General features: G+C 64.7%; 54 protein-coding genes. 39 read left to right on the plus strand and 15 right to left on the minus strand.

The window, feature by feature from the left end; all coding sequences use genetic code 11:
• The first annotated feature begins 289 nt into the window (after positions 1–289).
• From A9J21_RS14025 to A9J21_RS14045, 5 genes are all read left to right on the plus strand, one after another.
• Positions 290–1981 carry an AMP-binding protein gene (locus A9J21_RS14025; protein WP_066736563.1) on the plus strand — a complete coding sequence of 564 codons (1692 nt, stop codon included), beginning with the start codon at positions 290–292 and terminating at the stop codon, positions 1979–1981.
• Between the two features lie 16 nt (positions 1982–1997).
• A complete protein-coding gene (locus A9J21_RS14030) occupies positions 1998–2393 on the plus strand; it encodes a DUF488 domain-containing protein (RefSeq protein WP_066736564.1) in 396 nt (131 codons plus the stop codon).
• A 73-nt stretch (positions 2394–2466) separates the two neighbouring features.
• Positions 2467–3711 carry a nucleoside recognition domain-containing protein gene (locus A9J21_RS14035; protein WP_066736570.1) on the plus strand — a complete coding sequence of 415 codons (1245 nt, stop codon included), beginning with the start codon at positions 2467–2469 and terminating at the stop codon, positions 3709–3711.
• Positions 3712–4100: 389 nt separating this feature from the next.
• Positions 4101–6209, plus strand: coding sequence for an FUSC family protein (locus A9J21_RS14040; RefSeq protein WP_066736571.1), 2109 nt, complete (start codon positions 4101–4103; stop codon positions 6207–6209).
• Positions 6210–6323: 114 nt separating this feature from the next.
• The gene (locus tag A9J21_RS14045; RefSeq protein WP_066736573.1) at positions 6324–6602 is read left to right on the plus strand and encodes a DUF1488 domain-containing protein; all 279 of its coding nucleotides are present in this window, start codon (positions 6324–6326) and stop codon (positions 6600–6602) included.
• A gap of 26 nt (positions 6603–6628) precedes the next feature.
• On the opposite strand, the gene A9J21_RS14050 is transcribed toward A9J21_RS14045, so the two are convergent.
• Entirely contained in the window at positions 6629–7099 is a 471-nt protein-coding gene (locus A9J21_RS14050; protein ID WP_066736843.1) for a universal stress protein, read from the minus strand.
• 216 nt (positions 7100–7315) lie between these two features.
• Between A9J21_RS14050 and paaA the strand changes: the two genes are divergently transcribed.
• From paaA to A9J21_RS14085, 7 genes are all read left to right on the plus strand, one after another.
• Positions 7316–8326 carry a 1,2-phenylacetyl-CoA epoxidase subunit PaaA gene (gene paaA, locus A9J21_RS14055; RefSeq protein ID WP_066736575.1) on the plus strand — a complete coding sequence of 337 codons (1011 nt, stop codon included), beginning with the start codon at positions 7316–7318 and terminating at the stop codon, positions 8324–8326.
• Between the two features lie 56 nt (positions 8327–8382).
• Entirely contained in the window at positions 8383–8673 is a 291-nt protein-coding gene (gene paaB, locus A9J21_RS14060; protein ID WP_066736577.1) for a 1,2-phenylacetyl-CoA epoxidase subunit PaaB, read from the plus strand.
• 10 nt (positions 8674–8683) lie between these two features.
• Positions 8684–9532, plus strand: coding sequence for a 1,2-phenylacetyl-CoA epoxidase subunit PaaC (paaC, locus tag A9J21_RS14065; RefSeq protein ID WP_066736578.1), 849 nt, complete (start codon positions 8684–8686; stop codon positions 9530–9532).
• A gap of 13 nt (positions 9533–9545) precedes the next feature.
• Positions 9546–10187 (plus strand): 1,2-phenylacetyl-CoA epoxidase subunit PaaD, encoded by a 642-nt coding sequence (paaD, locus tag A9J21_RS14070; protein ID WP_066736579.1) that lies wholly within the window; start codon positions 9546–9548, stop codon positions 10185–10187.
• A gap of 13 nt (positions 10188–10200) precedes the next feature.
• Positions 10201–11286 (plus strand): 1,2-phenylacetyl-CoA epoxidase subunit PaaE, encoded by a 1086-nt coding sequence (gene paaE, locus A9J21_RS14075; protein ID WP_066736580.1) that lies wholly within the window; start codon positions 10201–10203, stop codon positions 11284–11286.
• Positions 11287–11504: 218 nt separating this feature from the next.
• Positions 11505–12302 (plus strand): DUF1835 domain-containing protein, encoded by a 798-nt coding sequence (locus A9J21_RS14080; RefSeq protein WP_066736582.1) that lies wholly within the window; start codon positions 11505–11507, stop codon positions 12300–12302.
• 44 nt (positions 12303–12346) lie between these two features.
• Positions 12347–12997 (plus strand): TetR/AcrR family transcriptional regulator, encoded by a 651-nt coding sequence (locus A9J21_RS14085; RefSeq protein ID WP_066736584.1) that lies wholly within the window; start codon positions 12347–12349, stop codon positions 12995–12997.
• Between the two features lie 43 nt (positions 12998–13040).
• On the opposite strand, the gene kefC is transcribed toward A9J21_RS14085, so the two are convergent.
• Positions 13041–14861 carry a glutathione-regulated potassium-efflux system protein KefC gene (kefC, locus tag A9J21_RS14090; protein WP_066736590.1) on the minus strand — a complete coding sequence of 607 codons (1821 nt, stop codon included), beginning with the start codon at positions 14859–14861 and terminating at the stop codon, positions 13041–13043.
• Complete coding sequence (locus A9J21_RS14095) at positions 14858–15448, minus strand: NAD(P)H-dependent oxidoreductase (RefSeq protein ID WP_066736591.1); 591 nt, start codon at positions 15446–15448, stop codon at positions 14858–14860. Before A9J21_RS14095 ends, kefC begins: the two co-directional genes overlap by 4 nt.
• Positions 15449–15805: 357 nt before the next feature.
• On the opposite strand from A9J21_RS14095, the gene A9J21_RS14100 reads away from it, so the two are divergent.
• On the plus strand, positions 15806–16504 hold the full coding sequence (locus A9J21_RS14100; RefSeq protein WP_066736593.1) for a GNAT family N-acetyltransferase: 699 nt from the start codon (positions 15806–15808) through the stop codon (positions 16502–16504).
• An 89-nt stretch (positions 16505–16593) separates the two neighbouring features.
• Here the strand turns inward: A9J21_RS14100 and A9J21_RS14105 are convergent, their stop codons facing one another.
• The 5 genes from A9J21_RS14105 to A9J21_RS14125 all read right to left on the minus strand — a co-directional run bounded on the left by A9J21_RS14105 (position 16594) and on the right by A9J21_RS14125 (position 20649).
• On the minus strand, positions 16594–17088 hold the full coding sequence (locus A9J21_RS14105) for an Lrp/AsnC family transcriptional regulator (protein WP_029051418.1): 495 nt from the start codon (positions 17086–17088) through the stop codon (positions 16594–16596).
• A gap of 206 nt (positions 17089–17294) precedes the next feature.
• Positions 17295–17900 carry an EF-hand domain-containing protein gene (locus A9J21_RS14110; protein ID WP_066736595.1) on the minus strand — a complete coding sequence of 202 codons (606 nt, stop codon included), beginning with the start codon at positions 17898–17900 and terminating at the stop codon, positions 17295–17297.
• A 174-nt stretch (positions 17901–18074) separates the two neighbouring features.
• Complete coding sequence (locus A9J21_RS14115; RefSeq protein ID WP_066736845.1) at positions 18075–18716, minus strand: general secretion pathway protein; 642 nt, start codon at positions 18714–18716, stop codon at positions 18075–18077.
• Between the two features lie 160 nt (positions 18717–18876).
• On the minus strand, positions 18877–20097 hold the full coding sequence (locus tag A9J21_RS14120; RefSeq protein ID WP_066736597.1) for a globin domain-containing protein: 1221 nt from the start codon (positions 20095–20097) through the stop codon (positions 18877–18879).
• A 96-nt stretch (positions 20098–20193) separates the two neighbouring features.
• Entirely contained in the window at positions 20194–20649 is a 456-nt protein-coding gene (locus tag A9J21_RS14125; RefSeq protein WP_197497510.1) for an Rrf2 family transcriptional regulator, read from the minus strand.
• Positions 20650–20812: 163 nt separating this feature from the next.
• On the opposite strand from A9J21_RS14125, the gene gspG reads away from it, so the two are divergent.
• From gspG to gspF, 11 genes are all read left to right on the plus strand, one after another.
• Entirely contained in the window at positions 20813–21280 is a 468-nt protein-coding gene (gspG, locus tag A9J21_RS14130) for a type II secretion system major pseudopilin GspG (protein ID WP_066736601.1), read from the plus strand.
• Positions 21281–21298: 18 nt separating this feature from the next.
• Positions 21299–21811, plus strand: coding sequence for a prepilin-type N-terminal cleavage/methylation domain-containing protein (locus tag A9J21_RS14135; protein ID WP_066736603.1), 513 nt, complete (start codon positions 21299–21301; stop codon positions 21809–21811).
• Complete coding sequence (gene gspI, locus A9J21_RS14140; protein ID WP_066736607.1) at positions 21808–22215, plus strand: type II secretion system minor pseudopilin GspI; 408 nt, start codon at positions 21808–21810, stop codon at positions 22213–22215. Before A9J21_RS14135 ends, gspI begins: the two co-directional genes overlap by 4 nt.
• Positions 22205–22942, plus strand: coding sequence for a type II secretion system protein J (locus A9J21_RS14145; protein WP_066736609.1), 738 nt, complete (start codon positions 22205–22207; stop codon positions 22940–22942). Before gspI ends, A9J21_RS14145 begins: the two co-directional genes overlap by 11 nt.
• Positions 22942–23961, plus strand: a complete 1020-nt coding sequence (gspK, locus tag A9J21_RS14150; protein WP_066736611.1) for a type II secretion system minor pseudopilin GspK — start codon at positions 22942–22944, stop codon at positions 23959–23961. Before A9J21_RS14145 ends, gspK begins: the two co-directional genes overlap by 1 nt.
• A 275-nt stretch (positions 23962–24236) precedes the next feature.
• The gene (gspL, locus tag A9J21_RS14155) at positions 24237–25793 is read left to right on the plus strand and encodes a type II secretion system protein GspL (RefSeq protein ID WP_066736613.1); all 1557 of its coding nucleotides are present in this window, start codon (positions 24237–24239) and stop codon (positions 25791–25793) included.
• Positions 25790–26392 (plus strand): type II secretion system protein M, encoded by a 603-nt coding sequence (locus A9J21_RS14160; RefSeq protein ID WP_066736617.1) that lies wholly within the window; start codon positions 25790–25792, stop codon positions 26390–26392. Before gspL ends, A9J21_RS14160 begins: the two co-directional genes overlap by 4 nt.
• On the plus strand, positions 26392–27198 hold the full coding sequence (locus A9J21_RS14165; RefSeq protein WP_066736619.1) for a type II secretion system protein N: 807 nt from the start codon (positions 26392–26394) through the stop codon (positions 27196–27198). Before A9J21_RS14160 ends, A9J21_RS14165 begins: the two co-directional genes overlap by 1 nt.
• Positions 27199–27235: 37 nt before the next feature.
• Complete coding sequence (gene gspD, locus A9J21_RS14170; protein ID WP_066736846.1) at positions 27236–29662, plus strand: type II secretion system secretin GspD; 2427 nt, start codon at positions 27236–27238, stop codon at positions 29660–29662.
• Positions 29663–29739: 77 nt separating this feature from the next.
• The gene (gspE, locus tag A9J21_RS14175) at positions 29740–31215 is read left to right on the plus strand and encodes a type II secretion system ATPase GspE (protein WP_404851377.1); all 1476 of its coding nucleotides are present in this window, start codon (positions 29740–29742) and stop codon (positions 31213–31215) included.
• A gap of 15 nt (positions 31216–31230) precedes the next feature.
• Positions 31231–32448: a type II secretion system inner membrane protein GspF gene (gene gspF / locus A9J21_RS14180; RefSeq protein WP_066736623.1), complete on the plus strand. Its 1218-nt coding sequence runs from the start codon at positions 31231–31233 to the stop codon at positions 32446–32448.
• Between the two features lie 179 nt (positions 32449–32627).
• Here the strand turns inward: gspF and A9J21_RS14185 are convergent, their stop codons facing one another.
• Positions 32628–33995, minus strand: coding sequence for an NYN domain-containing protein (locus A9J21_RS14185; protein ID WP_066736625.1), 1368 nt, complete (start codon positions 33993–33995; stop codon positions 32628–32630).
• 323 nt (positions 33996–34318) lie between these two features.
• Between A9J21_RS14185 and A9J21_RS14190 the strand changes: the two genes are divergently transcribed.
• The 6 genes from A9J21_RS14190 to A9J21_RS14215 all read left to right on the plus strand — a co-directional run bounded on the left by A9J21_RS14190 (position 34319) and on the right by A9J21_RS14215 (position 41933).
• The gene (locus tag A9J21_RS14190) at positions 34319–37912 is read left to right on the plus strand and encodes an indolepyruvate ferredoxin oxidoreductase family protein (RefSeq protein ID WP_066736627.1); all 3594 of its coding nucleotides are present in this window, start codon (positions 34319–34321) and stop codon (positions 37910–37912) included.
• Positions 37913–38031: 119 nt separating this feature from the next.
• A complete protein-coding gene (locus tag A9J21_RS14195) occupies positions 38032–38451 on the plus strand; it encodes a GNAT family acetyltransferase (protein WP_066736628.1) in 420 nt (139 codons plus the stop codon).
• A gap of 46 nt (positions 38452–38497) precedes the next feature.
• Positions 38498–38848 (plus strand): GFA family protein, encoded by a 351-nt coding sequence (locus tag A9J21_RS14200; RefSeq protein WP_066736630.1) that lies wholly within the window; start codon positions 38498–38500, stop codon positions 38846–38848.
• A gap of 21 nt (positions 38849–38869) precedes the next feature.
• The gene (locus A9J21_RS14205) at positions 38870–39292 is read left to right on the plus strand and encodes a VOC family protein (RefSeq protein ID WP_066736632.1); all 423 of its coding nucleotides are present in this window, start codon (positions 38870–38872) and stop codon (positions 39290–39292) included.
• A gap of 114 nt (positions 39293–39406) precedes the next feature.
• On the plus strand, positions 39407–40678 hold the full coding sequence (locus tag A9J21_RS14210) for an MFS transporter (protein WP_066736634.1): 1272 nt from the start codon (positions 39407–39409) through the stop codon (positions 40676–40678).
• A 139-nt stretch (positions 40679–40817) separates the two neighbouring features.
• Complete coding sequence (locus A9J21_RS14215) at positions 40818–41933, plus strand: MFS transporter (RefSeq protein WP_231906929.1); 1116 nt, start codon at positions 40818–40820, stop codon at positions 41931–41933.
• Positions 41934–41983: 50 nt separating this feature from the next.
• On the opposite strand, the gene A9J21_RS14220 is transcribed toward A9J21_RS14215, so the two are convergent.
• Positions 41984–42874: a class III extradiol ring-cleavage dioxygenase gene (locus A9J21_RS14220; RefSeq protein WP_197497505.1), complete on the minus strand. Its 891-nt coding sequence runs from the start codon at positions 42872–42874 to the stop codon at positions 41984–41986.
• A 285-nt stretch (positions 42875–43159) separates the two neighbouring features.
• Here A9J21_RS14220 and A9J21_RS14225 point away from each other — a divergent pair, with 285 nt between their 5' ends.
• The 3 genes from A9J21_RS14225 (at position 43160) to A9J21_RS14235 (ending at position 45747) form a co-directional block, all read left to right on the plus strand.
• Positions 43160–43447, plus strand: coding sequence for a hypothetical protein (locus tag A9J21_RS14225; RefSeq protein ID WP_404851378.1), 288 nt, complete (start codon positions 43160–43162; stop codon positions 43445–43447).
• Between the two features lie 168 nt (positions 43448–43615).
• The gene (locus tag A9J21_RS14230) at positions 43616–44926 is read left to right on the plus strand and encodes an MFS transporter (RefSeq protein WP_066736638.1); all 1311 of its coding nucleotides are present in this window, start codon (positions 43616–43618) and stop codon (positions 44924–44926) included.
• Between the two features lie 197 nt (positions 44927–45123).
• Complete coding sequence (locus A9J21_RS14235; protein ID WP_066736641.1) at positions 45124–45747, plus strand: DNA-3-methyladenine glycosylase I; 624 nt, start codon at positions 45124–45126, stop codon at positions 45745–45747.
• A gap of 31 nt (positions 45748–45778) precedes the next feature.
• Here A9J21_RS14235 and A9J21_RS14240 read toward each other — a convergent pair whose 3' ends face one another.
• Positions 45779–46636 (minus strand): CPBP family intramembrane glutamic endopeptidase, encoded by an 858-nt coding sequence (locus A9J21_RS14240; RefSeq protein WP_066736643.1) that lies wholly within the window; start codon positions 46634–46636, stop codon positions 45779–45781.
• A 495-nt stretch (positions 46637–47131) separates the two neighbouring features.
• On the opposite strand from A9J21_RS14240, the gene A9J21_RS14245 reads away from it, so the two are divergent.
• Positions 47132–47761 carry a LysE family translocator gene (locus tag A9J21_RS14245; protein WP_066736645.1) on the plus strand — a complete coding sequence of 210 codons (630 nt, stop codon included), beginning with the start codon at positions 47132–47134 and terminating at the stop codon, positions 47759–47761.
• Here A9J21_RS14245 and A9J21_RS14250 read toward each other — a convergent pair.
• Complete coding sequence (locus tag A9J21_RS14250) at positions 47753–48703, minus strand: cation diffusion facilitator family transporter (protein WP_066736647.1); 951 nt, start codon at positions 48701–48703, stop codon at positions 47753–47755. The genes A9J21_RS14245 and A9J21_RS14250 overlap by 9 nt on opposite strands.
• A gap of 375 nt (positions 48704–49078) precedes the next feature.
• On the opposite strand from A9J21_RS14250, the gene A9J21_RS14255 reads away from it, so the two are divergent.
• From A9J21_RS14255 to A9J21_RS31005, 4 genes are all read left to right on the plus strand, one after another.
• Entirely contained in the window at positions 49079–50188 is a 1110-nt protein-coding gene (locus A9J21_RS14255; RefSeq protein WP_066736649.1) for a site-specific integrase, read from the plus strand.
• Between the two features lie 192 nt (positions 50189–50380).
• A complete protein-coding gene (locus A9J21_RS14260; protein ID WP_066736651.1) occupies positions 50381–51268 on the plus strand; it encodes a sce7726 family protein in 888 nt (295 codons plus the stop codon).
• 6 nt (positions 51269–51274) lie between these two features.
• Complete coding sequence (locus tag A9J21_RS14265) at positions 51275–52213, plus strand: sce7725 family protein (protein WP_066736653.1); 939 nt, start codon at positions 51275–51277, stop codon at positions 52211–52213.
• A gap of 5 nt (positions 52214–52218) precedes the next feature.
• Positions 52219–53235 (plus strand): RES family NAD+ phosphorylase, encoded by a 1017-nt coding sequence (locus tag A9J21_RS31005; RefSeq protein ID WP_082926423.1) that lies wholly within the window; start codon positions 52219–52221, stop codon positions 53233–53235.
• A gap of 132 nt (positions 53236–53367) precedes the next feature.
• On the opposite strand, the gene A9J21_RS14270 is transcribed toward A9J21_RS31005, so the two are convergent.
• From A9J21_RS14270 to A9J21_RS14280, 3 genes are all read right to left on the minus strand, one after another.
• Complete coding sequence (locus tag A9J21_RS14270; RefSeq protein ID WP_066736655.1) at positions 53368–53943, minus strand: hypothetical protein; 576 nt, start codon at positions 53941–53943, stop codon at positions 53368–53370.
• Positions 53944–54771, minus strand: coding sequence for a hypothetical protein (locus tag A9J21_RS14275; protein WP_066736658.1), 828 nt, complete (start codon positions 54769–54771; stop codon positions 53944–53946).
• Between the two features lie 423 nt (positions 54772–55194).
• The gene (locus A9J21_RS14280) at positions 55195–55512 is read right to left on the minus strand and encodes a hypothetical protein (protein WP_156545892.1); all 318 of its coding nucleotides are present in this window, start codon (positions 55510–55512) and stop codon (positions 55195–55197) included.
• 188 nt (positions 55513–55700) lie between these two features.
• Between A9J21_RS14280 and A9J21_RS14285 the strand changes: the two genes are divergently transcribed.
• Positions 55701–56396, plus strand: a complete 696-nt coding sequence (locus A9J21_RS14285; RefSeq protein ID WP_066736660.1) for a hypothetical protein — start codon at positions 55701–55703, stop codon at positions 56394–56396.
• Positions 56397–57062: the final 666 nt, after the last annotated feature.

Genomic DNA, 57062 nt, shown 5'->3' on the forward strand with positions numbered 1-57062 from the left:
TTTCGTCAACAGTTTTTGCAGAACTTTTTTCTGCCGGTCAGCGCTGCAAACCCTCGCAACCCCAACCCCCTGCCAACCCCGCAAACCCTTGTCGCTGCTGCGTTTGCAGCGCGCTTCGTGTTGCGAGGGGGCGAATATTAGATGGCTTTCGACGGGTGCGCAAGCCCTTTCGGAAAAAAGTTCAAGGTACCCGAATCAGCGCAACTGTCACGGCGACGACAGCCTTGGTTTCGGAACTGCCCTAAGCTGGCAGCCAACCTGTCAGAAGACGCTGCTGAAGGAGACACTCATGAAGCAATCCGTGCCCGTCGACCGTTCACACGTGGTTGGTGCGACCGATATCCCGCTGTCCGACGACACGATCCCCGCGCTGCTGGCGCGCGCCGTCGCGGCAAACCCCAGCCGTGACGCAGTGATCTTCAGGGAGCAGTCCATCCGCTGGACCTGGCAGGAGTTTTCCGATCAGGTCGACCAGCTTGCCGCCGGCCTGCTGGCCCGGGGCATTACCCGAGGCGACCGGGTAGGCATCTGGTCGCCCAACCGGGCCGAATGGCTGGTCACGCAGTTCGCGACCGCCCGCATTGGCGCGATCCTGGTCAATATCAATCCGGCGTACCGTCAGGCAGAACTTGAGTACGCGCTGAACAAGGCGGGCGTGCGGATGCTGATTACGGCCACGCGCTTCAAGTCCAGTGACTATATAGGTATGTTGCAGGCCCTGGCCCCGGAATTGTCCGAGGCAACGCCCGGCCAGTTGCACGCAGCCCGCCTGCCCTGCCTCCAGTCAGTGGTCCGCATGGGCGACGACATCACGTCCGGCATGCTCAACTATGCAAGCCTGCTTCAGCCGCCAGCGCCCGGTGCGCTCGATGCCATCACCAGCCAGCTCGCTGCGCACGACGCCATCAATATCCAGTTCACCAGCGGCACTACGGGCAACCCGAAAGGTGCAACGCTGACCCATCACAATGTGGTGAACAACGGGCGCTTCGTCGCCATGGCGATGCGCCTGGGCGCGGACGACCGCCTGTGCATCCCGGTGCCGCTGTACCACTGCTTCGGCATGGTCCTGTCAGTACTGGCCTGCGTGTCGGTCGGCGCCTGCATGGTATTTCCCGGCGAGGCGTTCGATCCCCTGGCCACGATGCAGGCCGTTTCCGACGAACGATGCACCGCGCTGCATGGCGTGCCGACCATGTTTATCGCCCAGCTCGATCATCCGGAATTCCGCCAGTTCGATTTCTCGACCCTGCGCACCGGCATCATGGCCGGCGCCCCGTGCCCGATCGAAGTAATGAAGCGAGTAGTCACTGACATGCATATGGCCGAAGTGACGATTGCCTACGGCATGACGGAAACCAGCCCGGTGTCATTCCAGAGCGCTACCGACGATCCGCTCGACAAGCGCGTCGCCACGGTTGGCCGCGTGCAGCCGCATCTGGAATGCAAGGTGGTTGATGCCATGGGCGAGATCGTCCCGCGTGGCGAGACCGGCGAACTCTGCACCCGCGGCTATTCCGTGATGCAGGGCTACTGGGATGACAACGACCGGACGCGCGAGGCCATCCGCGACGGCTGGATGCATACCGGCGACCTGGCGACCATCGACGCTGACGGTTATTGCAATATCGTCGGACGCGTAAAAGACATGCTGATCCGTGGCGGCGAGAACATCTATCCGCGCGAGATCGAGGAATTCCTGTTTCGCCATCCGAAGGTGCAGGCGGTGCAGGTGTTCGGCGTGCCCGACGCCAAATATGGCGAGGAAGTCTGCGCGTGGATCGTGCTCAAACCCGGACAGACTGCCACCGAGGACGATATCCGCGCCTTCTGCCGTGACCAGATCGCGCATTACAAGATTCCGCGCTACATCCGCTTTGTTGAAGAAATGCCGATGACTGTGACGGGAAAGGTGCAGAAATTCGTCATGCGTGACGCCATGATTCACGATCTGGGGCTGAAGCCAGCCGTCACGGCGTAATCCTGGAGATATTGCGATGACGATCCGTATCGTGAGGCTGGGCGAACCGCGCACCAAGGATGAAGGGCTGCGCATGGGCACCGTCCGGCGTCCGCCGCGCGGGGTGCCGAAGGCCGAATTTGCCAGCCGCGATTTCTATGACGTCTGGTATCCGGTGCTCTCCCCGTCTGCGGAACTGGTGTCGCAAGCCCAGGAAGCACAGGCGACCAACGACCCCAAGGCCTGGCGTGCCTTCGAAAAGCACTTTCGGGCCGAGATGAACCAGCCCGACGCCAGCCGCACCCTCGATCTGCTGGCCGCCTTCTCTCATCAGACGAATTTTTCGCTGGGTTGCTATTGCGAGGACGAGGCGCACTGCCATCGTTCGATCCTGCGGGCGCTATTGGCGGAGCGCGGAGCCGACATCGCGTGAGACCGGCAGGCTATGATGCGAGGCTTCGCCGCGACCCACGGGGCGGAGCCTTCCACTGGCCTAATTTACGTCGATGGCACTGAACCTCGTCTGGCTCGGATTTTTCCTACTTTCCTTCCTTGCCGCCTGCGTGCGGCTCATTGGCGGCGACACCACGGTGTTTCCCGCCCTGCTGACGAGCCTTTTCGACAGCTCCCGCACGGCATTTGAGATTTCTCTCGGCCTGGTCGGCGTGATGAGCCTGTGGATCGGCATCATGCGGATCGGGGAGCGCGCCGGAGTGATCGACCTGTTCGCCCGGCTGGTGAACCCGTTGCTGCGCCATTTCTTTCCGGGCGTGCCGCAGGGGCATCCGGCGCAGGGGGCGATGATGATGAATGTGTCCGCCAACATGCTGGGGCTGGACAACGCGGCCACGCCGCTGGGCCTGAACGCGATGCGCGAGCTGCAGACGCTGAATCGCCAGCCCGATACGGCCACCAACGCCCAGATCATGTTCATCGTCCTGAACACGGCCGGGCTGACGCTGATCCCGACATCGGTCATTGCCATTCGCCAGGCCATGGCCGTCAAGCAGGGCCTGGTCAATTTCAATGCCGCCGACATCTTCCTGCCCACGCTGCTTGCCACGGGCGCGTCGTGCCTGGCCGGTCTGCTGGCCGTGGCCTGGGTGCAGCGGCTGAACCTGCTCAAGCCTGCGGTGTTGGCCGCCTTTGGTGTGGCCGGCCTCGCTGTGGCCGGCCTGTTCGCCTGGTTGCGGCACGCCCCGCCCGAGCAGGTCAGCCAGATGGCCGCGCTGGCGGGCAGCGGCTTCATCCTGTCGCTGATCACCCTGTTCCTGGTATGCGGCGCGATCCGCCGCGTCAATGTCTACGACGCATTTATCGACGGCGCCAAGGAAGGCTTTGGGGTGGCCGTGCAGATCATCCCCTATCTGGTCGCGATTCTTGTGGCGATCGGACTGTTCCGGGCAAGTGGTTGCATGGACGTGGTCATGCACGGGCTGACCGCCGGTTTCACGTGGCTTGGCGTCAACACGGACTTCGTCCCCGCGCTGCCGGTGGGGCTGATGAAGATCCTCTCCGGCGCCGGCGCCCGCGGTCTGATGGTGGATGTGATGACCACCTATGGCGTGGATTCCTTCCAGGGGCGGCTGGCCGCCATCATCCAGGGATCGACCGAAACCACCTTCTATGTGCTGGCGGTCTATTTCGGCAGCGTCAATGTGCGAAATACCCGACACGCCCTGGGGTGCGCCCTGTTCGCCGATGTCGTGGGGATGGCGGCGGCCGTGTGGATTGCCTATCTCTTTCGATAAACATTCTCGTTCTTGTTGTACGACAACAACGGATATTGTGCTGTCTTGCAGGCATTTCCTTAGAAGCCGCTTGGTGCGTCGCAACAAGTCGTGTATAGTGAAGTCTGTCTCCTCCACCACCTCGGTGGATTCCAACCCGCGCACAACCTGCGCGGGTTTTTTTTACCCAAAATCTGGGGAATCCTGCCCCGACTGAAGTTCTTTCAATCGTAGAACTTCGGAAATGTGACAGTTGCACCGTCTTGCATCACATTTCCCGCCCCTGGTGCGATGCGGCACTACCGCCGGGCAAAGTGCCTCGAATTCACGGAAATGTTGCGACGCAACAATAGTCCCCGTAGAGTGGAATCCGTACTCACCCTGAGACATCCACCAGACCGCCCCCGATCATGCGCCGCGTCCTGCGCTCCCTCTCTTTCTGGCCTGATTCCGCGTTCCTGCAGCGCGGGGTGGTCTATGCGCTGTCTTTCTTCGCGCTGGCCGGCATTGCCGGGCTGACCGGCGACAACGGCTATCTGTGGTCGGCCACGGCGTCGATCTGGACATGCCTGGCCGACCGTCAGGGCACGGCTGGCGCACGCATGCGCGGGCTTGGCGCGGTTGGCATCGGCGGAGCCGTTGCCAGTGTGATCGGTGCCAGCCTGGCAACCTCGCCGCTTGTCGCGCTGGCCGTCGTCATCTGCGCCGGCCTGATCGCCGGGCTCGCGGAAATACGAGGCCCGGCCGCCGCGCTGTGCTTCAAGCTGCTCTATGTGGTGCTGATCGCCGCCTGCCTGCAGCCGGTGGCCGAAGCGTCCGTGCTGGTTCATGCCTGGACTGCGGGCGTGGACTACCTGCGCGGCGGCGTATTTGCGTGCCTGATCTCGCTGGTGCTGATTCCCTCGCAGCGCGATGCTCGCCCCCGGCCCGAGATCACCGCCGCATACGACGCACTGCAACGCTTTGCCGAGCACCTGGCGGCACCGGGGCTGCAAGACACCTCGCTATACAAGAAGGAAATCCGCCTGCGGATCGAAGCGGCGCGCGCTGCGGTCATCGGCCGGCGCGGCATGGTCGATCCGGTCGGGATGCTGCACTACGCCTACCTGGTGACCGTGGCCGACGCCATCTTCGCCCTGCTGATCGTCGCCGGGGAGCTACGCGAACGCGCGGGCGAACAACACAGCCTGCCTCTGGTGTATGCCGCGCGCTGCCTGGCCGATACGCAGGCGCAGGTACGGCAGGCACTGGCCCGGCATGCCCCCGACCTGCCCGCCCTGAGCGCCATGCTCGATCGCGATGTGCGCCGGCTGATCGGCCAGCGCGCCAACGCCGGCGCCCCGCCAGCCTACCAGTCCGCGCTGGCAGCCCTGGCCCAGCATCCGTCGTTCGAACGCTGGCGCGAGTCGTTTGTCTGGCCGAACGCCGGACTGGCGGGCATGGTCGACCGGGTGGGCCATACGCTGGCCGACATCGCCGCGCGCGATGCCCGCGTGACGCGCCACGCGCTGCGGCTGGCCTTTGCCGGCGGCCTGAGCCTGTTGCCGTCGCAACTGCTGCAGGTCGACCATGGCTATTGGGTGGCCGTGACCGTGATCATGGTGCTGAGTCCGCGCCTGCAGACCACGCGGCAGATCTCGTTCCACCGCTTTGCCGGTTCGCTGGCTGGCGCGCTGCTGGCCTGCGTAGTGGGCCTGGCCCATCCCAGCCCGACGCTGGCGCTTGGCCTGAGCGCGATGTTCCTGGCGGCGGCCTACGCCCTGCGGCTGGCCGGCAGCGCGGGCGGCTTTGCCTTCTGCCTGACGCCGGCGGTGATCCTCTTTTCCTGGCTGGGGGAGCCCGCGTCGAGCAGCAGCCACGTGGCGGCGCTGCGCGGCATGGATACCGCGATCGGATGCCTGATCGCGCTTGCCAGCTATTACGTGCTGGCGCCGCGCGCCGAATTGTCGCGCGCCTATCGGCACAGCCTGGATGCCTTGTCCGTCAATGCGGTCTACCTGCGTGCCGCCATCAGCACCGCGCGCAGCGTCACACCGGCCCGCATGCGGCTGGAGGCCCTGCGCGTGGCCGCCGGGCGGGCGTCCACCCGTGCCGAAGACACGCTGGCGCAGTGCGCCGGCGACCTCGATCCACGGCTGGGTGCGGCCCATGCGGCCTTGCATGTCACGGCACGACGTATGGCGTCGCTGGCGGGTCTGGTCCGGGCGGGTGCGGAGTCTGGCGAAGTGCATGCCGCGCCCGGGGTCGCAATCCAGTCATTGCTGACAGACCTGGAAGCCCGGCTGGCCGAGGTGGCCGTGCGCCCCGGACGCACCGGGGTCAGTGCGGCAGTTGCCTCCGCGCGCATGGCGCCGCTGACGCCATCCGATGCCCCGTTTGAACACTTCCTGGCCGAACAGTGCACCTACGCAGATGCGCATATCGACAGCGCCCATCGCACCGTTGCCGGCCTGCGGGCACTGGCGGCGGAACAGGCAGAGGCGGGACGCGTCCGGCTGCCGGGCGCCCGCGCCGGCTGACGCGGATCGGGGCTTGCCCTGAGACACCGGCCAGCCGCCTTGCCTGGAACCCGCGATTGCCTATATTGAAGGGATATTCGCGATTTCCCCGTTCCCGGCAAGACGAGGTACGCCATGGTCGATATCACCTTCCCCAGCACCGTTCCCACCTACTGCGGGGCCAGCCTGACGCTGTCCTGCCCCGCCACCGTGAACGGCAACCGGTCGCAATATTCGGTCACGGCAGAGGCGCTTGAAGCCTATTGCGGGGCACAATCGGCGCGCGAGGAAGACCTGGTGCGCGCCTTCACGAGTAATCGCAAGCGCATCGAGCAGCTCGCCGAATCGCTGTTCGAGCTGACCGAAGCGCGCGAGATCGTGCTGCGCGGCGGTCATTTCCGGTTTGCCGGCTGACCACCGCACCGTCGCCGCGTCCGATTTCAGTCGGCCGAGTCCTTGCCGCGTACCAGCAGCACCGGGGCAGTCGACTGGCGAATCACGGCTTCGGCGACACTGCCCAGCACCAGACGGCGCACGCCACGGCGGCCGTGCGTGCCGATCACCAGCAGGTCCGCACCCCACTCGCTGGCCGCCGCATTGATCGACCCCGCGATATCGCCGATTACGGCCGGATCGGTCACCAGTTTGGTCTCGAAGGGCACGCCAGCATTGCCGAGCACGGCGCCGGCGGCTTCCAGGGCCTTCTTGCCGCTATCCACAAAAGCCCGCTCGATCTGGGTGGGATCGTAGAAACCCGCATCGAACAACATTACCCCGTTGTCGACCACATAAAGCGCCAGCACGGTACCTCCACCGCCGCTGGCCACCCGGATCGCCTCCTGCAGTGCCAGGTCCGACGTGCTGCTGCCATCCACAGCCACCGCGATCTTGCTGTAAGCCTTGCTCGACATAGCGTTGCCCTCCATTAAGACGTGGAAGCTCGATACTACACGTGGCGCCGGATTCACGTGCCCAACGACTGACAGTTAAATTGACCGACCGGTCGGTTTATATTTATATTTAGCAGACTGTCCGACCCCACAACATCGCGCGCCAATCGAAGTCGTATCGCGCCCGGCACAACAAGCAGGTCGGCCCCCGCCAAAGACGAAAGTCAAGGAGACGTGATGTACACACAGAGCCTCGACCTGCCGGGCCAGCCTCAGCCTGCGCCCGTATCGGCCGACGCCGACCAGGCAACCAGGCAGGCCGCCTTTGATGCGCGCATCGCCGAAGACGCCAAGATCGAGCCGATGGACTGGATGCCCGAGGCCTACCGCAAGACGCTGGTACGGCAGATCTCGCAGCACGCGCATTCGGAAATCATCGGCATGCAGCCCGAGGGCAACTGGATCAGCCGTGCGCCATCGCTCAAGCGCAAGGCCATCCTGCTGGCAAAGGTGCAGGACGAAGGCGGTCACGGCCTCTATCTGTATAGCGCGGCGGAAACGCTCAATGCATCGCGCGACGAACTGGTCGACGGCCTGCACACCGGCCGGGCCAAGTACTCGTCGATCTTCAACTACCCCACGCTGACCTGGGCCGATGTCGGCGTGATCGGCTGGCTGGTGGATGGCGCGGCGATCATGAACCAGATCCCGCTGTGCCGCTGCTCGTACGGCCCCTACGCGCGGGCCATGATCCGCATCTGCAAGGAAGAGTCGTTCCACCAGCGCCAGGGCTTTGACGCCCTGCTGAGCATGATGCGCGGCACCGAGTCCCAGCGCGCCATGGTGCAGGACGCCGTGGACCGCTGGTGGTTTCCGGTGCTGATGATGTTCGGGCCGCCCGACGCGGCCTCCACCAACAGCACCCAGACCATGGCGTGGGGCATCAAGCGCATTTCGAATGACGACCTGCGCCAGAAGTTTGTCGACGCCACGGTCGAGCAGGCCAAGGTGCTGGGCGTGACGCTGCCCGACCCCGGGCTGGTCTGGAACGCCGAGCGCGGCCACTACGACTACAGCCCGCTGGACTGGGAAGAATTCTGGCGCGTGATCAATGGCGACGGCCCCTGCAACCGCGAACGGCTGGCAACGCGCGTAAAGGCGCACGACGACGGCGCCTGGGTACGCGAGGCGGCGCTGGCCCATGCCGAAAAACGCGCCAGGCGCGAAGCGCCCGCCAAGGCCGCCTGAATCGACCCGGCGCAGACCAGCAAACCGCCGGCAGACCAGCAGACCCGGAGACCACCATGTCACAACAGAAGGAATGGCCGCTGTGGGAAGTATTCGTCCGCAGCAAGCAGGGCCTGGAACACAAGCACTGCGGGAGCCTGCACGCAGCCGATGCCCAGCAGGCGCTGCACATGGCGCGCGATGTGTACACGCGCCGCCAGGAAGGCGTGTCGATCTGGGTGGTGCCATCGGCAGCCATCACCGCCAGCGCGCCGGCCGAAAAGGCCGAGCTGTTCGACCCGGCGGCCGACAAGATCTACCGCCATCCCACGTTCTACCAGTTGCCTGACGAAGTGAACCATATGTAAGGCCGGCCCCATGACGCAAACCAACGTAGCCGACGGCCTCGCCCTGGCGCGCCTGCCACTGGCGCAGACGGCCCCCCTGCAATACGTGCTGCGCCTGGCCGACAACGCGCTGATCCTGGGTCAGCGCAATGCCGAATGGTGCGGCCACGGCCCCGTGCTCGAAGAAGACATCGCACTGGCGAACATCAGCCTCGACCTGATCGGCCAGGCACGCCTGCTGTACAGCCATGCCGGCGCGCTGGAAGGCCGGCTGACCGGCCGCGTGCGGCACGAGGACGACTACGCCTACTGGCGCAGCGAACCGGAATTCCGCAACTGGACGCTGCAGGAACTGCCGCATCACGGCCCGCTGGCGGGCACGGCGCGCGCCGACCGCGACTATGCGGTCACCATCATGCGCAATTTCCTGTACAGCGCGCTGATGGCCGAACTCTGGCCGGCGCTGGAACTGAGCACCGACACCGATCTGGCGGCCATCGCCGCCAAATCGGCCAAGGAAGTGCGTTACCACCTGCACCACGCCGCCGACTGGGTGGTGCGGCTGGGCGACGGCACCGACGCATCGCATGCACGCATGCAGCGCGCGCTGGACCATCTGCTGCCATACATGAACGAGTGCTTCGCCGTCGATGCCGTGGAACAGGAAGTGGCCGCGCAAGGCGTGGGCGTGCTGACGTCGAGCCTGCGCGAGGCATGGGAAGCCACGGTTGCCTGCACGCTCGACGACGCCACGCTGCAGCGCCCGGCACCGTCGGCATTCGTGTCCACCGGCAAGCAAGGCGTGCATTCCGAGCATATGAGCTACCTGCTGGCCGAACTGCAGGGGCTGGCGCGGGCCCATCCGGGCGCGCAGTGGTGACGCGAGGCTGCCCATGCGCACGCACCCCACGCCGATGACATCCCCGTTCGCGCCCACCTTCGCGCGGTGCGATGACGCCACGCCCGCCGAATGCCCGGTATTGCCCGCGGATCGGCTGTCCGTCGCCTGGGCTGCGCTGGAAGCCGTGCCCGACCCGGAAATCCCGGTCGTGTCGATCCGCGATCTTGGCATCCTGCGCGACGTGGTGCTGGCCGATGACGGCCAGACCGTCGAGGCCATCATCACGCCTACGTATTCGGGCTGTCCGGCCATGTCGCAGATCGAGGAAGACGTCGGACGCGCACTGGAAGCGGCCGGGCTGTCGCCGTGGCGCGTGCGCACCGTGCTGGCCCCGGCGTGGACCACCGACTGGATCACCGAAGCCGGCCGCGCCAGCCTGCGCGCGTTCGGCATTGCCCCCCCGGGCCAGTGCGCCAGACAGGCGCCGCGTGTCGGCAACGTGCGGCCGCTGCGCTTCGTGCCGCGCCAGCCGCGGGCGCCTGCCATGGCTCCACCCGATGTACCCCCCGTTGCATGCCCGCGCTGCGGCAGCGTCCACACGCAGGAGCTGTCGCGCTTTGCCTCCACGGCCTGCAAGGCGCTCTATCGCTGTCTGGATTGCCGCGAGCCGTTCGACTACTTCAAACCCTACTGAGCACCGCCGGCCCATGACCCCACAGTTCCATCCGCTACGCGTGGCACAGGTTCGCCCGGAGACCCCGGACACGGTCTCGATCGCCTTCGAGGTGCCGCCGGCGCTGCGCGATGCCTACCGCTTCACGCAGGGCCAGTTCCTGACGATCAAGGCGCCCGTCGAAGGCAAGGACGTGCGCCGCTCGTACTCGATCTGTTGCGGCGTACAGGACTACGACGACCGCGGCGAACTGCGTGTGGCCGTGAAACTGGTGGACGACGGCGTGTTCTCCACGTGGGTCCACGACACCGTTGCCGCCGGCCAGGTGCTCGATGTGATGACGCCCGATGGCCGCTTCCACGTGCCGCTCGATGCCGAGGCGTCGCGCCACCATGTGGCGTTTGCGGCGGGCAGCGGCATCACGCCTGTGCTGTCGCTGATCCGCACCACGCTGGCCGTGGAACCGCGCAGCCGCTTCACGCTGGTCTACGGCAATCGCAGCGTCGACACGATCATCTTTTCCGAGGCGCTCGAAGACCTGAAGAACCAGTACCTGTCGCGTTTCACGCTGTACCACGTGCTGTCGCGCCAGCCTCAGGAGGTGGATCTGCTGCATGGCCGGCTCGACCGCGAGCGCGTGACCGCCTTCCTGCAGACCCTGCTGCCCGTGGACGATATCGACGCCGCCTTCGTATGCGGCCCCGCGTCAATGATCGACGAAGTAGAGGAAGCCCTCAAAACCGCCGGCATGGACCCGCACCAGATCCATGCCGAGCGCTTTGGCGTGCCGCTGACCCAGCCCCGGCGCGCCGCGCCGGCCCATGCCGACCAGGCCGGCACCGCCGAACTGGTGGTGGTGCTGGACGGCAAGCAGCACAAGATGCGCCTGCCGCTGACCGACGCCAAAGTGCTGGACACCGCGCTGGCCGCCGGGCTGGACCTGCCCTATGCCTGCAAGGGCGGCGTCTGCTGTACCTGCCGCGCCAAGGTGCTGGAGGGCGAGGTCGAGATGGAAAAGAACTACACGCTCGAACCGTGGGAGATGGAAAAGGGCTTTGTATTGACATGCCAGGCCCGCGCGCTGACGCCGCGGGTGGTGGTCAGCTACGACGAACGCTGACGGCTGACCTGGGCAAATGACCGGTGTCAAGGGTGTCGAGGCTATGGCGGGAATCCCACATGTCAGACAGCTGCCGATGCCCGGCCGGTGGCGAGCCGTGATTACAATGGCGGAACACGCTTCAGGCGTCGCATCACCCGCCAAGCGGCCGCCTGCAGGCGGTGGCGGCGGCCGCGTCCGGAGGTCCGGCACCCGTCGCACCCTATACAATCACGGTCATGCAATACATACATGTCGTCAACGGCGATGTCGCGGGCAACACGCTGCGCCAGGCACTGGCCCAGGCCGCCCGCCCCGACCCGGTGGTCGTCCTGCGCGACGACCTCGCCGTGGGTCCGATCGCCGATATCGACAGCACCGGCCTGATCCGCTCGGGCTTCTGGCAGCGCGTGGCGCCGCACACCGATATCGACTTCGGCGCCGAGATGCGCCAGGCGCTGGACCAGCTCCAGCAACTGCGCCGCGACGACATGGAAGTTGCCATCTGGCACGGCCAGAGCGCCTCCGACCAGCTGATGCTGCGCCGGGTGGTCTTCCACCTCTATCAGGCGCCGCAGCGCATCAACGAAGTGGCGATGGACCTGCGCGAACTGGAAGCCCCCACGCACGGCAGCCTGACCGCCATCGGCATGTATCCGGCCGCCCGCCTGGCGCGACGCTTCTCGACCATCGCCCCGGTATCGGTGCTGCGCCTGGGCCGGCTGGGCTACGAGTGGCAGCAGAACGTCAAGGAAAACGCCGATGTGCGGCTGTGGAAGGGCAATACGCTGGTGCCGGCGGCCTATCACAACGTCGACGACGTGATCCTGGAGCGCGGCCCCGACGACTGGACGCCAGCCGCGCAGGTGGTGGGCAGCGTGATGGGCGCCATCGAAGGCCTGCTTGCCAGCGACTGGTTTGTCTTCTGGCGCTGCCGCGAACTGGTCAGCACCGGGCAGCTGGAGTTGCGCGGCGACCCGCAAAGCCTCGAATCCTGCGATATCCGCCGCAACCACCTCGCTGCCAGCACTGATTGACGCCGTACCGATAACAGAACAACAGGCGGATCGATCCGACCCCTATGGCAAGAACCAAGGCGCCCGATTTCGAGGCGCAACGCGAACAGATTCTCGACCTGGCGGCCGCCGCCTTTGCCGCCTCCAGCTATCCCAGTACATCGATGGCCGACCTCGCGGCGGCCTGCGGCACGTCCAAGGCCCGGCTCTACCACTATTACGAGAGCAAGGAAGCGATCCTGTTCGACCTGCTGGACCGCTACACCCGGCAGCTGATGCAGATCGTCACCGATGTGGAGGCCGAAGGTACGCGCCAGTCGCGCAGCCATCGCGAGACTTTCGGCCATCTCCTGCGCGCCTTCCTGGCCGAGTACGAGACCTCGCAGACGCGCCATATCGCGCTGATCAACGATGTGAAGTTCCTGGCCGAGGAACAGCGCGACCAGATCCTGCAGCGCGAGCGCGATGTCGTGGCGGCGTTTGCCCGCCTGCTGCAACGCGCCTATCCGGAGCGCGTGACGCGCGACAACCAGACCGCGCTGACCATGACCGTCTTCGGCATGATCAACTGGACGTTCACGTGGCTCAAGCCCGGTGGCCGGCTGTCATACGCGGCGTTTGCCGAAATGGTGGTCGGACTGCTCGAAAACGGCCTGGCTCCGGGCATGCCGGGCGCCGGCCAGCCAGCGCGGCCCGGATCGGCCAGCCAGGCCTGAGCGGGGCCCCGCCCCGGCCTGCCCCTCCTGACCCGGCCCGGCGTCAGGACCATTCGGCATCTTCCTGCTTGCGGCGCTGGTCGCGGTCCTGCCGGAACATTTCCTCAAGTTCGTCGCGCGCCTGCTTGGCAAGGGAGACCAGCTTCTTCTGGTCCTTGTAGTACGGGTAGAAGCGATCGATAGCCTCGATATTGTGACGCCGGAAGCGCAACGCCACACTGCGCGCTTCCACCCGGTCGAAGCCCAGCCCTTCCAGCACCTTGCGTCCCAACATCAGCGAACCTTCAAACATTTCGCGCTCGTAGCTGTTGGCATCGATGCCCCGATCCATGAGCTGGTAGACGTGCGACACATGCCGCGCCCGCGTGTAGATCTTCAGGTCCGGCCAGCGGTGGCGCACCTTGTCGATCAGTCCGAGGTTGTCGTCCAGGTCCTCGATCGCCACGATCAGGATCCTGGCCTCGGCGGCGCCGGCGGCTTCGAGCAGGTCCATGCGCGTGGCATCGCCATAGAAGATCTTGAACCCGTACTGGCGCAGGAATTCGATCTGGTCGGGATCGTGGTCCAGCACGGTCACGCCGATGCCCTGGGCATACAGCAGGCGGCCGATAATCTGGCCGAAGCGGCCAAAACCGGCAATGAGCACAGGATTGTGATGATTGGTGATCTCGTCGTCGGGCCGCTTCGACATCGCGTTCAGGCGCGGCGCCAGCAACTGGTCGAACAGCAGCAGCAACAGCGGCGTGGCCACCATCGACAGCGCCACGATCAGCACCAGCAATGCCTCGGTGTCCTTCGGCAGCAGGCCCACGGTGCGGGCCTCGGCGAACACCACGAACGCGAATTCGCCGCCCTGCGAGATCAGCAGGGCGAACAGCAGCCACTGCCCGCGCGACACCCGGAACCGCTTCGCCAGCATCATCAGCACGGCCGTCTTGACCAGTACGAACGCCACCACGCAGCCCATCACCTTGCCCGGCTGCTGCGCGAGGATGCCGAAGTCGATCGACATGCCCACCGCCATGAAGAACAGACCCAGCAGCAGGCCCTTGAACGGCTCGATGTCGGCCTCCAGCGCATGGCGATATTCCGAGTCCGCCAGCAGCACGCCGGCCACGAAGGTACCCAGCGCCATCGACAGGCCCACGGCATCCATCATCAGCGCGATACCCACCACAAGCAGCAGCGAGAACGCGGTGAACATCTCGCGCATGCCCGTCCGGGCAATCACCCGCAGCGCCGGCCGCACCAGGTACCGCCCGCCCACCACCACGGCGCCGATCACGGCCACGGCCTTCGCGGCGGTCTGCCAGTTCTCGGGCCCATGGGCCGTGGCGCCGGCGCCATCCGCCGCCAGAAGCGGCAGCAGCGCGATCATCGGAATTGCCGCGATATCCTGGAATAGCAGAATGCCGAAGCTGGCCGCCCCGGCACCGGTCTGCATCAGGTTGCGCTCGGCCAGCGTGGCGAATGCAATCGCCGTGGACGACAGCGCCAGACCCAGGCCAGCGACGATGGCTACCTGCCAGGGAGCGCCGAACAGCGCCGCCACGATGCCGATGGCCAGCGCACACGTCCCCATCTGTATCGAACCGTAGCCAAAGATGCTCTGCTTCAGGGCCTTGAGCTTGCGCGGCTCCAGTTCCAGCCCGATCACGAACATCATCAGCACGACGCCGAATTCCGAGAAATGGAGGATCGACTCGACATTGGTCACCAGGCGCAAGGCAAACGGGCCAATGGCGGCCCCCGCGATCAGATAGCCCAGCACGGCGCCCAGCTGGAAACGGCGCGCGACCGGCACGGCCACCACGGCCGCCACCAGGAACACCAGCAGGGCAATCAGAAAGTCATGCTGGTTCATTGCGCGTCCTCCCCGGTGGCCTCGGATGCCGGCCATTCCTGTGTTTCCGGAGGCAGTGGCGGCGCAGCCAGATGGCGCGCCACGTGTTCGATGTGCAACGCCACGGCGTCGGTGTCCGCCCGGTCGGCATCGTGCAGCACGATCGGGGGCATCCAGCTCATGCCGCACTGCAGGGCAGTCTGCTCCAGCGGCAGCAGGAAATCGCTGATGGGATGACCATGGGCGCCGTCGGGACCGTAGGCATCCGACTGCCCGCCCGCGCTGACCACCGCCAGCATCGACTTGCCGCGCAGCGCGGTGCCGCCCGGTCCATAGGCCCAGCCCATTTCAAGCACGTCGTCGAGCCAGAGCTTCATCAGGGCCGGCACGCTGTACCAGCGCACCGGGAACAGCAGCACCACGGTTTCGGCGGTCGACAGCAGCCGCTGCTCCGCTACGACGTCGATGTCATAGTCGACATAGAGGTTGTAAAGCTCGCGCACCGCCACATGGGGCAATTCGGCAAGGGCTTCGGCAAGTGGATGGTTGACGCGCGAGCGTCGCGGCGCGGGATGCGCATAGATCACAACAATCGGTGGTTCGTTCATGAATGGGCGTTGTCTTTCCCGTAAAGGGACCGATGCGACAGACAAGCCAGCCGGTGCGGCGTTGCAGCAAATCCACAACCCACGCACCCGTGACGTCCCAGCCGCGCATATAACCTATTGAATTATCAGTGATTTTTGATTGGCGCCGCTTTCGTGCCGCGGTTTGGCGACCGGGTAGCTTACGCGAGACTGACAATTCCACTACAATACTTTTCGCGTCGCAGCAACCTAGTGTTTGCCCGAATCCAGCATTGTGGATCACAAACCGGATTCCCACCGCACGGCTTTTGATGCAAGTGCAGGGCCGACCACCGCGATGGTGCTATTTTTATACCGATCACTGAAGAAGGAAACCAAGTGAACCCGCTCGAACTGAGCAAGGCCGTCGGCGCAGTCACCGACGAAGATCTTCGCCGCGCAGCCGAGGCGAGCCAGGCAACCCAGCGTCACACCACCCTGGTGCGTGAACTGGCTGCCCATCATCGCTCGCGCCTGCAAAAGCATTTTCTCGCCCTGGGCGAGGAAGATCGCCTGCTCCGTTTCGGCCAGTCGGTTGGCAACCATGTGATCGAGGCCTATGTGGAAAGCATCGATTTCGACCACGACAGCGTGTTTGGCGTCTATGACGAGCACCTGGAACTGGTTGGCGTCGGCCACTTCGCAAACCTGCGCGACAACGCCCAGGGCCGCGTTGCCGAGTTCGGCGTGTCGGTGTCGAAGAGCGCCCGGGGCCGCGGCATCGGCAGCGCCCTGTTCCAGCGCGCCGCCATGCATGGCCGCAATACCAGCGTCCGCACGCTGTACATGCACTGCCTGTCGCGCAACGCCGCAATGATGCACATCGCCAAGAAGGCCGGCATGAAGGTGCAGTACGCCTATGGCGAGGCCGACGCCTATCTGGAACTGCCGCCCGCCGACACGGTGAGCCGCCTGACCGAGGCCATCGACGAGCAGGTGGCTGATTTGGACTACCTGGTTCGTCGCAACCTGCGCGATGTCCGGCGCTTCGGCCTGCGCTTCTGGCGCTCGCTGGTGCCACAGAAGGGCACTGCCTGATCCGGCCCGACGATCACCAAACAGAAACGGCGCACCCGCAAGGTGCGCCGTTTCTGTTTGGTGCGGCCGATGTGTGGGGTGGACCGATGTCAGGCCCCGCCGGCCACGGGCAGCGCCGTGGTGTCCTTGATCGACTCCAACGCAAAGCTGGAACGCACATCGATCACCGAAGGATGTGCCAGCAATTGTTCCTGCATGAAGCGCGCAAAGTGCTCCATGTCTTCGACGTAGACCTTGAGCAGCAGGTCCATCTCGCCCGTCATGGCATGGCAGGCCGCCACCTCCGGCCAGGTCTGGATTGCCGCCCGGAACAGGTCCAGCGGCGCCTTGCCCTTGGGCGTGCCGCCCTGCTTTTCCAGCCGCACATTGATATAGGCAAGCAAGCCCAGGCCAATCTTGTTCGGTTCGAGCAGCGCCGCGTACTGGCGGATCACGCCAATCTCCTCCAGCCGACGGATGCGACGCAGGCAGGGGCTCGGCGACAGATTCACGCGCTCCGCCACTTCCAGGTTGGTCAGCCTCCCGTTGGTCTGCAGGACCTCCAGAATTTTCCGGTCGATCTTGTCCAGCTCCACCTTGCTCACGTTTTGTTGCTCCGCAATATGTTTATCGGCAATTTTTTTGCGCAAATTTAACAAGTCGTGCACAAGTCCGCAATTTATTTCATCTAAGGACAAGTACTGCAGCCATATGCAGCGGGCGCTTGCGTCACGTGGGGCGAGGCAAGGATGGTGCCAGCCAACAAAAAACGCGGCCCGAAGGCCGCGTTTGCGGTTGCCGATGCAAGGGCTTAGTTGCCGCTCGGCGACGGGACGGACGGGCCCGAGGCACCGCCCGGACCGCGACGCTGCATGCGGTCCATCCGGTCCTTGTGCATCTTCTGCATGTCCGACTGGATTTCGGCCATGGTCACCTTGCCGTCACGGTTCGCGTCGAGCTTGTCGAAGCGATCGGCCATGCGCGGGAAGGCGGCCTTGAACTCGTCACGCGTCAGCGCGCCGTCGTTGTTCTTGTCCGCAGCCTTGAACTTGGCCTCGAACTCGGCCTTCATCTCGGCGCGGCGCTGCTCCCAGGCAGCCTTGCGATAGGCAGCCAGCTCGTTCTTGTCGAGCTTGCCGTCGTGGTTGGTGTCGATCTTGTTGAACAGCGCGTCGGCTTCGGCCTTCGAGATCATGCCATCGCCGTCGGTGTCGACCGACTTCATCCACATCATGCCGCCATGGTGATGCTCGCCAGGGCCGCCCATGCGGTGGTGAGGTGCCGGGCCACCTTGCGGAGCAGCCTGCGGCGCAGCCGGGGCCGGCGTGGTCTGTGCGAAGGCGGCACCCGCGGCCATGAACACGGCCGAGGCGGCGATAAAGCTCTTGAGGATGTGCGTCTTGTGATTGCGTTGCATGTCTGTGCTCCTTTTCATCGCGTTGGGCATGTACGGATTAGAACGCAGACAACCACGCCAAGTTGGCACTTTTAATACGATGTTACGGGCCTCACAGAATCGACTAGCGGCGTAAACGGCCGCAATACAGTCAAAGATTGCGCAATGATCCGAAATCGTATTTTTACGATTTGATTAGTCTTTTGGCAGCTGGTTCTCGGCGCCGTGCGGGGGCACCTGTTGAAAGTCCTGCGGCGCAAAGCCCTGCTGTTGCGGGGCACCCTGCTGGAACTGTTGCGGCGGCTGTTGCGGTGCCGGCTGCACCGGCGCACTGGCAACCGGCGGCGGCGCCGACTGCACGGGAGCCGGCATTGGCGTCGACAGCGGAGCAGCCGCACCGGACGGCGGTGCCGCCGGCGCATTGCCCGGACGGCCGACCGAGACGGTGTTCTGCAGGGGCAGCGCGATTTCCTGGCGCACGCCGTTGCGCTCGATCACGATATTGCGGCCATGGATTTCAGTCAGACGAATCTGCGGCGAGAGCGAGGCACCTGCGCGCACGGCCTTGGGCGGCCCGCCGTCCAGGGACAGGATGGCCGCTGCCGGCCCCACGCCATCGACATCCGCCACCACGCCGATCAGCTGGATATCCCGCACACCCGACTGCGCACTGCCGCCAAACAGCGTCGCCACAGCGCCTGTTTCCACCGCCTCGGTCTGGGCGATACGCGCCGATTTGGGTACGGGAATCGTCCGCATCGCGCTGAACACCAGTACCCAGTGCGTGATCAGCGCGCACAGTGCGACAAATAGCAACAGACTGGCTGCGCGGGGCAGCCAGGGGGTCGAAAGGTCGAAGCGGAGGGCAGGCCGGGTCAGGGTTGGCACGAGCAGTACGCCAGGCGGCAGAATCCAAGAGGTCGCCTAGCGTACCAGACGCATGCGTCGATTGTCTGTCAGTTGTGCCGACCCGGCAGATGGCCCGGATCGGGGCCGATCAGAGCAGGTCGTCGAGCAGGTCGGGACCGAACACTTCGCGGTGGATGTGGCCCACCGGAATCCCCGCGTTGATCAGCGCATGGCGCTGGGCCTGCATGAAGCCCAGCGGGCCGCACAGGTAGAAGCGGGCATCGTTGAATGCCGAGGTGTCTTCGGCCTTCAGCACAGAAGCAATCGGCATCGTGCCGGCATGGTCGAAGTCACGGCCCGACACATCGGCCGCCTGCGGGGTCTCGTAGCTGATGTGGGTACGCAGGTTCGGCATCCGTTCGCGCGCCCAGGTCAGGTCGCCGCGATGCGCATGATGGCGGCCGTGGCGTGCCGCGTGGGCGAACAACACCGGTCGGTGCGGATTTTCCTTGGCCAGCGTGCGCAGCACCGACACCATCGGCGTCACGCCGATGCCGGCGGACATCAGCACGATCGGGCGGCGGTCGTCGATGGCCGGTGCAAACTCGCCCCACGGCGTGCTGACATGCAGCGTGGTGCCGACATGGGCGTTGTCATGCAGCCAGTTAGAGACTGCACCGGCCGGCGTTTCGGCGTTGCCGTCTTCGCGCTTGACCGAAATGCGCCACGTGGGCAGGCCGCGCTCGCCAGACAGCGAGTACTGGCGCAGCTGGCGCTGACCGTCGGCCAGGATGGCTTCGACGCTGATGTACTGACCCGGCGCAAAGTCGCGCAGCGGCTTGCCATCGTCAGCGCCCAGGGTAAGCGAGACCACCTGGTCGCCTTCCTGCTCGCGGGCGATCACGCGCACGCGCTGCAGTTCGCCCGCCTTGACGTTGTTCCGGTCATACAGGCGCGCCTCGGCGGCAATCAGTTCGCCGGCCAGCAGCCAGTAGGCCTCGTCCCAGGCCGCCAGCAGCGGCGGGGTGGCGGCATCGCCCAGCACCGCGGCGATGGCTTCGAGCAGATACTTGCCGACGATCGGATAGTGGGCCGACGTCAGGCCGACGGCCACGTGCTTGTGGACAATGCGTTCCACCACCGGCGCCAGCACATCGGCGCGGTCGACGTTGGCGGCATAGGCGAACACAGCCGACGCCAGCGACTGCTGCTGCGAGCCATTGGCCTGGTTGCCCATGTTGAACAGGTTCTTCAGCTCGGGGCGCGCCGCGAACATCTCGCAGTAGAAGTGCGTGGTAATGGCAAGACCGTGCTCGCGCAGCACGGGGACGCTGGCATCGATATAGGGGCGGGAAGCAGCGGACAACATCAGCAAAAACTCCTGTGAATTCATGCATTTGTAATGCATGTTTTTACGCACAATAAAGCCGGCGAAAGACTGCGGCAGGGGTCTCGCCCCGCTGCCTCAGGCCACGCGCCGGCTCAGGAAATCTCGATGCAGGCTGATAATCGACTCGGCCGTCCGGCTGTTGCCAGAAACTTCGGCCAGCGTGATGCCGTCAAGCGCCTGGTAGAACGCCTCTTCGGCTTGATCCAGCGCGCGCTTCAGACGGCAATTGCCGTTCAAGGCGCATGGCGGATCGGAACAGTCGATCACCGACTTGTGTCCTTCCAGTTCGCGCAGGATCGTGCCGATCGACAGCTTTTCTGCGCCCGGCCCCAGTTGCAGCCCGCCATGCCGCCCACGCGTGGCCGAAATCCAGCCCAGCTTCGACAACCGCGCCGCCACCTTGACGAGGTGGTTGTGCGAGATTTCGAATTGCTGGCCGACTTCAGCGATCGTGATCGGACGGGTGCCGTCGCCGCGCGATACATACATCAGCAGGCGCAAGGCATAGTCTGAGAATCGGGTCAGTTGCATCGTGCCTGGAATCATAGATAACGTGCATCTGCAATGCAAGATTTTTGTTGCAGTTGCACCTTGGTACATTAATCCGGTCCTGACACCCCGGCGGCACACCAAACGGTCATCTGGCGGGGGTTATACTCTCCGACCATACCTCGACCATCAAGGCACACAACCGATGCGCAGAACCGTCACCCAGACTGCCGCCCCCCGGACGCAACTCCGTCGCCGCCTCGCCCGCGGTTTCACCCTGATCGAAATCATGGTGGTGATCGTGATCCTGGGCGTGCTGGCGGCACTGGTGGTGCCCAAGATCATGAGCCGTCCCGACGAGGCCCGTATCGTTGCCGCGCGCCAGGACATCTCGTCGATCATGCAGGCGCTCAAGCTCTACCGCCTGGACAATGGCCGCTACCCGACCACCGAACAGGGTCTGGCCGCACTGGTCAACAAGCCGACGACCGAGCCCATTCCCAACAACTGGAAGGGCGGCGGCTACCTGGAAAAGCTGCCCAAGGACCCGTGGGGCCATCCGTACCAGTACCTGAACCCGGGCGTGCGCGGCGAGATCGATGTGTTCAGCTTTGCCGCCGACGGCCAGGCGGGCGGCAGCGGCAATGACGCCGATATCGGCAACTGGGAATAAGCCCGTCCCCTGCCCTTCATGACTCCGGCGACGCCGCGCGGCCAGGCCGCCCTACTCCAGCGCCGCCGGCTGCACGGCTTCACGCTGCTTGAACTGCTGGTGGTCATGGTGATCGCCGGCATCGTCATCTCCCTGGTGGCAGTCAACGCCACGCCCAATGATCGCGGCCGCGTGCTCGACGATGGCCAGCGCATCGCGCGCCTGTTCGAACTGGCCCAGGAAGACGCCCAGCTGGGCGCCCGGCCGCTGGCCTGGGAAGGCGATGCCACTGGCTGGCGTTTTCTTGAATCCACACCGCAGGGCTGGGTACCGATGCGCACCGACGTCTTCGCGCCGGGCCGCTGGCGCATTCCGCTGGACGGCGCGGTCATCGTCCAGGGTGGACGCCAGCTTGGCACGGGCCCGGTGCGGCTGATCTTCGGACGCGAACTGATCGACGAACCCCAGCGGCTGGTGCTGACGCGCGGCGACATCCGCGTGGACGTGACCGGCGACGGCAGCGGCCGCTACGTGGCAACGGTGACGCAATGACCGCACGGACGCGTCATCCGCGCGCCCGGGCCCGGGGCTTCACGCTGATCGAGGTGCTGGTCGCGCTGACCATTCTTGCGGTGGCGCTTACCGCCGCCATGCGGGCGATGGGTTCGATGGTCGAGTCGAGCGCCTCGCTGCAGCAGCGCATGCTGGCCGAATTCAGCGCCGAGAACCATCTGGCTACGCTGCGCCTTTCCAGGACCTGGCCCGAGCCCGGCACACGCGGCTACGACTGCCCCCAGGGCGGCGTGGCGCTGTGGTGCGAGGAATCGGTATCCGGTACCCCCAATCCGTCGTTCCGACGCGTGGAAGTCGCGGTCTATCCGTCCGCCGGCAACAAGTCGGTGCGGCTGGCGTGGCTGGTCACGCTGGTACCCAATGAAACCCGCAATGTCCTCTGAGCGCCGCTTCCGGTCCGGCGGCCAGCGCGGGTTCACGCTGCTGGAAATGCTGGTCGCCATCACGCTGCTGGCCGTGATGGCCGTTATCGGCTGGCGCGCGCTGGATTCCCTCACCCGCAGCCGCGAACGGCTGACCGATCACGACGCCCGGCTCGATGCGCTGAAGGTGCTCTACGGCCAGTTCCAGTCCGATTGCGAACACCTGGCCCCGCCGGCCCAGTTGCAGGCCAGCCCCGTGGAAATCGGCCCCAACCAGTTGCTGCTGGTGCGCGACCGCCGTGACGAAGGCCAGCCGCCGACCTGGCAGGTGGTGGCCTACCGGCTCGACGGCAATACCGTGGTGCGCGCGGCCAGCCGTGCCGCCTATTCCCGCAATGACGTGCAGAGCGCGCTGCTGGCCCTGCGCCAGCCGGGCAGCGCGGGCCTGCAGATCCGCCCGTTGCTTGGCGATGCCGACCAGCTGTCGGCGCGTGCCTGGGTCGAACCGGTGGGCTGGCTGGTCGATACGGGCCGGGTGCGCACCGCGCTGATGCAAGGCAGCGCCATAGCCAACGCGGCCGAGGCCGCGGCCGCGGCCGCCGCCACCGGTGCCAGCGATGCGCAGGCCGGGATCGGCACCATCTCGAACACCGTCGCCGTGCGTGCCGTCGAACTGAACGTCTTCGCGCGCATGGGCGATGGCGATGCGACGCGCCAGTTCCAGAAAATCTGCATGACGGGGATGTGATGACGCGCGTGCCCTTCCCCCTGTCGTTCCGCACGCGGCCCGGCCGCCAGCAAGGCGCCGCCGTGGTAACGGCCCTGCTGATGGTGACGCTGGCCGTGGTGGTGGTATCCGGCATGCTGTGGCGCCAGCAGGTGCAGATCCGCTCGATCGAAAACCAGCGGCTGGTGGCCCAGGCCGCCTGGATCGAACGCGCCGCGGTGGACTGGTCGCGCCTGATCCTGCGCGACGACCAGCGCCGCTCGCAGGTGGATTACCTGGGCGAACCGTGGTCGGTGCCGGTGGCCGAGACCCGGCTGTCCGACTTCCTGGGGGCCGGCGTCAGCACGGCCGAAGGCGGCGAGACATCGTTCGTCTCCGGCCGCATCCTCGACGCGCAGGCGCGCTTCAACCTGACCAACCTCTATCTCTGGCAGGCCGACGGCACCGGCCGCGTGGCGAATATCGACCAGCCGTCGCTGCTGGCCTTCAGACGACTGCTTCAAACGCTCGGCATGAACGCCGGCCTGGCCGAGCCGACCGCCCAATATATGCTGCGCGCGGCCCGGGGGGTACCGACCAACGGCCAGCCCGCGCCGCGGCCGCCCGACAGCGTGGAAGACCTGCTCGCCGTGCCCGGCTATACGCCGGCGATGGTGGCGGCGATGGAACCCTTTGTCACAGTGTTGCCGGAACGTACCAAGGTCAATGCCAATACCGCCGAGGCCGAAGTCCTTTCCGCCGTCATAGACAAACTGCCAATCGACCGGGCGCGCGAACTGGTGCGCCAGCGTGACCGCAGCTACTTCAACAACACCGGCGACGTGACGTCCCAATTGCAGAGCATCGCCCCGCAGGCCGTCACCCCCGGCGACGCGGTTGATGTACGCACCCACTACTTCCTGATTTACGGGCTGGTCCGCCACGAGCGCGCGCGCCGGCTGAAGGTGTCGCTGGTGTTCCGGGCCGACGTGCTGGGTAGCGGCAATACCACCCGGATCATCTGGGTCCGGGACGCCGACGCCATGCCCGAGCAACGCTGAAACGGGGTCGCGCCGCAAGCCGTTTTTGCCCGGATGCGTGTAGGAATCATCGTTCTGCAGAATCAGTCGGACCGCTATTGACGCGCGTAAGTCACACAGGCAAGGTATGCTGCTGCGCCGAGCCGGGTCCGGTGCAGCCAACTGCCGCCGGGCCACAGATTGTGCCCGCCAGTCCGCCCCAGCCCGTCCCGAAGCGTGGCACGGGGCGCCAACGGGCGGCTGACCGGCCAGCCACGCGCCTCCAGCGCATCTTCGCCATAGATAACAGGGAAATCTTGAGTACCACGCTCTACGTCCGCCTGCCGCACCGGCCGCATGACCAGCCGCAACCGTGGCAGTTTGGCGCGATGCCTTTTGCGCTGGTACGCGCCTCCGCGGAAAAAACCCGCGCCGGCAGCCCTTCCCCGGCCCCCGAGCTGTTGCGCGAAGGCCACGCCCTGGCCGCGGAAATGCCCGCGGCAGACCGCCTGGTCCTGATCCTGGCCGCCAGCGATGTGCTGCTCACGGCAGCCATGGTGCCGCCGTTGCCGCCGGCCCGCCTGCGGCTGGCCCTGCCCAATCTGGTGGAAGACATGCTGGCGACGGACGCCGCGCCGTGCCATATCGCCCTGGGGCCGGCGCTCGATCCGGCCGCCCCGGCGCGTGGTCCGCGCCGCCGCCTGCTGATGGTCACCGACCGCGCCTGGCTGCGCGCCGCGCTGGACCAGTTCACCGAACACAAGCACCGCCGCCGCAGCGTGCTGCCAGCCCAGATGTGCCTGCCGCTGACGGAAGCCGCCGCTCCGGCCCTGGTTCCCGCTGAAGCCCCGGAGACCCCTGAACCGGCCCTGGCCGACGCCCTTGCCCCGGCGCCCGCGCCGCAGCCGTCCGTACCCGAAGTCCCGGCCACCACCGATGAATCGGCCCAGCCTGCCACGCTGGTGGTGGAAGCCGCGACCTCGGCACTGGCCCAGTCGGCGTCGCTGCTGGACGCCGCCGCGCCGCCACCCGCTGCCGCCGACACCGCGCGTCTCTGGCAACTGACGGTACGCACCGGCCCTTACGACGGCTACGGACTGCTGCTCAATGACCAGGCCCTTGGCGCGTGGCAGGCGCTGGCCCCATCCGGCGAATGGCATGGCGACCCTGCCGCGCTGGCCCATGCTCCGGTACCCGCGCTGCGTACGCAGCGGCCGGTCGCACGTGCATCGCGGATTTCCGATAACTGGCGTATCTGGCTGAGTGGCGCCGAGACCTGCCTGCGCGATCCGCAGCTCGACCTGGCGCAGTTCGAATTCGCCCAGGGCCGCATGGACCGCTGGAACGTGCTGGCGTGGCGTCTGCCGGTGGCCCTGGTCGTGGGACTGGCACTGGTGCAGATCATCGGCATGAACGCCCAATGGCTGATGCTGCGCAACGAGTCCCGGCGCATCGACGCGGCCCAGATCGATCTCCTGCATACTGCCTTCCCGAACGTGCCGCCGGTGGCGGAGCCACCGCTGCTGATGCGCCGCCAGATGGAACAGCTGCGCACGGCAAGCGGCCGCAGCACGCCCAGCGATTTCCTGCCGCTGGCCGATGGCTTTGCGCGCGCCGCCCATGACCTGCCGCCGGACGCGCTGCTGCAGCTCGACTATCGCGCCGGCGCGCTCTACGTGACGCTCAAGGCGGGCACCAATACCAATGCGCTGCGCAATGCAACGCGGCAAGCAGGCCTGCAGATGGAAGAAGACAAGTCACCGCCGGACGCCTCCGTCCGCGCGGGCGGCACCCCGACACCGCCCGGCTCGCGCTGGACGATCAAGACCGAATCGCGCGCCGAGAACCCGGCGCAAGGCAGGGCCGGCGCATGAAATTCGGCAAATCCGCCAATCGCCCGGCCGCCGCCACCGCTGCAACGGGTACGCCCGCCGGCCGCCTGGGCAGGCTGCGCCCGCGTGTCCCCGACGCCTGGCGCGAACGGTTCGACACCTTCTGGAACGCCCGCAATCCACGCGAACAGGCCATCCTTGGCGGCGGCGCGGTGGTGCTGGTGCTGGTATTCGGCTATCTGGTGCTGTGGGAGCCGGCCGCAACGGGCCGCGACCGCCTGATGCGCAACCTGCCGGCGCAGCGCGCCGACCTGGCGGAAATGGAAACGCTGGCGCAGGAAGCACGCGGTCTGCAGGCCAGCCCGGCACCGTCGCTGCGCGGCGACGCGCTGACCCAGGCGCTGCAGGACAACCTCGGCCAGCACGGCCTCAAGGCCACGCGCCTGGCGGCCACGGGCGACAACGCCGTGCAGGTTCAGCTGGACAAGGTGGCTTTCGGTGCCGTGGCCAGCTGGCTGCAGGATGTACGCGCCCAGCAGCGGCTGAAAGTCACCGACGCCCGCATCAGCTATGTCGGCGCCACGGCGCTGGTCAACGTCACGGCAACGCTGCAAGGCCCTGGCGCCGGTGGCCGCAACTGATGGCGCGCCTGGAGGCCCTGCGCCTGCCCCGCCGCCGCGCGCGTGCGTCGCGCGGCTGGCAATGGCTGCGCTGGACGCTGCTCGGCGTGGCAACGGTGGTGGTCACCGTGATGGCGTCGCTGCCGGCCACATGGATGGCCGAGCGCATCGCCACGGAAAGCGGCCGCCGCGTGCTGCTGGCCGATGCGGCGGGCACGCTGTGGCATGGCAGCGCCACGCTGGCGCTGTCGGCTGGCGCGGGCAGCCAGACATCGACCGTGCTGCCGGGCCGGCTGACCTGGGACGTGGCGTTCTGGCCATTGCTGACGGGCACGCTGCGCATCGTGCTGGAACAGGACATGACGATGGCCGCGCCGGTGACGGTGGCGGTGACGCCCGCCGGCTGGACCGTGCAGTCCGGCGGCATCCGCCTGCCGGCGTCGCTGCTGGAAGGCATTGGCGCACCGTTCAACACGCTGCGGCCTGACGGCACGATGCGGATCGACTGGACGGCGTTGCAGGGCAAATTTGCCGGCAACCAGAAATTCGGACGTCTGACCCTGCAGCTGGATCAGATGTCGGCGGCGGTGAGCCGCCTGCGCCCGCTGGGCAGCTATCGTGCGGAGGTCGACCTGACCGGCGCCGACGGCCGCCTGCAACTGAAGACCACGGCCGGACCGCTGCACCTGGAGGGCAGCGGCACACTCGGCCGGCAGTCCCGCTTCGAAGGCACGGCCCACGCCGACCCCGAGGCGGCCACCCAGCTGGCGGGCCTGTTAAGCCTGCTGGGACGAACAGAAAACAACGTGACAAGGCTGCGCTTCTGATTGCCGAAGCTGCCGAAGCTCAAGCCTGAAACCGATGATGACAACGCAAGCACACCACCACCTCGTTCGTACCGTCTGCGCCCGCGCCACCGCGCTGCTGTGCAGCCTGTCGCTGCTGTCGCCCGCCATGGTGTGGGCCCAGCCGCAGCAGCCGGTACCGCAACCCAACGACATCACGCCGCGCAACAACCGTGACCAGGTGGTGTTGAACTTCGTCAATGCCGACCTCGAATCGGTGGTGAAGGCCGTGGGCCAGGCCACGGGCAAGAATTTCGTGATCGATCCGCGCGTGAAGGGCACCGTGAACCTGGTGACCGAGCAGCCGGTATCGCGCGCCCAGGCCCTGGAAACGCTGGGCTCGGTGCTGCGCATGCAGGGCTACGCGATGGTGGAGTCCAACGGCTTCACGAAGGTGGTGCCGGAAGCCGATGCCAAGCTGCAGGGCTCGCCGACCGTGATCGGCGCCGGGGCGGGCCGGGGCGACCAGGTGGTGACGCAGGTGTTCCGGCTGAACTACGAGTCGGCCAATAACCTCGTGCCGGTGCTGCGGCCGATGATTGCGCCCAACAACACCATCACCGCCTATCCGGCCAATAACACGCTGGTGATCACGGACTACGCCGACAACCTGCGCCGCCTGGCCCGCATCATCGCGGCCGTCGATGCGCCGGCATCGGGCGAAGTCGAACTGATCCCGCTCAAGAATGCCGTGGCGAGCGATGCGGCGCTGGTCTTGCAAAAGCTGCTCGACCCGTCGGCGGCCGGTGGCGCCGGTGGCGGCGCGGCGGGCGGCGATGCGTCGCTGCGCACGACCGTGGTGGCCGAGCCGCGTAGCAATTCGCTGATGATCCGCGCCACCAGCCGCGCCCGCGTGCAGCAGGCGCGCCAGCTGATCGAGAAGATCGACCAGCCCTACGCGCGCCCCGGCAATATCTGGGTGGTGCCGCTCAAGAACGCCGATGCGGTGAAGCTGGCGGCCACGCTGCGCGCCATTGTCGCGGCGGATAGCAGTTTTACGAGTTCGACGCAGGGCGGACAGGCAGGCGCCGTCGGCGGCGCCGCGGGCGCCACGTCGCAGACCACCTCGCTGCCGCAGGGCGGCCAGTACACCGGTGGCAGCAGCAGCGGTTACAACCGCAGCAGCTCGGGTTCGTCGGGCTTCGGCAGCATGGGCGGCGGGTCGAACGCGTTCTCGTCGTCGTTCGCCGTGAACCAGCAACCCACCACGGGCGGCATCATCCAGGCCGATCCGTCGACCAATTCGCTGATTATCACGGCCAGCGAGCCGGTCTACCGCAACCTGCGCGGCGTGATCGAGGACCTGGACGCGCGCCGCGCGCAGGTCTATATCGAATCGATGATCGTTGAGGTCACCTCCACGCAGGCCAGCGAACTCGGCATCCAGTGGCAGGGCCTGGTCAATAGCGGCGGCAGCGTCACCGGCTTTGCCGGCACGAACTTCGGCACCGGCGGCCAGAACATCGTCAACCTGACCGCGGCCGGTGTGCTCTACGGCGAAAGCAAGACCGCCGGCCTGGCGGCGATCCAGCAGTTGCTGCCCACGGCGGGCGGCCTGAACCTTGGTGTCGTGAACAAGGCCCTGGGCCTTGGCGCGCTGCTGCGTGCACTGGGCACCAACGGCAGCGTGAACCTGCTGTCCACGCCGAACCTGATTACCCTCGAGAACGAAGAGGCCAAGATCCTGATCGGCCAGAACATTCCGATCACGACCGGCTCGTACTCGCAGACCGGCAGCAGCGCCACGGTGACGCCGTTCCAGACCTTCGACCGCAAGGACGTCGGTATCACGCTGCGCGTGCGCCCGCAGATCAGCGAAGGCGGCCTGGTCAAGATGCAGATCTACCAGGAATCGTCGTCGGTGGTTGCCGGCACGCTGGCCAATGCCTCGGGCCCGACCACCAACGTGCGCTCGATCGAGACGAACGTGCTGGTGGACGACGGCCAGATCATCGTGCTGGGCGGCCTGATCGAGGACAACTACGGCGACGGCGTGCAGAAGGTGCCGCTGCTGGGCGACATCCCCTGGATCGGCTCGCTGTTCCGCTACGAGAACAAGAACCGCGCCAAGACCAACCTGCTGGTGTTCCTGCGCCCGTATGTGATGCGCACGACCGCCGCCACCGATCGCCTGACGCAGGACCGCTACGACTACATGCGCACGCAGCAGCAAGGTTTCGTGTCGCCTAACATGATCGTGAATGACGCGGTCACGCCGGTGCTGCCGCCCGCCAACGCGCCGACCACGCCGTTCGTGGATCCGCGTGGCGGCTACCTGCAGCAGGGTCCGCTGCCGCTGGACCAGACGCCTGGCCCGAATACACCGCAGCCCGTGCCGCAACAGTCGCCCCAGCAGGCGCCCCAGCAGGCACCCCAGCCGGTGACGCCGCGGCCGCTGTCGTTCAACGACGAATCGTTCGCGAAGCGTCAGGCTCCGCAGAGCTGAGCATCACCGCCATGGCTACCGAAACACTCGCCCCTTCCGTCACCGGAGCCGAAACGCCCCTGGAACCGCCGTCGCCGATGGCGGCGCGGCTCGTGTCGTATTCGTTCTCGCGCGAGGCACCGCTGCTGATCGCGCACCAGCGCCCGGACGGGCTCGAAGTCTGGGTCAGCCGCAAGACGTCGCCGGCCGCGCTGGCCGAAGTGGCACGCGTGCATGGCGCGCTGCACCTGCGCGTGCTGGAACCGGCCGCGCTGGATGCGGCAATGTCGGACGCCTACAACCGCCAGGACGGCTCGGCCGCGCAAGTGGTGGGCGAGGTGGAGGGCGAGGTCGATCTGTCGCGCCTGATGCAGGACATTCCCGCCGTGGAAGACCTGCTCGAATCCGAAGACGATGCCCCGATCATCCGCATGATCAACGCGCTGCTGACCCAGGCGGCGCGCGAGCAGGCTTCGGATATCCACATCGAGCCGTTCGAATCGGCGTCGGTGGTGCGCTTCCGGGTGGACGGCACGCTGCGCGACGTGGTGCGGCCCAAGAAGGCGCTGCACGGCGCGCTGATCTCGCGGATCAAGATCATGGCGCAGCTGGACATCGCGGAGAAGCGCCTGCCGCAGGACGGCCGCATCACGCTGCGCGTGGGCGGGCGCCCGGTTGACGTGCGGGTGTCGACGCTGCCTACCGGCCACGGCGAGCGCGCGGTGCTGCGTCTGCTGGACAAGGAAGCGGGCCGGCTGGACCTGGCCAAGCTGGGCATGGCGCCCGAGACGCTGGGCGGCTTCGACCACCTGGTGCGCCAGCCCCACGGCATCGTGCTGGTGACGGGCCCGACCGGCTCCGGCAAGACCACCACGCTCTACGCGGCGCTGTCGCGGCTCGATTCGCACACCACGAACATCATGACCGTGGAAGATCCGATCGAGTACGACCTCGACGGCATCGGCCAGACGCAGGTCAACCCGCGTATCGACATGACGTTCGGCAAGGCGCTGCGCGCCATCCTGCGCCAGGACCCGGATGTGGTGATGATCGGCGAAATCCGCGACCTGGAGACCGCGCAGATCGCGGTGCAGGCATCGCTGACCGGCCACCTGGTGCTGGCGACGCTGCACACCAACGATTCGGCATCGGCGGTCACGCGTCTGGTGGACATGGGCATCGAGCCGTTCCTGCTGTCGTCGTCGCTGCTTGGCGTGCTGGCGCAGCGGCTGGTACGGCGCCTGTGCCCGCACTGCAAGCGCGAGGAAGTGATCGAGGTCACGCCGTCCGAGACGGATGCCCTGCGCGCGCAGGGCAAGCCGCTGCAGCGCGTGTGGCACGCGGTGGGCTGCGACAAGTGCGGCCATTCGGGCTATCAGGGCCGGATGGGGGTCTATGAGCTGCTGACCGTCGATCACGAGATCCAGACGATGATCCATCGCCAGCAGCCGGAATCGGAGATCAAGCAGGTGGCGCTGTCCAAGGGCATGCACACGATGCGCGGCGACGCGCAGCGCTGGATCGACAGCGGCGCCACCTCGCTGGAAGAGGTGTTGCGCGTGACACGCGAATAAGCCGGGGACCGCAGCATGCCCGCCTATCGCTACGAAGCCGCCGATGCCTCTGGCCGCGCCGACCGGGGCGTGATCGAGGCCGACAGTCCCAAGCAGGCGCGCGCGCAACTGCGTGCGCGCGGCCTGACCCCGCTTACCGTCGACCCGCTGGCTGGCGCCGGCCTGGCCCAGCGCAGCGGCAGCACCATGTTCGTGCGGCGGCTTTCCACGCAGGAACAGGCGCTGTTCACGCGCCAGCTTGCCAGCCTGATCGTGTCGGGCCTGCCGCTCGACGAAGCGCTGGGCGCGCTGGCCGACCAGGCCGAACGCCAGTACGTGCATGAATTGCTGGCCGGCATTCGCGCCGAAGTCATGGGCGGCAGTTCGCTGTCCGTGGCGCTTTCCCAGCATCCGAAGGATTTTCCGGACATCTATCGCGCGCTGGTGTCGGCAGGCGAGCACTCGGGCCACCTTGGCGTGGTGCTGGAGCGGCTGGCGACCTACATCGAGACGCGCAATCAGCTGACGTCGAAGATCCGGCTGGCGTTCACCTATCCGGCCATTGTCACGTTCGTGGCGTTTGCCATCGTGATCTTCCTACTGTCGTACGTGGTGCCGCAGGTGGTCAGCGTGTTCGCCAACACCAAGCAGAAGCTGCCCACGCTGACGATCATCATGCTGTGGCTGTCCGATTTCGTGCGCAACTGGTGGTGGGCCGCAGTGGCTGTGATCGCGGTGATCTCGGCGATCATCCGCAGCCTGTTGAAGCAGCCCGATATCAAGCTGTCGTGGCATCGCTGGCTGCTGACCGCGCCGCTGGTGGGCAAGCTGATTCGCGGCTACAACACCGCGCGCTTTGCCAGCACGCTGGCTATCCTGGTATCGGCCGGCGTGCCGATCCTGCGCAGCCTGCAGGCGGCGGGGGAAACGCTGACCAACGTGGCGCTCAAGAACAACGTCGACGACGCCACCACGCGCGTGCGCGAAGGGGCCTCGCTGGCCCGCGCGCTGGCCGCGCAGAACCAGTTTCCACCGGTGCTGGTGCACCTGATCCGTTCGGGTGAGGCCACGGGCAACCTGCCGGTGATGCTGGAGCGCGCGGCCACCGGCGAAGGCCAGGAACTGGAGCGCCGCACGCTGTTCCTGACCAGCCTGCTGGAGCCGCTGCTGATCCTGACAATGGGTGTGGTGGTGCTGCTGATCGTGCTGGCCGTGCTGATGCCGATTATCGAGATCAACCAGTTGGTGCGGTAGCGCCGGCTCGCGCTGGCCTGGCCGCGCTGCAGGTCTTCAACGCTGCGCTTTCCCCCCTCTCCTGCACGCGGGAGGGGGAGCAAACCAGCAGAAACCGCGAAATGCCCCCGGTGCTCTCCCTTCTCCCGCAAAACGCAAGGAGTCGGGGAAAGGGCCAGCGCGTCCAGGCCCGATAGCGCTTACTCCGCAGCCTTGGCCGCTTTCTTCGCGGGCGCGCGCTTGCGCGGCGCAGCCTTCTTCGCGGCGGGCTTCTTTCTGGCGGGGGCCTTGGCTTCGGCGTTGGTTTCCACGCTGGCCTCCGCGATATCGGCGGCGTCTTCCACCACATCGGCAGCTTCCGCCACCGCAGCCGGCGCCTCCTCCGTCACCTGTGCCGCCAGCACCGTCGTACCCGGCGCGGCGAATACCGACTGGTCGATCGGCCACGGGGTCTCGCTGAGCTGTACGTCGGGGCGCCGGGCGCGCTTGCCGCGCGGCGCCGGTTTTTCGTCGACGGCTTCCACGGTCTCCGGGATCAGCGTCGAGGCCGATCCGGCGACTTCATCGTCGTCGGCCCACAGCGCAGGCGCGGGTTCGGGAATGGCGTCCATGTCCACCACCGGCGCGGGCGTTTCCACAGGCGGCACCGGCTGCGCCACGGTCTGGGCGGGCAGCGGCGCGGGCGCCGGCTTCACAGGTGCGGGACGCTGGGCCTGCGGCTGCGGCTGCGGCTGCGACGGCTGCGGCTGGCTGGCTGGCTGGGCCTGACCGCCTGCCTGGGCACCCTGCTGACCACCCTGCTGGCCTTCATTCTTGCCGCGCTTCTTCAGCCGTACCCAGAGTGTCTTGTTGTTGCCACCGTTACGCGCTTCCACCTCGAACAGGTTGGTGGCGGCGACCAGCTCGGACAGCTTGCCGTAGCCATAGTTGCGCGAGTCGAACTCGGGCGCCTGCTTGGCGATGTAGTTGCCGATGCCGCCCAGCGTGGACCAGCCGTCCTCGTCCGATACGGCCTGCGACGCGCTTTGCAGCAGCCGCACCAGGCGCGAATCCTGACGCAGTTCCTGCGTGCTGCGCCGCTTGGCCGGTGCAGCCTCGGTTTCGGTATCGGTGTCCGCATCGCCGCGCAGCACATCGGCGTAGATGAACTTGTCGCAGGCGGTCACAAACGGCTTGGGCGTCTTGCGCTCGCCGAAGCCGTAGACGGTCAGGCCCTGCTCGCGGATGCGCGACGCCAGGCGCGTGAAGTCGCTATCGCTCGACACGATGCAGAAGCCGTCGAAGCGGCCCGTGTAGAGCAGGTCCATCGCGTCGATGATCATCGCGCTGTCCGTGGCGTTCTTGCCCACGGTGTAGCGGAACTGCTGGATCGGCTGGATCGAGTGGGCCAGCAGGCGGTCTTTCCAGCCCGACAGGTTCGGGCGCGTCCAGTCGCCATAGATGCGCTTGACGGCGGCCACGCCGTACTTGGCTACTTCGGCCAGCAGGCCTTCGACGATGGCGGGCGCCGCGTTGTCGGCGTCGATCAGCACGGCCAGGGTGGCACCCTGGCGGGGAGAATTGGTCATGTTCGGTTCTTCTGGATGGGGCCGGGTTGCACCATGGCGGGGTTCCCGGCGTGTGGCGCGCAAACATCATCGTTCACGGACGCGCGCCATTTGAATGCACCGCAGTGTACACGTGCAGCATAGGCGTATACGGGAAAGCACGGGGGTATCTGGCGCGTTTTATGCTGCATCGCACGGTACCGCGGCCTGCACGCCGGTGCTACCATGCCGCGCAGAGACACGGCCGCTCAACGCCTCCACAAGAGACCACGAACGGCTGCCCATAAATGATGTGTCGGTGATCCCGACAGCATGCCCCAAGCAGGGCCCAAAGAGGAGCACATATGAATGCCCCCCTGACCCCACCGGTCAGCGACGCCATCCGCCGCGCGCTCGAAAACGTTTCCCTCGAAGACAAGTACACGCTGGAGCGTGGCCGCATCTACATCAGCGGCACGCAGGCATTGGTGCGCTTGCCGATGCTTCAGCAGGAACGCGACCGTGCCGCCGGCCTGAACACCGCCGGCTTCATTTCCGGCTATCGCGGGTCCCCGCTCGGCGCCCTCGACCAATCGCTCTGGAAGGCCAAGAAGCACCTGGCGGCGCACAACGTCGTATTCCAGGCCGGGCTGAACGAGGATCTGGCCGCCACGTCGGTCTGGGGCTCGCAGCAGGTCAACATGTATCCGGACGCCAAGTTCGATGGCGTATTCGGCATGTGGTACGGCAAGGGCCCCGGCGTCGACCGCACCGGCGACGTCTTCAAGCATGCCAACTCCGCCGGCTCCAGCAAGTACGGTGGCGTACTGGTGCTGGCCGGCGACGATCACTCGGCCAAGTCCTCCACGCTGGCGCACCAGTCCGAGCACATCTTCAAGGCCTGCGGCCTGCCCGTGCTCTATCCGTCCAACGTGCAGGAATACCTGGACTACGGCTTGCACGCCTGGGCCATGAGCCGCTACTCGGGCCTGTGGGTCGCCATGAAGTGCGTGACCGATGTGGTGGAGTCGTCCGCCTCGGTCGAACTCGATCCGCACCGCGTGCAGATCGTGCTGCCCGACGATTTCATCCTGCCGCAGGGCGGTCTCAATATCCGCTGGCCCGATCCGCCGCTGGAACAGGAAGCCCGGCTGCTCGACTTCAAGTGGTACGCCGGCCTGGCCTATGTGCGCGCCAACAAGATCGACCGCATCGAGATCGATTCGCCGCACGCGCGCTTCGGCATCATGACCGCCGGCAAGGCCTATCTGGACACGCGCCAGGCGCTGTCCGACCTGGGCCTCGACGACGCCACCTGCGCGCAGCTGGGCATCCGCCTGTACAAGGTGGGCTGCGTCTGGCCGCTGGAAGCACACGGCGCGCGCGCCTTTGCCGAAGGGCTGCAGGAAATCCTGGTGGTCGAAGAAAAGCGCCAGATCATGGAGTACGCGCTCAAGGAAGAGCTGTACAACTGGCGCGACGACGTGCGCCCCAAGGTCTACGGCAAGTTCGACGAAAAGGACAACGCGGGCGGCGAATGGTCGATCCCGCAGAACAACTGGCTGCTGCCGGCGCACTACGAGCTGTCGCCGGCGATCATCGCCAAGGCCATCGCCACGCGTCTGGAAAAGTTCGACCTGCCCGCCGATATCCGCGCGCGCATCGAATCGCGGCTGGCGATCATCCATGCCAAGGAACGCGCGCTGTCCACGCCGCGTGTGACCGCCGAACGCAAGCCCTGGTTCTGCTCGGGCTGCCCGCACAACACGTCGACCAACGTGCCCGAGGGCTCGCGCGCGCTGGCCGGCATCGGCTGCCACTACATGACGGTCTGGATGGACCGCAACACGAGCACGTTCAGCCAGATGGGCGGCGAAGGCGTGGCATGGATCGGCCAGGCGCCGTTTGCCGGCGACCAGCACGTGTTTGCCAACCTGGGCGATGGCACGTATTTCCACTCGGGCCTGCTGGCGATCCGCGCATCGATCGCGGCCGGGGTGAACATCACCTACAAGATCCTATACAACGACGCCGTAGCCATGACCGGCGGCCAGCCGGTGGACGGCCAGCTGTCGGTGCAGGACATCGCGTACCAGGTGGCCGCCGAAGGCGCGAAGAAGATCGTCATCGTCACGGACCAGCCGGAGAAGTACAACGGCGCGATCAAGCTGCCCGAAGGGCTGACCGTGCATCCGCGCGAACAGCTCGACACGATCCAGCGCGAACTGCGCGAAGTGCCCGGCTGCACGATCCTGATCTACGACCAGACCTGCGCCACCGAGAAGCGCCGCCGCCGCAAGCGCGGCACCTTCCCCGACCCGGCGCGCCGCGCGTTCATCAACGACGCCGTCTGCGAAGGCTGCGGCGACTGCTCGGTCAAGTCGAACTGCCTGTCGGTGGAACCGCTGGAGACCGAGCTGGGCACCAAGCGCCAGATCAACCAGTCGTCGTGCAACAAGGACTTCTCGTGCGTGAACGGCTTCTGTCCGAGCTTTGTCACGGCGGAAGGCGCGCAGGTGCGCAAGCCCAAGGCCAATGGCGTGTCGATGAGCGGCCTGCCCGACCTGCCGCTGCCGGCGCTGCCGGACATGCGGCGCGCCTACGGCATCCTGGTAACGGGAGTGGGCGGCACCGGCGTGGTGACGATCGGCGGCCTGCTGGGCATGGCCGCGCATCTGGAAAGCAAGGGCGTGACCGTGCTCGACATGGCTGGCCTGGCGCAGAAGGGTGGCGCGGTGCTGTCGCACGTGCAGATCGCGGCCAGGCCCGACGACCTGCATGCAACGCGCATCGCCATGGGCGAGGCCGACCTCGTGATCGGCTGCGATGCCATCGTGTCGGCCACCGATGAAGTCATCTCGAAGACGCAGTCGGGCCGCACGCGCGCCGTGGTGAACACCGCGCAAACGCCCACCGCCGCGTTCATCAAGGACCCGAAGTGGCAGTTCCCGGGCCTGTCGGCGGAGCAGGACATCCGTAACGCCGTGGGCGAGCAGTGCGATTTCATCAACGCCAGCGCGCTGGCCGTGGCACTGCTGGGCGACACCATCTACACCAACCCGCTGGTGCTGGGCTATGCATGGCAGAAGGGCTGGATCCCGCTGACGCTCGAAGCGCTGGAGCGCGCCATCGAACTGAACGGCGTGTCGGTCGACAAGAACAAGGCCGCGTTCGACTGGGGCCGCCATATGGCGCATGACCCCGATCACGTGCTGTCGCTGACCGGCAAGCTCAAGACGCAGACCGAAGGCGCCGATGTGGTGAAGCTGCCGACGTCGAGCGGTGCGCTGCTGGAAAAGCTGATCGCCAATCGCGTGGACCTGCTGACCAAGTACCAGGACGCAGCCTACGCCGGGCAGTATCGCGAAGCCGTGAACCGCGTGCGCGCGGCCGAGAGCGCGTTGGTGGGTGCCGGCAAGCCCCTGCCGCTGACCGAGGCCGCCGCGCGCAACCTGGCGAAGCTGATGGCGTACAAGGACGAGTACGAGGTGGCGCGCCTGTACACCGACCCGGTCTTCCTCGACAAGCTGCGCGCACAGTTCGAAGGCGAGCCGGGCCGCGACTACCAGCTGAATTTCTGGCTGGCGCCGCCAACCACGGCCAAGCGCGACGACAAGGGCAACCTGGTCAAGCGCCGTTTTGGTCCGTCGACGATGACGCTGTTCCGCATCCTGGCCAGGCTCAAGGGCCTGCGCGGCGGTGCGCTGGACATCTTCGGCAAGACCGAGGAACGCCGCACCGAGCGCGCGCTGATCGGCGAGTACCGCGCGCTGCTGGACGAGCTGTCGAAGGGCCTGACGGCCGCCAACCATGGCACCGCCGTGGAACTGGCAAATGTGCCCGACGACATCCGCGGCTTCGGCCACGTCAAGGACAACAACCTGAAGGCCGCGCGCGGCAAGTGGGACCGGCTGCTGAAGCTGTTCCGCGACCCGCAGGCGGGCCAGCAGGCGGCCTGATGGCTCGTTGCCCGTTGTGCTCCCTTCTCCTGCTGGCGGGAGAAGGGAGAAACCGCGCCTGATTTGCACGGCCCACTACCATGGCTACACTGTGCGTTCCCCAAACCCGCAGCCATGCCATGCAGCTCCGCCCTTACCGCCCCACCGATGAATCCGCCGTTGTCGACCTGTGGAAGGCCTGCGGCCTGACCCGGCCGTGGAACGACCCGCACAAGGACATCGCGCGCAAGCTGACCACCCAGCCCGAGCTGTTCCGCGTGGGCGACGTGGACGGGCGGCTGGTAGCGACGGCGATGATCGGCTACGACGGCCACCGCGGCTGGGTCTACTACCTGGCCGTGCACCCGGAGTTCCAGGGTCACGGCTACGGGCGTATGCTGATGGCACATGCCGAGACCCTGCTGATCGAGCGCGGCTGCCCGAAGATCAACCTGCTGGTGCGCGACACCAACGATGCCGTGCTGGCGTTCTACGACCGCCTTGGCTATGGCCGCGATGCGGCGGTAAGCCTGGGCAAGCGGCTGATCCCGGACCAGTGAGTGGCCCCATGGCAGCCAGCGGGCAAGCCAACGAACCGGAGACACCATGACCACGTACCAGGGAAGCTGCCACTGCGGCCGCGTCGCCTTCGAAGCGGACGGCGAGCTGACGCAAGTGCTGCAATGCAACTGCACGATGTGCCGCCGGCGCGGCCACCTGCTCTGGTTCGTGCCCAAGACCAACTTCCGCCTGAAAACGCCCGACGAGAACGCGTCGACCTATCGCTTCAACACGATGAAGATCGCCCATCGGTTCTGCCCCACCTGCGGCATCGGGCCGTACTCGGAGGCCACCGACCCGCAGGGCAATCCCACGGCGGCAGTGAACGTGCGCTGCCTGGACGGCGTGGACCTGGCCAGCCTCAAGGTCATCGAGTACGACGGCCTGCACAAGTAACCACACACGGGAGTGAGCGCCATGTTCGCGATCCGGGGCATCGACCATCTGGTGTTGCGCACCGCCGACGTTGCGCGGATGGTGCGCTTCTATGTCGCTGTGCTGGGCTGCACCGTGGAAAAGGAACAGCCCGCCTTCGGCCTCACCCAGTTGCGGGCCGGTGGCAGCCTGATCGACCTGGTATCGCTGGACGGCCCCATCGGCCAGTCAGGCGGCGCAGGGCCGGGTACGGAAGGCCGTAACCTCGATCACTTTTGTCTGCGTATCGATCCATTCGATGCCCCAGCAATTTTCAAGCACATGAATATTCATCATGTCGATACCAGTCCGGTCGAACGCCGTTATGGGGCCGAAGGCGAGGGACCGTCGATCTACGTAAAGGACCCCGACGGCAACACCGTTGAACTGAAGGGCCCGCCGGACGGCACCCATTCGGAGGGCTGACAGGCCCGTGATACCCCCCGGCGTGCGCCTTCCCTCACCAGCGGCGGCGCCGATACAATTTCTGCTCCACTGACCGCATCGCCACCGGCGCCCCCCAATTGCGCCGGGCGCGCCATGACCGCTTCCGCCGCCCCCGAATCCTCCGCAGCACCGACTGCCGCGCCGCCGGCCCCGCTCTCGCCCCGCCAGATCGTCTGGACGCTCGGCATCACCGAGATCATCAGCTGGGGCACGCTCTACTTCACGTTCACCGTCTTCATCGGCCCGATGCATGACACGCTGGGCTACGGCAAGCCGTTCCTGGCCGGCGGATTCTCGCTCGGGCTGCTGGTATGGGCGATGTGCTCGTTTGCGGTGGGCCGGCTGCTCGACCGCGTGCCGGCGCGCAAGGTCATGGGGATCGGGTCGGTGCTGGCCGCCATCGGACTGCTGCTGTGGGCCTGGTGTCCGTCGCCAACGTTGTTCCTGCTGATGTGGATTCCACTGGGGCTTGCCATGGCGTCCACGCTCTACGAGCCAGCGTTCGTGGTGCTGCGGCAGGCGTTCGGCGACGGTTACCAGAAGCCCATCGTCCAGGTGACACTGTTTGCCGGCTTCGCCAGCACCATCTTCATCCCGATTGGCCAGTGGCTGGTGCTGCATCTGGGCTGGCGCGAAACCCTGGTCATCTTCGCGGCGCTGAACCTGTTCGTCTGCGCCCCGCTCCACGCCAGGCTGCGCTACGCGGTGCACCCGAGCTATGCACACACCGGCGCCCATACCGGCACGCCGCTGGCTGGCACCGCCTCGCCCAGCATCACACGCACCACGCTGCGCCAGCCGGTGTTCTGGGCCGTGGTGATGGCCTTCACGGCCACCGCCGTGATTGCTTCGCTGCTGGGCGCCCACCTGATTCCGATGCTGACCGAGAAGGGCATGCCGGTAGGCCAGCAACTGATCGTCGCGGCGCTGATCGGGCCGGCACAGGTGGCGGGCCGCCTGGCCATGGCGCGGCTGCCCATCGATCATCCGGTACGGCTGTCGATGCCGGTATATATCGTCATGAGCCTGGGCCTGCTGTGCCTGACGCTTGGCGACGGCTACTGGCTGATGCTGGCGGCCGTCGGCTATGGCTGCGCAAATGGCGTCAACACCATGCTGCGCGCGATGGCGATGCCCGAATTGATCTCGCGTCATCACTATGCAACGCTGAACGGGTTAATGATGACGCCGGTGTTGCTCATGCAGGCGGCCGCGCCATGGATTGGCGCCCTGCTCTGGCGCGTGGCTGGCGGCTACTGGCTGATGCTGTGGGTCATGGTGGCATTGGCCGTGGGCGCGCTCGGCGCGTTCGCGTTTGCGCTGCACCAGCGCGGCCTGCTGCGCCCCGGCGCAGCGCCCGCCTGATTGCTTCCGACTTGTTGTCTTGTTTTACCGGCTGTATCCGGTTGTCCTGATGTCCGATTACTCGATCGAAACCACTTCGCCTCCCGTTTCCATTCCCGCCCCCTCCCCGTCGGCCGTCTCCCGCGCCACGCGCGGCACCATGGCGCTGTTCTTTGCCAACGGCGCCACGTTTGCCACCTGGGGGGTCCATATTCCCACCATCAAGGCCCGCTTCGGATTGTCCGACGCGATGCTGTCGCTCGCCATGCTGGCCGTGGCCGGCGGTGCGATCCTGGTCATGGGGCCGGTGGGGCGCTGGGTGGGCAAGATGGGCAGCGCGCGGGCATCGATGCTCGGCGGCGTCGCGTTTGCCTGCATGACGCTGCTGATCCTTGCCATGCCCAGCTTCGCGCTGCTGCTGCCCACGCTGCTGGTCTTCGGCATGGCAAATGCGATGTTCGATGTCGGCATGAACGCGCAGGCCGCCACCGTCGAGGCCAGCCGCAGCACGCGGCCCGTCATGTCGGCACTGCACGGCATGTTCAGCCTGGGCGGCATGATCGGTGCGGCATTCGGCGGACTGATGCTGAGCCTGCACGTGCCGCCGCTGGTGCATACCGCGCTGATCGCGGCCATGACGGCCGCCGTGGCACTCGGCACGCATCGGGGCCTGCTGGCCGACCATCCCGTGCTGCCCACGGCCGACCATCACAGGGAACACGCCACGCGCGGGCTGTGGCTGCTGGGCCTGATGGCGTTCCTGGGGCTGGTGGGCGAAGGCGCGATGTACGACTGGACCACCGTCTATATGCGCGAGGTGGCCGATGCACCGCTGGCATGGATCAGCTTTGGCTACGCGGCGTTCTCGGGCGGCATGGCCTGCGGCCGCTTTGGCGGTGACCGCCTGCGTGCCCGTTTCGGCGATGCACGTACGCTGACCGGCAGCGCCTGGCTTGGCTTTGCCGGTATCGCGCTGGCGATTGCCGTACCCTGGCCGCTGGCCGTGCTGGTCGGCTTCAGCCTGATGGGCCTGGGCGCCGCCAACATGGTGCCGATCTTCTTCGTGGCGGCGTCGCGCCTGCCCGGCGTGAGCGCGGCGGAAGCCATCGCGCGCGTGGCGCGCTTTGCCTATGTGGGCCTGTTGCTGGGTCCGGTGATGATCGGCGGCGTGGCGCACCTGGCAAACCTGCGCGCCGGCATCGCCGTGGTGGCGCTGACGATGGGCTATATCGCGCTGTTCGGCGCGCGGTCGGCGCGGCGTTACCTGACGACCTGACCGGCGCCCGCAAGGATCACCGCGTGGGTCACACGCGGATCACGCGCGGATCAGGCCGCCAGTGGCAACGGCGCGTGCCCGGTACCGATGCCATCGAACACGAAGGTGTCCATCGCCAGCACGCCGTAGGTAACCTCGTCGGCCACGCGGGTCACGCTGGCGTCCTTGCCGGCCGTGGCTTCCGGGCCCATGGCGGCGCCCAGCGTCACGTAGAACGGCAGCAGGTGCTCGTCCGTCGGATGGGCGCGGCGCGCAAACGGCGCCTGGGCACGGTAGTCCGCAATCCGGCTCACGTCGCCGGTAGCCAGCGCCTCGTTCAGCGCGTCGGCCATCCAGCCGCGGAAGGCGTCCACATAGGGCTCGGTCTCCGGGCCATGCTGGGCCTTGCGCGCGCCGCCGCCGAACACTTCCTGCAGGTTATGGGTAAAGCTGCCCGAACCGATTACCAGCACACCTTCCGCGCGCAGCGGCGCCAGCGCGCGGCCAATCTCGATCTGCGTGGCGGGGCTCAGGTACGGGTTGAAGGCCAGTTGCACCACCGGCACATCGGCATCGGGGAAAAAGTGGCGCAGCGGCATCCAGGCGCCGTGGTCGAGCGGACGGTCTTCGTCTTCCGCCACGAAACCGGCACCCGGAATGGCGGCGGCCTCGATCAGCGACTTCACGCGTGCGGCCAGGTCGGGCGAGCCCGGGGCGTCATAGCGCAGCGCGTACAGTTCGCGCGGAAAGCCGCCGAAGTCGTGCCAGGCTTCTTGCCGGGTACGCGTGCTGACGGCCAGCGTGCTGTAGATCCAGTGCGCGGAAATCACCAGCACGGCCTTGGGCTTGAGCGCGCGCAGACGGGCGCCCAGTGCGTCGAACGCGGCGCCGGTGGGGCCGGGGTCGATCGCCAGCATCGGCGATCCGTGTGACACATAGATGGCGGGCAACAGGGTGGTCATGGCGTAGGGCCGTTCAGCGGATTGATCCAATGGATGCAGTCTGGCAAAGATGTCACGCCGTGACGCATGGCTTTTGCGGACAAGTCCTGCAAAAAACTTGAAGGACGGGCGCGCCGCGCGTGCTGGGCGTTGGATACCGCACACACTCCGCGCGATTTCCCTTAACACCGACAGCGGCCGTAACATGAATCGGCCTATGATGACCTCCAGAGATGCGACTCACGCGTCCGCCGGAGAAAGCCCGTGTCCAAGCGATTCGATCCCCTGCACGCCCTGCCCCACGCGTTGTGGTGGCAGCCCGGCGTTTACGGCAGCGGCCCGGCCGTGTTGCTATGGATCATCGCGCGCCTGCCGGCCGACATGCTGGCCGACGTGTTCGGCACCCCCTCCGCGCCCGCCCTGCTCAACCACGCTGGCGACACCGTGTTCGTCATCGGCTGGCTGGCAAGCGCCGCCTGGCTGTGGTTCACGCGCAAGCGTCCGGCATTGGCACGGGACGTGACCCCGCTCGATCTGGCGGCCCCCACCCAGACGCCACGCACGCCCAACCATCACGGGCACGGCGCCGGATAGCGTGTCACTGCCGGGGATCACGGCTATCAGGTGACGCATCGACGACCTTCCCCTGAACGCACGTATGACAAATTGATGTAAGGAATCGCTTAAGATGCTGGCTTGCGTCACCGCCGGGGCACACTGGCGGGGGCATCCACCGGTTCTTTCATCGTTGTAGCCAGCCTCATGTCCGTTACCGCAGCATCCGCCAACGACCTGTCCAAAGCCACCCGACGACGCGCGATCATCGCCGCGACCATCGGCAACGGCCTGGAATGGTTCGATTTCACCGTCTACAGCTTCTTCGCGGTCATCATCGCCAAGCTGTTCTTCCCCACCGGCAACGACCTGACATCGTTCCTGCTGACCGTGGCCACGTTCGGCGTGGGCTTCTTCATGCGTCCCGTAGGCGCCATCGTGCTGGGCGTCTACGCCGACCGCGTGGGCCGCAAGGCAGCGCTGACGCTGACCATCCTGCTGATGGCACTCGGCACGGCCATCATCGGCCTGGCCCCTACCTATGAGTCGATCGGCCTGTGGGCCCCGGCGCTGATCGTGCTGGCACGCCTGATCCAGGGCTTTTCGGCTGGCGGTGAAGTCGGCGGCGCCACGGCGTTCCTGATCGAGCATGCGCCCGACGAGGAGCGCGGCGCCTACGCCAGCTGGCAGCAGGCCAGCCAGGGGATTTCGTTCATGCTGGGCGCCGCCATGGGCGCGCTGGTCACGAACGGCCTGGACCAGGCCCAGATCGACGCCTGGGGCTGGCGCATTCCGTTCCTGTTCGGCCTGCTGATCGGCCCGGTGGGCATGTATATCCGCTCGCACCTGGAGGAACCGCCCGAGTTCGAGCAGCGCCAGGCCGAGCGCCGCGCCAACAACGTGAAGTTCTCGCCGTTGTCGCAGGTGCTGCGCGACCATCCGCGCGAAGTGCTGGCCGGCCTGGGCGTGACCATCCTGTGGACGGTCTGCACCTATGTGCTGGTGTTCTACATGCCGTCGTACGCCAAGCAGCAGTTGGGCCTGCCGCTGGGCGCCACGTTCCAGTCCACGGCCATCTGCGGCGCCATCATCCTGGTGCTGTGCCCGCTGATGGGCATGCTGTCCGACCGCGTGGGCCGCAAGCGCATGCTGAGCGTGGTGGCGCTGGCCATCCTGGTGCTGGCCTATCCGCTGTTCCACTGGCTCAACGTGTCGCCCACCACCGCCACGCTGCTGCAGGTGCAGATCGTGCTGGGCATCCTGCTGGCCGCCTTCACGGGCCCGGCGCCAGCCGTGCTGGCCGAGCAGTTCCCGACCGAGGTTCGCTCCACCGGGCTGTCGCTGGCCTATAACTTCGCCGTGACGATCTTCGGCGGCTTCGCCCCGCTGATCGTGACGTGGCTGATCGAGTCCACCCACAACAAGCTGGCCCCGGCCTTCTACGTGATTGCCGCCGCCGCCATCAGCTTCGTGGCACTGGTGTTCATGCACGACCGTACGGGCAAGAAGCTGGACTGACCTGCCAGCCTGCCGCCGCACGAAAGCCAACCTCCGGGTTGGCTTTTTTGTGCCCGCCTTTTTTGTGCCCGCGACCCTGGCCCCGGTTTGTCAGTTGGATGTCCGGAAGCAGCCGGTTACGGTCTTTACGGCGTGGCGTTCCGGGCGCATGATCGCTGCGGCGCCGATGCGCGCCATCGACAAAGGAGCGAAGGCGAATGACGACGAAGTCCGCGCCGCAGACCCAGGTACGCTGCGGCTGGTGTGGTGATCTGGAGGACTACTGCCACTATCACGACAACGAGTGGGGCTTTCCGGTGGACGACGACCGGCGCCTGTTCGAGAAGCTGTGCCTGGAGGGCTTCCAGTCCGGCCTCAGCTGGCTGACCATCCTGCGCAAGCGCGAGGCGTTCCGCAAGGCCTTTGCCAATTTCGAGATCGACAAGGTGGCGCGCTTTACCGAGCGCGACGTGGAGCGGCTGCTGGGCGACGCCGGCATCGTGCGCCATCGCGGCAAGATCGAGGCCGCCATCCACAATGCGAAGTGCGCGCAGGAACTGCTGAAGACCGAGCCGTCGCTGGCCGCCTATTTCTGGAAGTTCGAACCCGACCCGAAAAGCCGGCCCAAGACACTGACGCCCGAAGTGCTGCGCACGATGGCGATCAGCCCGGAATCGACAGCTTTGTCGAAGGATCTCAAGAAGCGCGGCTGGAAGTTCGTCGGCCCGACCACGATGTACGCGCTGATGCAGGCCATGGGGCTGGTCAACGACCATATGGACGGCTGCTCGACACGCACCGCGGCGCTGCGCGCGCGCAAGGCGTTCAAGGTGCCGCGCTAGCAGCGGATCACGTTACGCGGTATTCGCGCGATCAAGCTGCATCGGGCGGCGGGCCCTCCGGGTCCGCCTTGTCCACTTTGTCCGCGCCGGCCTGCTGTCCGTCGGCCGCCGGCCCCCACAGCATCCGGCGCAACGCCACCGCACCGACCAGGCCAGCGGCCGCGGCCAGGCCCCATGTCCACAACGAATACCCGGCACCGGCGTCGGTGCCGGCCTCGCTCATCACGGTAATCGTCGTATTGATGCCGGCGTGCAGCACGATGCCGGGCCACAGCGAACCGGTGCGCACGTAGAACGCGGCGGCCAGGATGCCCACGGCAAAGGCAATCACGAACTGGTAGACGTTCAGGTGCATCAGGCCGAAGACAAATGCCGAGTAGACGATGGCATCGGCCGTGGCATAGCGCTTGAGCATGCCGCGCAGCAGGATGCCGCGGAAGAACATCTCCTCGACCATCGGCGCGATGGTACAGGACAGCACCCAGTTGCCCAGCCCGCCGGTCATCGACTCGAACATCGCCACCTCGCTGGCCGACAGCGGGAACACCTTTTCAAGCAGCGTCATCATCACGCCGTCGAGCAGCACGATCAGCGGCACGGTCATCAGGATGGGCAGTCCCAGCAGACCAACGGTGGCGACTGCACTTGCCCGGCTATCGTGGAACAGCCGCCGATAGGTCAGTCCGCTCTGGTGCAGCAACATGCTGAACACGATGCCGCATGCCAGGATGCGGACCAGCGATGCCGCCGCCGATACCTCCAGGCCACTGCGGACCAGCATCGGCCGCAGCAACGTTGCCACCATCAGTTCCACGAACCAGGCAACGAAGGTCAGGGCCAGTGCCCACTGCAACGAAATGGGCTGGATATCGGACGCAGGACGGTTCATCGGGACATTGCGGCGCGCAGTGCAGGGAAGCCGACATTCTAGGTTGGGGCTCCTGCCGGCTGGCACACGCTGTGGAGGGGTATTGCGATAGCGCAACGTCCGTGGAAGCTGTCATCGGCGCGCTTCGCACAATGGTCCGTATACGTATACCGGTATTGTTTACGTATACATAAATAGTAGTAGTAATGGTTAACACTAGGCCCCGGACGTGGATAACCCTGTTTTTCCCTTTCCGATCATGGTGTTATCAAACAGATAACCCTTTGGGAAACCGCGCGGCGTATACGTGGATGGCCGTGGGTAATTGCGGTGCGGCGCGCTGCCGCCGACGTATACGCGTCATGTTGTACGTATACGTCCCACAGCCGTCCCACAGGTCGCCCCCACACCAGCCCACAGACTTGTTCACGTAGTTGTCCACAGGAAGCGCGTGCATATCGGCGCGAATCGGCTCACACTGGCGCCTCGCCAATGCGCAGCCGCCGGAGCACTTCGATGGACAGCACAACCCTGTTTCTGTACCTGATTGCCGTGGCCGCGGTCATGGTTACGCCCGGGCCGACGATGTTGCTGGCCCTGAGCAACGGCGCCACCCGTCCGATGCGCGTGGCCGCGTGCGGCATCGCCGGCGCCGCGCTGGCCGACCTGATCCTGATTGGCGCCGTGGGCTGCGGGCTTGGCGCCGTGTTGCAGGCATCCGAGCACCTGTTTACCACCATCAAGTGGATCGGCGCGGCCTACCTGCTCTATCTGGCGGTCTCGATGTGGCGGGCCCCCACGCGGGAACTGATTGCCACCTCGGACGCCACCTCGGCCAGCGGGCGCGCGGCCTTCCTGCGGGCGCTGTTCGTGGCATTGTCGAACCCCAAGACCATCCTGTTCACCTCGGCCTTCGTGCCGCAGTTCGTCCACGCGGACAAGCCGGTGGCTATCCAGTACGTGATCCTGGCCGTGATCGCGGCGCTGATGGATATCGTGATGATGGCGATCTACGCCTTCGGCGGCCGCCACGCCGTCCGGACCCTGTCGGCGCGCGCGGTGCAATGGATCAACCGGGGTTGCGCCGGCATGCTGGCGTTCCTGGCCGTGGGCCTGAGCCTGTACCGGCGCAGCGACCTACGCTGACTCGGCCGGCGCCGGCTCGGTGCGTGGCACCCTGACCGGGTCCACGTGCGTCATGACATTCAGCACGTCGTCGCGATCCATCGCCCGGCGGCGCGCCTCGGTGGCAATCGCGTGCCCCTGCTCGACCGTCAGGTCCGCCTGGATCTCCAGATGCACGTCGACCAGGATCATGTCCCCCATCTTGCGCGTCTTGAGGTCATGCAGCCCAAGCACGCCGGGCGTATCCAGCATCGCGTCGCGCAGACTGGTGACCACGTCCTCGTCGGCGGCGCGGTCCATCAGGTCGTTCATCGCATCCCAGCCAAATCGCAGGCCCATGCGCGACACCATCAACCCCACCACGATGGCCGCCACCGGATCGAGCACGTGATACCCAAGCAGGTTGCCACCAATGCCCAGCGCCACCACCAGTGACGACGCAGCATCGGACCGCGCATGCCACGCATTCGCTACCAGCATGCTCGACCTGACGCGCTCCGCCACCCGCAACATGTAACGGAATAGCCCCTCCTTGGCGGCCAGCGCACCCAGCGCCACCCACAACGCCACCGTCTGCACCGGCTGCGCCCCTTCCGGATGCTGGATCTTGCCAACCGCGGCCCACAGCATGCCCACGCCTACCGCCAGCAGCAGCGCGCCCAGCGCCAGCGAAGCCGCCGTCTCGAACCGCTGATGCCCGTACGGATGGTCGGCATCGGCCCCCTTGCGGCTGTGATGGCCGGCAAACAGCACAACGAAATCGGAAACGAGGTCGGACAGCGAATGGAGCGAATCGGCAACCAACGCCTGGGAACCGGCGATGATGCCGATGGCGCCCTGGGCAATCGTCAGGCCGATATTGACGAAAACGCTGACCAGCGTGGACCGCCGCCCGGCCAGATGGCGGGCTTCGGCATCAAGGGTATCGGCGCCAATGGCGGGGGCGACGTGCGGTTCGCGCATGGATGAAGACGGAAGGTGGGCGACAGGTGGAACGGTAGCATTTCCTGGAAGACGCGGAGCCGTCCCATTCCCCGCAACTACATCGGTTTCGCCGTTATGCCAGGGCGCAGGTGTTCGAAATCGCCGCGCGGCGAAAGTCGATTCAAGGTATGGCTCCCGGAGATGGATTACCCGGCCCCCAAAGCAAAACAACGCACGACATCTTTCGACGTAGTGCGTTGTTTTTCAAGAAATTCTGGTGGACCGAAGGAGGATCGAACTCCCGACCTCTGCATTGCGAATCCAAAAACCTCCCTTTGAAAAATAAGGGTTCTAGCGCCATATTGCTTTATTTGCCACAATCTTGCCACACTGACAGCAAAGACGCTCTACAGCATGGCAACAATTCGCAAGCGCGGCGCCTATCAGTGGGAGGCTCAGATCCGCCGTAAGGGCTTTCCCGCGCAAAGTAAAACGTTTGGCACTAAGGCGGAAGCTGAGGCATGGGCTGCGGTCATTGAGTCCGAGATGGCACGCGGAGTCTGGACCAGCCGTGCCGAAGCCGAAGCGACTACGCTGCATGAGGCCCTTGAGCGCTATGAGCAAGAGATTCTTCCTGGCAAGAAGGGCGCGGAACCCGAACGATCTGTCATACGAACTTGGAAGGAACTAGAAATCTCGTGCAGAAGGCTAGCGTCCGTCCGGAGCGCTGACATCGCTTCTGTCCGCGACGGATGGCTAAAGCTCTACAAGCCAGCCACAGTCCTTCGAAGACTGGCGGTGTTATCCCATCTATTCAACATTGCACGAAAGGAATGGGGGATGGAGAGCCTGTCCAATCCGGTGGATTTGGTTCGCAAGCCGCAGCCCAACAATGCCCGCACGAGGCGGATCGTAGCGTATGCGCCAATCTCAGGCGCGGACAACATTACCGAGGCGGACGCAGAGCGAAGAACGGACGATAGTGAACTCGAGCGCGTGATTGAGGCGAGTGAGTCCTCGCAGCTCCCGTCAATCATGAGGCTCGCTGTCGAGACAGCGATGCGTCGGGGGGAGATTGTGGGTCTGAAGTGGGAGCACGTCGACCTGGTAAGGCGCGTCGCCCATCTTCCCGCCACCAAGAACGGCAGCTCTCGCGACGTGCCACTTTCGTCCCTCGCCATCGACGTCTTAATGCGCCTCCAAGAGATGAAAAGGAACGGAGAAACAGCGCCGAAGGAATTGGTCTTCCCGATACGAAGCGATGCGGTCACCAGAGCGTTCGAGCGCGCAGTTGCACGTGCGCGTAAGCTGTATCTTGGCGAGTGCCAAGTGAAGAACAAAGCAGTAGACGCCAAATTCTTGACCGATCTTCGGTTTCACGACCTGCGTCACGAGGCAACGTCGCGCTTGGCATCGATCTTCCCCTTGCACGAGTTGACAAAGATCACTGGCCATAAGGATCCGCGCATGCTAATGCGGTACTACCATCCACGTGCGGAAGATTTGGCCAAAAAATTGGCGTGAAGGACGCCCTGGAGAGCTGGGCCAGCTTCCGCCTCCGTTGCGAAGTAGCGTTGCCGTGACATTGGGCGCGAACCCGCCTAGAATCTGCTAAGCGTTCGGGCTCGCGTCTATCGCAAGTGCTTGTATAAAAAGAGAAATTTTGACCCAACCCACCGCAACTGTTGGAAAGATTGAAATGGTAAGGAACGCCCCGTGACACCGACAGAGATTCAGCTTTCTGCGGCATCTCGCCTATTTTCTACCGCTGTCATCAAAGAGATGTCAAAGAAGGGGGAGTCAGCCCTGTTTGCCCGCCTGGTCAAAGAAGCGGGCGTGCAGGGAATGGTGGATCGCAAATTGCGCGTAGCTGATGCGTTCGATGCAGTTTTTTCGTTTCTGCGGGCCGTCGGAAATCGTGACGAGTACATCTATAAAGCTGCGCTGACACACAAGGTGCTGTTGGGCACGCACTCGTTGAATACAGCATCAATGTTGACCGAGTTTCGAGTCGGTTTGTCTCGGGCTGACTTGGTCATACTCAACGGCACGGCCACGGTGTACGAAATTAAATCGGAACGTGACTCGCTAAAGCGGCTAGAGAATCAACTGGAAGCGTATCGCCGGGTGTTTGCGCAAGTATGCGTGATTGCATCTGAGGAATATATTGATCGGATCCTACAGCTTTCCCCCCCCGATGTTGGGGTGCTAGCGCTGGGACGGCGGCATAGAATCACCACTGTTAGGAAGCCTCAAAACGATCCACGCAGAATTTGCCCGGTTACCCTCTTCGAGTCGCTTCGCATCAGCGAAGCGAAACAAATTTTGCGAAATCTTGGCATTGAGATTCCTGCGGTGCCGAACACACAGATGCATTCCGCGATTCGAGCCGAATTCGCGCGTTTGGAACCAGCGGCGACGCACAGCCAAATGGTAGAGGTTTTGAAGGTGTCGCGCAGCCTAGTATCGCTCGGCGATTTAGTAGATAAGCTGCCGAGTTCTCTGCATGCTGCGGCACTAACTGTGAGTTTGCCTAGAAAACTGCATGGGAATTTGATTAGCGCGATTAATACTCCCTTAGAACGAGCACTTGGCTGGCTATAATAGAGAATGTACCATCCCTATTTTCGTGGAAAGCAGTACGAGCTCATCACAATCAGAGAGAACGCTGAGCTTCTCTCCGTGTCGGGCTTCATCCCAATTATAGAGCCTGTACGAGAGGCACTAACAGGTTTGGACCGTGCACTTGCCGCAGTTTGCGAAAAACGAGGCCAAGCGATTGTTATTGTCAATCCTCACCACGGAGAACATGCCGGAGGCGGGGATGGGATTACTGCACTTCTGCAAGATCAGTACGTAGATAATGTTGGAATTTCACCTGGCATCCTGCTGAAGGAACAAACAACGATCGATGATGCGCTCCGTTGCTTTGAGATTCACGCGCAAGCCGCTCCGACATTGATTCATGCTGGATTTACCGATGGGGCGCAACTCGCGGAGCGTCTAGGTCGCAGGGCTGGTGAGATACGGCATGTCTTCCTAGATGACCAATCGGGTAGGCTGTATCGTCGGAATTTCCGTAGTGAACAACGAATTCTCGTTAGGGACGGCTTTCAAAAGCGACGAAATAGAGATCATCCACCAGTTGAGTTTTTCTCAGATCTTCACGTCACGTACGAAGAAGAAGGTATGAGCGGATTTGGTGATTATCTAACCGTTGGAGATGATTTTTCGGAAGGTGGTGGCCCTGCATATGCAATCGCGATTCACCTTACCTTCATAGATTCGAATAATGATGATGCGATGTTTGTACATCACTTCCTATCGGAGCGGCAGGATACACCGACTGATCCTGCGGGCAAATTTGCCGAGGCGCTTCGAGCGATGATCATCGAGTTGGACCGCCCGGACAGCCCCGTTTTAGAGACACTAGCCGTTCAGGAATTTCGCGAATTTCATCGCAAAGGCCATTATCCAGGCTTGGGGTATGTCAAGAAGCTCTCAATGCAACATCATATTGAGACACTAGCAAACTACCTTGGCCGGTGAAAGAAATGCGTTGTTGCGCAAATTGCTTTGGCGATCTTGGGCTTACTCGAATATTTCCATCGAAGGCTGACGTCAATGGAAAATGTAGTTATTGCGACACGGATGACACGCCTCTGGCCATACCAGCCAGTCTGGTCGATATATTTTCAGCCGTAATTAACATATACGACGAGGATCCTGCGGGAAAGGGTCTGGTCGAGTGGATGCGCGGAGACTGGGCGATTTTTCGCCATCCTCGTATGGATGATTTTCGCGCCAAGGATTTGTTAGCAGCAATTACAGGAATCGCAGATATTGGGCGCCGCACCTTTGTCCCATCCGATAGATTTAGAAGTGATAGGCTTGTACGGTGGGAGAAGCTTCGGGACGAGCTGAGAAATACCAACCGATATTTTCCCGAGGCCCAGTTGGATAAGGGCCGCCTGGAGGAACTCCTTGAATTTCTGCAGGCCGAGAATATGCCGCTTAAGTGGTATAGGGCTCGCATCCAACCAAGTGAATCAATGTTCGCCATCGGTGAAATGGGCGCACCTCCGAGTCGAGTGGCATCGCACGGACGAGCAAATCCGCCTGGAATACCATACCTTTACGTCGGGTCTTCGCCAGCAACGGCTATCGCGGAGATCAGACCCCATACGGGGGAGTATGTGTCCGTGGCAGATTTTTCGATCGATCCTGCCCGGTTGCGTCTTGTTGACTTGCGTGCCCCGAAAGAGCGCATCTCTCCATTCGAAATCGGTGACGAGGATCGGATTGGGGCACTTCGCAGTGATATCGCCTTCCTCGAGCGGCTTGGTGATGAGTTGACTCGGCCGGTGGTTCCGCAAGGCGCAGCGGTCGAGTATGTACCGAGTCAGTATCTTTGCGAGTTTATAAAGAAGGCTGGTTGGAATGGCGTGGTGTATCGAAGCTCGATGAGTGATGGGATTAACCTGGCTCTCTTTAACCCTGCGATAGCGGCGCCCGGCGGTGTGACACCGTGGGTCGTTTCTCGGGTCTCCGTTGAAGCGGGCAGGCTCTAAAAAGTCATCGTGACTGCGTAACGAGCGGCGGCACTATCTTGCACGTAGAGACAGCCGTTAAGTCGGGGGAAACAGAGGAAAATGACGTTTGTTGGTGCTTCAATCATTAAAGCACCTCCAAATTCTGGCGTCCTATAGCTTCAAATTCCTCGGGGCAGGGCAAGTAGACGAATTGCGCCTCGACTCGGCTTGCTTTAGGTAGTCGAACAATAAGCCCCAGTGCTCGGCAGACGGATCAATCCCTTCGCGGAAGGAATCACTCTCCCACGCAGTCTTTGCATAGTAGCTGAACATGTAGTCGGCCACATGTTCATCGAGCATCTTATTGTTCGCTAGCAGCGCCATTTCTTCAAAGAAAGTCAGGAATTTCCGCTTCTTATCCCACATGTTGTTCTCGGCCAACTTATGAGAATCTACGCCATCGATCAAACAAAGGACCTCGAATAGGTCTGGCGTATCAAAAAGTCTTCTATGCTGGCTCAAGAAGAATTCCGTCCGCTTTAATAAGGCAGCGCGATCACGCTCATCTATCTCCTTCTGTTTTTGGGCTTGAAGCCGTGATATTTCAAGCAACACCTTACCTAAACCTATCACGCCAATAATGATCGTTGCGACAGTGCCCGCAATTGCCGTCCAATCCTTCCAGTCAGCAAGAGTTGCACAAACTCCTCCGATAAAGGTGCAGTATTCCTGTGGGCTAACGTTCATCTATCGGTTCTCAGGCACATCGTAAATATCGTAGACAACGTATCTTTTCACGGTTCCCACCGCATTTTCGACGCGACGGACGAGAAAATGAAGCTTCCCCGATCTACCGCTGACGCGCTCGTGCATTGATTTTGTAATCAAGGAACGCAAACGATGACTGGGATCCTCAATAACCTGGAACGACACCACGCGCCTTAATTTATCATCAAAAACACGGCCGTAATTAGTGAGGATATTGAATTTGGTGACATTCCCCAAAATATACTCGTCGTCCTCAGATTTGTCCCGAACGTTCACATACTCATTTGTTTCCGCGTCTAAAGTCATGACGTCACCGACATGCTTTCTGGACAACACAAGAGATATATTATTGGGGTCAGATGCGATAGGCTTGTGGAGATTTATCAATGCACTTTCTAGCGCATCAGCAATTTCCTCGATTTTTGCATCCTCACTATCAACCAGCTTCTGGAGATAAGGGGTTACGGGCTCGTATTCTTTGCCAACAGCAAACGACCAACACCATGTCAAATAGTCCCAATATCGATTGGTAATGACGCTTGCCCCCATCTTATTGCAAATCGCGTCACTAAATACGACGTCAACCTCAATCTCGTAGCACCCTTTTCGTGGCGCGCTCGCATATACAATAGCGCCAGTTGCCGAATCGCCGCGCTTTCGCATTTCCTCGTCGTTGGCGAAGGAGTGCGTGACGATGTTGATAGATCTCGCCAATCCATTCTCTGCCGAAGCGGCATCGTAAATAGGCAATCGGCCATTGTCGGCCTCTCCGCCCTCAAAACGAATTGTCAGTGTCACCTGTTTCATTTTCTTCTTACGTTGCTGGGTTCGCGGCAAATTTTAGCGGCTAAAATTTTTCTGCCATCCCCCCATTTGGGGCATGCTCCAAGTATTTCTGCATGAGCGCCGGAGGCGCGAATGACAGGGTGAAGTTAGGTAACCGCTCCGCCGGTTAGCTAACTTCACATATCTTGCCCAGGTCCAGCGCGATATTCGTCCTTTCGGCAATACAACGTCATCACACGGAAGCTTTATAGATTCAACATTGAAGCTTTAGCGGGTCACTACTGAACCTTTGCGATGGTGCTGGAACCGTCCACCGCCGACTGGTGCGGCGTGACGCGGCTCTATGCGGATCCGTGGGCGCTGAAACACTACTGCGACGGCTGGCGGCCAATTGATCGGATACGACCGTGCTGATCCTCAGACGACGTAAGCCCGCGCCGCTGCCTAAACGCGAGGTGGTGACCCGAGCCGCCTGCACACGATGCCTTCCAGCTGGAATGCTAGCGCCTGGCTGTAGAGCCAGGCCGGATCATCGGACGCCTGCACGTACAGCAGGCCGGGGGCGGCGCGCCAGCAACGCACGCAGGGCGTCCTTCCGCTGTTCCACCGGCCACGCGTGCACGTCGCGGCCACGCTGCGCCATCCGGTAGCCGCGTCGTATTTGATTTCGGCCAGCCAGTCGCCAGTAGGCACCGCCTTGCGCTCGATGGCCAGCATCGCTGCAATCTCGGGCAGATCGGGAAGGGAGGGGCGTTGGGGCACAACGATAGCTTACCAGCCTCTGCGCCGCCGCACCGTCTCTCCGACTCCTTTCTAATTTCTCTTTGACAATTCTTATTCTTCACAGCGAAGAACTGAAGGATGTTCGCGTTTCTCTTGACTCTTCGTGAATTTGTACACTAAACTTCGTTCCGTTCTACCAAACAATCTCAAGAGCGGGAGCAAAAGAAATGACGAACGTTAGCAAAGGACCGGAAAAGACGGCGATTCGTGGATTCCTTCGTCAAGCGGCGGTAGAGGCATTGCGGAAGGATGGCTGGAAGGTTGAGAAGGCGCGGGGCTTGGGGAAGGGCAGCGTGCGCCGGATCACGCGGGATGGCACGTCGAAGCTCTGTTCGATCCGCACCACGCAGGACCAGGCCATCGCATTCCCGCGCAACGAGAACGACGACGGCTGGAGCACGCTGGCCGATGTGGACATGGTGGTCGCTGCGTCGGTCGATGATGTGGAACAACCGCGCGCAGCGGTCATTCACCTGTTCGATGCCAAGGTGGTGCGCGAGCGGTTTGACCGCACCTATGCAGCCCGGATGGCAGCCGATCACACGATCCCGGTCGGTCGCGGTGTATGGCTCCCGCTGTATAAGTCGGACGACGACACGCCTACCCATGTCGCCGGAGGCCTCGGCCTGGACTATCCGGCCATTGCCGTCATTCCTTTCGCCACGATGCAAGCAGATGCTGCAAACGGAGATGAGGATGAGGGTAACGACGAAGGCCAGCCGCTGGCAGAGCGTCCGGCTGTACAGCCGGACGCACCGGCAGCTGCCCCGGCCGCACCGCTGACCATCCCGGAGGCCAAACGCCGCTTGGCTGAAGCCTTCGGTGTGTCGCCCGAGAACGTAAAGATCACCATCGAAGCGTGAATGACAACAGGGGGAGCCCCCTGCCTGGTGGCTCCCCCTGTTGAGGCCGGAACATCGCGGTCGGTTCTGCCCGTGTCCGCGAGCCTGAAGCCGGCCGCCATGTCGTTCTTTCCGGTTGCCCGATGTTACCCACACGCGCGGCGTTGCGGCACTCTACGGGCCCCGGCGTGCTGCACGATGTTACACCTGCCGTAAACGCGCCCTTATGCGTTTCCTTCGATGAAGCCGTCATTCGGCGCGGCATGCTCTTCGATAGTCCCGCGTGCCGCGTTGGGCGGAGCCCTCTCCCTTCGGAGCGGGATTCCCGTTGAACGCCTGCGGCGCGAATGAGGGAAGTGAGGACAGCGGGCCGGCTTGCCGGTTAGCTACCCTCACATATCCTGCCCGCGTTCCTCGCTTCATCCTTCCTCTATGCAAGCACGCGGCTCTCGCAAAGATGCTTTATCGAAACAGCATTGGCGCTTTATTTCACCGACGCCAAACCTTTACACTAGCTTTGCCGACCGGGTCGCTCGGTGCCCCACGATGGGTGGGATGCGACTAGCGCGAACGCGCTCGTCTCACAAGCATTGGGGGGGTAGATTCGGCGTGGAGCAGCGGCGGACTTCTCGGGCAATGCATGAGGGGGGATTCGGCGTACGGGTCTAGCGTCTACCTTAGACAACG

Origin of the sequence: Cupriavidus sp. D384 (assembly GCF_001652915.1) — a bacterium.
In the GTDB taxonomy this organism is placed as follows: domain Bacteria; phylum Pseudomonadota; class Gammaproteobacteria; order Burkholderiales; family Burkholderiaceae; genus Cupriavidus.

Coding starts and splice junctions, on each gene's coding strand:
- A9J21_RS14025 (WP_066736563.1), top strand. CDS start 290: ATGAAGCAATCCGTGCCCGTCGACCGTTCACACGTGGTTGGTGCGACC.
- A9J21_RS14030 (WP_066736564.1), top strand. CDS start 1,998: ATGACGATCCGTATCGTGAGGCTGGGCGAACCGCGCACCAAGGATGAA.
- A9J21_RS14035 (WP_066736570.1), top strand. CDS start 2,467: ATGGCACTGAACCTCGTCTGGCTCGGATTTTTCCTACTTTCCTTCCTT.
- A9J21_RS14040 (WP_066736571.1), top strand. CDS start 4,101: ATGCGCCGCGTCCTGCGCTCCCTCTCTTTCTGGCCTGATTCCGCGTTC.
- A9J21_RS14045 (WP_066736573.1), top strand. CDS start 6,324: ATGGTCGATATCACCTTCCCCAGCACCGTTCCCACCTACTGCGGGGCC.
- A9J21_RS14050 (WP_066736843.1), bottom strand. CDS start 7,099: ATGTCGAGCAAGGCTTACAGCAAGATCGCGGTGGCTGTGGATGGCAGC.
- paaA (WP_066736575.1), top strand. CDS start 7,316: ATGTACACACAGAGCCTCGACCTGCCGGGCCAGCCTCAGCCTGCGCCC.
- paaB (WP_066736577.1), top strand. CDS start 8,383: ATGTCACAACAGAAGGAATGGCCGCTGTGGGAAGTATTCGTCCGCAGC.
- paaC (WP_066736578.1), top strand. CDS start 8,684: ATGACGCAAACCAACGTAGCCGACGGCCTCGCCCTGGCGCGCCTGCCA.
- paaD (WP_066736579.1), top strand. CDS start 9,546: ATGCGCACGCACCCCACGCCGATGACATCCCCGTTCGCGCCCACCTTC.
- paaE (WP_066736580.1), top strand. CDS start 10,201: ATGACCCCACAGTTCCATCCGCTACGCGTGGCACAGGTTCGCCCGGAG.
- A9J21_RS14080 (WP_066736582.1), top strand. CDS start 11,505: ATGCAATACATACATGTCGTCAACGGCGATGTCGCGGGCAACACGCTG.
- A9J21_RS14085 (WP_066736584.1), top strand. CDS start 12,347: ATGGCAAGAACCAAGGCGCCCGATTTCGAGGCGCAACGCGAACAGATT.
- kefC (WP_066736590.1), bottom strand. CDS start 14,861: ATGAACCAGCATGACTTTCTGATTGCCCTGCTGGTGTTCCTGGTGGCG.
- A9J21_RS14095 (WP_066736591.1), bottom strand. CDS start 15,448: ATGAACGAACCACCGATTGTTGTGATCTATGCGCATCCCGCGCCGCGA.
- A9J21_RS14110 (WP_066736595.1), bottom strand. CDS start 17,900: ATGCAACGCAATCACAAGACGCACATCCTCAAGAGCTTTATCGCCGCC.
- A9J21_RS14120 (WP_066736597.1), bottom strand. CDS start 20,097: ATGTTGTCCGCTGCTTCCCGCCCCTATATCGATGCCAGCGTCCCCGTG.
- A9J21_RS14125 (WP_197497510.1), bottom strand. CDS start 20,649: ATGCAACTGACCCGATTCTCAGACTATGCCTTGCGCCTGCTGATGTAT.
- gspG (WP_066736601.1), top strand. CDS start 20,813: ATGCGCAGAACCGTCACCCAGACTGCCGCCCCCCGGACGCAACTCCGT.
- A9J21_RS14135 (WP_066736603.1), top strand. CDS start 21,299: ATGACTCCGGCGACGCCGCGCGGCCAGGCCGCCCTACTCCAGCGCCGC.
- gspI (WP_066736607.1), top strand. CDS start 21,808: ATGACCGCACGGACGCGTCATCCGCGCGCCCGGGCCCGGGGCTTCACG.
- A9J21_RS14145 (WP_066736609.1), top strand. CDS start 22,205: ATGTCCTCTGAGCGCCGCTTCCGGTCCGGCGGCCAGCGCGGGTTCACG.
- gspK (WP_066736611.1), top strand. CDS start 22,942: ATGACGCGCGTGCCCTTCCCCCTGTCGTTCCGCACGCGGCCCGGCCGC.
- A9J21_RS14160 (WP_066736617.1), top strand. CDS start 25,790: ATGAAATTCGGCAAATCCGCCAATCGCCCGGCCGCCGCCACCGCTGCA.
- A9J21_RS14165 (WP_066736619.1), top strand. CDS start 26,392: ATGGCGCGCCTGGAGGCCCTGCGCCTGCCCCGCCGCCGCGCGCGTGCG.
- gspD (WP_066736846.1), top strand. CDS start 27,236: ATGACAACGCAAGCACACCACCACCTCGTTCGTACCGTCTGCGCCCGC.
- gspE (WP_404851377.1), top strand. CDS start 29,740: ATGGCGGCGCGGCTCGTGTCGTATTCGTTCTCGCGCGAGGCACCGCTG.
- gspF (WP_066736623.1), top strand. CDS start 31,231: ATGCCCGCCTATCGCTACGAAGCCGCCGATGCCTCTGGCCGCGCCGAC.
- A9J21_RS14185 (WP_066736625.1), bottom strand. CDS start 33,995: ATGACCAATTCTCCCCGCCAGGGTGCCACCCTGGCCGTGCTGATCGAC.
- A9J21_RS14190 (WP_066736627.1), top strand. CDS start 34,319: ATGAATGCCCCCCTGACCCCACCGGTCAGCGACGCCATCCGCCGCGCG.
- A9J21_RS14195 (WP_066736628.1), top strand. CDS start 38,032: ATGCAGCTCCGCCCTTACCGCCCCACCGATGAATCCGCCGTTGTCGAC.
- A9J21_RS14200 (WP_066736630.1), top strand. CDS start 38,498: ATGACCACGTACCAGGGAAGCTGCCACTGCGGCCGCGTCGCCTTCGAA.
- A9J21_RS14205 (WP_066736632.1), top strand. CDS start 38,870: ATGTTCGCGATCCGGGGCATCGACCATCTGGTGTTGCGCACCGCCGAC.
- A9J21_RS14210 (WP_066736634.1), top strand. CDS start 39,407: ATGACCGCTTCCGCCGCCCCCGAATCCTCCGCAGCACCGACTGCCGCG.
- A9J21_RS14215 (WP_231906929.1), top strand. CDS start 40,818: ATGGCGCTGTTCTTTGCCAACGGCGCCACGTTTGCCACCTGGGGGGTC.
- A9J21_RS14220 (WP_197497505.1), bottom strand. CDS start 42,874: ATGACCACCCTGTTGCCCGCCATCTATGTGTCACACGGATCGCCGATG.
- A9J21_RS14230 (WP_066736638.1), top strand. CDS start 43,616: ATGTCCGTTACCGCAGCATCCGCCAACGACCTGTCCAAAGCCACCCGA.
- A9J21_RS14235 (WP_066736641.1), top strand. CDS start 45,124: ATGACGACGAAGTCCGCGCCGCAGACCCAGGTACGCTGCGGCTGGTGT.
- A9J21_RS14240 (WP_066736643.1), bottom strand. CDS start 46,636: ATGAACCGTCCTGCGTCCGATATCCAGCCCATTTCGTTGCAGTGGGCA.
- A9J21_RS14245 (WP_066736645.1), top strand. CDS start 47,132: ATGGACAGCACAACCCTGTTTCTGTACCTGATTGCCGTGGCCGCGGTC.
- A9J21_RS14250 (WP_066736647.1), bottom strand. CDS start 48,703: ATGCGCGAACCGCACGTCGCCCCCGCCATTGGCGCCGATACCCTTGAT.
- A9J21_RS14255 (WP_066736649.1), top strand. CDS start 49,079: ATGGCAACAATTCGCAAGCGCGGCGCCTATCAGTGGGAGGCTCAGATC.
- A9J21_RS14265 (WP_066736653.1), top strand. CDS start 51,275: ATGTACCATCCCTATTTTCGTGGAAAGCAGTACGAGCTCATCACAATC.
- A9J21_RS31005 (WP_082926423.1), top strand. CDS start 52,219: ATGCGTTGTTGCGCAAATTGCTTTGGCGATCTTGGGCTTACTCGAATA.
- A9J21_RS14270 (WP_066736655.1), bottom strand. CDS start 53,943: ATGAACGTTAGCCCACAGGAATACTGCACCTTTATCGGAGGAGTTTGT.
- A9J21_RS14275 (WP_066736658.1), bottom strand. CDS start 54,771: ATGAAACAGGTGACACTGACAATTCGTTTTGAGGGCGGAGAGGCCGAC.
- A9J21_RS14285 (WP_066736660.1), top strand. CDS start 55,701: ATGACGAACGTTAGCAAAGGACCGGAAAAGACGGCGATTCGTGGATTC.